This window comes from Aerococcus sp. UMB1112A, assembly GCF_030230715.1.
Classification (GTDB): Bacteria; Bacillota; Bacilli; order Lactobacillales; family Aerococcaceae; genus Aerococcus.
In genome coordinates this window covers 1-57671 of record NZ_JASPDS010000007.1, presented here as the reverse complement: position 1 = coordinate 57671, position 57671 = coordinate 1, and the positions used below count along the sequence as shown (strand labels likewise).

General features: G+C 47.5%; 48 protein-coding genes (1 of these 48 running past the window's edge). 36 read left to right on the top strand and 12 right to left on the bottom strand.

The genetic code is table 11. From position 1 onward, the window contains the following. Nucleotides 1–469, top strand: partial view of a homoserine O-acetyltransferase MetA gene (gene metA, locus QP860_RS05530; protein WP_070616751.1) — the 3' end only. 470 nt of this gene lie to the left of the window's left edge; only the last 469 of its 939 coding nucleotides appear in the window; its start codon lies beyond the left edge, outside the window; the stop codon is at nt 467–469. A gap of 156 nt (nt 470–625) precedes the next feature. Here metA and QP860_RS05525 read toward each other — a convergent pair whose 3' ends face one another. The 4 genes from QP860_RS05525 to QP860_RS05510 all read right to left on the bottom strand — a co-directional run bounded on the left by QP860_RS05525 (nt 626) and on the right by QP860_RS05510 (nt 5443). Beyond that, nucleotides 626–1435: a pyruvate, water dikinase regulatory protein gene (locus QP860_RS05525; protein WP_284912324.1), complete on the bottom strand. Its 810-nt coding sequence runs from the start codon at nt 1433–1435 to the stop codon at nt 626–628. Continuing rightward, nucleotides 1432–2064, bottom strand: a complete 633-nt coding sequence (locus tag QP860_RS05520; protein WP_284910733.1) for a CBS domain-containing protein — start codon at nt 2062–2064, stop codon at nt 1432–1434. Before QP860_RS05520 ends, QP860_RS05525 begins: the two co-directional genes overlap by 4 nt. 40 nt (nt 2065–2104) lie before the next feature. Then, nucleotides 2105–4735 (bottom strand): pyruvate, phosphate dikinase, encoded by a 2631-nt coding sequence (gene ppdK, locus QP860_RS05515; RefSeq protein ID WP_284912323.1) that lies wholly within the window; start codon nt 4733–4735, stop codon nt 2105–2107. A gap of 267 nt (nt 4736–5002) precedes the next feature. Further along, on the bottom strand, nt 5003–5443 hold the full coding sequence (locus tag QP860_RS05510; RefSeq protein WP_284912322.1) for a GNAT family N-acetyltransferase: 441 nt from the start codon (nt 5441–5443) through the stop codon (nt 5003–5005). Nucleotides 5444–5586: 143 nt separating this feature from the next. Between QP860_RS05510 and QP860_RS05505 the strand changes: the two genes are divergently transcribed. Beyond that, nucleotides 5587–7161 carry a peptide chain release factor 3 gene (locus tag QP860_RS05505; protein ID WP_070616761.1) on the top strand — a complete coding sequence of 525 codons (1575 nt, stop codon included), beginning with the start codon at nt 5587–5589 and terminating at the stop codon, nt 7159–7161. Between the two features lie 65 nt (nt 7162–7226). On the opposite strand, the gene QP860_RS05500 is transcribed toward QP860_RS05505, so the two are convergent. After that, entirely contained in the window at nt 7227–9485 is a 2259-nt protein-coding gene (locus QP860_RS05500) for an ATP-dependent Clp protease ATP-binding subunit (RefSeq protein WP_284912321.1), read from the bottom strand. 368 nt (nt 9486–9853) lie between these two features. Here QP860_RS05500 and QP860_RS05495 point away from each other — a divergent pair, with 368 nt between their 5' ends. The 5 genes from QP860_RS05495 to thrB all read left to right on the top strand — a co-directional run bounded on the left by QP860_RS05495 (nt 9854) and on the right by thrB (nt 14625). Further along, on the top strand, nt 9854–10120 hold the full coding sequence (locus tag QP860_RS05495; protein WP_067975590.1) for a phosphocarrier protein HPr: 267 nt from the start codon (nt 9854–9856) through the stop codon (nt 10118–10120). A gap of 454 nt (nt 10121–10574) precedes the next feature. Next, nucleotides 10575–10802, top strand: a complete 228-nt coding sequence (locus QP860_RS05490; protein ID WP_067975593.1) for a YkuJ family protein — start codon at nt 10575–10577, stop codon at nt 10800–10802. Nucleotides 10803–10899: 97 nt separating this feature from the next. Next, on the top strand, nt 10900–12435 hold the full coding sequence (locus QP860_RS05485) for a Mur ligase family protein (protein ID WP_070616765.1): 1536 nt from the start codon (nt 10900–10902) through the stop codon (nt 12433–12435). 21 nt (nt 12436–12456) lie between these two features. Further along, nucleotides 12457–13737: a homoserine dehydrogenase gene (locus tag QP860_RS05480; protein ID WP_070616768.1), complete on the top strand. Its 1281-nt coding sequence runs from the start codon at nt 12457–12459 to the stop codon at nt 13735–13737. A gap of 12 nt (nt 13738–13749) precedes the next feature. Then, the gene (gene thrB, locus QP860_RS05475; RefSeq protein ID WP_284912320.1) at nt 13750–14625 is read left to right on the top strand and encodes a homoserine kinase; all 876 of its coding nucleotides are present in this window, start codon (nt 13750–13752) and stop codon (nt 14623–14625) included. 59 nt (nt 14626–14684) lie between these two features. Here the strand turns inward: thrB and QP860_RS05470 are convergent, their stop codons facing one another. Next, complete coding sequence (locus QP860_RS05470; RefSeq protein WP_284912319.1) at nt 14685–15392, bottom strand: glucosamine-6-phosphate deaminase; 708 nt, start codon at nt 15390–15392, stop codon at nt 14685–14687. 202 nt (nt 15393–15594) lie between these two features. On the opposite strand from QP860_RS05470, the gene nagA reads away from it, so the two are divergent. The 16 genes from nagA (at nt 15595) to QP860_RS05390 (ending at nt 32985) form a co-directional block, all read left to right on the top strand. Further along, nucleotides 15595–16743, top strand: a complete 1149-nt coding sequence (nagA, locus tag QP860_RS05465; RefSeq protein ID WP_284878568.1) for an N-acetylglucosamine-6-phosphate deacetylase — start codon at nt 15595–15597, stop codon at nt 16741–16743. Nucleotides 16744–16771: 28 nt separating this feature from the next. Further along, entirely contained in the window at nt 16772–17842 is a 1071-nt protein-coding gene (locus QP860_RS05460; RefSeq protein WP_070616775.1) for an alpha/beta fold hydrolase, read from the top strand. Nucleotides 17843–18016: 174 nt separating this feature from the next. After that, a complete protein-coding gene (locus tag QP860_RS05455; RefSeq protein WP_256374727.1) occupies nt 18017–18778 on the top strand; it encodes a DeoR/GlpR family DNA-binding transcription regulator in 762 nt (253 codons plus the stop codon). Then, on the top strand, nt 18775–19698 hold the full coding sequence (gene pfkB / locus QP860_RS05450; RefSeq protein ID WP_070616778.1) for a 1-phosphofructokinase: 924 nt from the start codon (nt 18775–18777) through the stop codon (nt 19696–19698). The genes QP860_RS05455 and pfkB overlap by 4 nt, the downstream gene beginning before the upstream one ends. 25 nt (nt 19699–19723) lie before the next feature. Continuing rightward, on the top strand, nt 19724–20383 hold the full coding sequence (locus QP860_RS05445; protein WP_284912318.1) for a fructose PTS transporter subunit IIA: 660 nt from the start codon (nt 19724–19726) through the stop codon (nt 20381–20383). Then, nucleotides 20380–21675: a PTS fructose transporter subunit IIC gene (locus QP860_RS05440; protein WP_284912317.1), complete on the top strand. Its 1296-nt coding sequence runs from the start codon at nt 20380–20382 to the stop codon at nt 21673–21675. Before QP860_RS05445 ends, QP860_RS05440 begins: the two co-directional genes overlap by 4 nt. 79 nt (nt 21676–21754) lie before the next feature. Next, nucleotides 21755–23482, top strand: a complete 1728-nt coding sequence (gene ptsP, locus QP860_RS05435; protein WP_284912316.1) for a phosphoenolpyruvate--protein phosphotransferase — start codon at nt 21755–21757, stop codon at nt 23480–23482. Nucleotides 23483–23693: 211 nt separating this feature from the next. Further along, nucleotides 23694–24833, top strand: coding sequence for a tRNA guanosine(34) transglycosylase Tgt (gene tgt, locus QP860_RS05430; RefSeq protein ID WP_284912315.1), 1140 nt, complete (start codon nt 23694–23696; stop codon nt 24831–24833). A gap of 93 nt (nt 24834–24926) precedes the next feature. Next, on the top strand, nt 24927–25388 hold the full coding sequence (gene yajC, locus QP860_RS05425) for a preprotein translocase subunit YajC (RefSeq protein ID WP_284912314.1): 462 nt from the start codon (nt 24927–24929) through the stop codon (nt 25386–25388). A gap of 6 nt (nt 25389–25394) precedes the next feature. Beyond that, complete coding sequence (locus QP860_RS05420) at nt 25395–25691, top strand: post-transcriptional regulator (protein ID WP_067975630.1); 297 nt, start codon at nt 25395–25397, stop codon at nt 25689–25691. 187 nt (nt 25692–25878) lie between these two features. Then, nucleotides 25879–26535 carry a metal-dependent transcriptional regulator gene (locus QP860_RS05415; protein ID WP_070616788.1) on the top strand — a complete coding sequence of 219 codons (657 nt, stop codon included), beginning with the start codon at nt 25879–25881 and terminating at the stop codon, nt 26533–26535. 143 nt (nt 26536–26678) lie between these two features. Next, nucleotides 26679–27848 carry a DNA polymerase IV gene (gene dinB / locus QP860_RS05410; RefSeq protein WP_284912313.1) on the top strand — a complete coding sequence of 390 codons (1170 nt, stop codon included), beginning with the start codon at nt 26679–26681 and terminating at the stop codon, nt 27846–27848. Beyond that, nucleotides 27838–29160: a DRTGG domain-containing protein gene (locus QP860_RS05405; RefSeq protein ID WP_070616792.1), complete on the top strand. Its 1323-nt coding sequence runs from the start codon at nt 27838–27840 to the stop codon at nt 29158–29160. The genes dinB and QP860_RS05405 overlap by 11 nt, the downstream gene beginning before the upstream one ends. A gap of 7 nt (nt 29161–29167) precedes the next feature. Next, entirely contained in the window at nt 29168–30127 is a 960-nt protein-coding gene (locus QP860_RS05400; protein WP_284912312.1) for a DHH family phosphoesterase, read from the top strand. Between the two features lie 21 nt (nt 30128–30148). Then, nucleotides 30149–31501 carry a DEAD/DEAH box helicase gene (locus QP860_RS05395; protein ID WP_284912311.1) on the top strand — a complete coding sequence of 451 codons (1353 nt, stop codon included), beginning with the start codon at nt 30149–30151 and terminating at the stop codon, nt 31499–31501. A 353-nt stretch (nt 31502–31854) separates the two neighbouring features. Beyond that, nucleotides 31855–32985 carry an ArgE/DapE family deacylase gene (locus QP860_RS05390; RefSeq protein ID WP_350338475.1) on the top strand — a complete coding sequence of 377 codons (1131 nt, stop codon included), beginning with the start codon at nt 31855–31857 and terminating at the stop codon, nt 32983–32985. A gap of 355 nt (nt 32986–33340) precedes the next feature. On the opposite strand, the gene QP860_RS05385 is transcribed toward QP860_RS05390, so the two are convergent. After that, nucleotides 33341–34189: a DUF1189 domain-containing protein gene (locus tag QP860_RS05385; protein WP_284910751.1), complete on the bottom strand. Its 849-nt coding sequence runs from the start codon at nt 34187–34189 to the stop codon at nt 33341–33343. 171 nt (nt 34190–34360) lie between these two features. On the opposite strand from QP860_RS05385, the gene QP860_RS05380 reads away from it, so the two are divergent. Beyond that, nucleotides 34361–34969 carry a superoxide dismutase gene (locus tag QP860_RS05380; protein ID WP_070616802.1) on the top strand — a complete coding sequence of 203 codons (609 nt, stop codon included), beginning with the start codon at nt 34361–34363 and terminating at the stop codon, nt 34967–34969. 99 nt (nt 34970–35068) lie between these two features. Then, the gene (locus tag QP860_RS05375; RefSeq protein WP_070616805.1) at nt 35069–35674 is read left to right on the top strand and encodes an NUDIX hydrolase; all 606 of its coding nucleotides are present in this window, start codon (nt 35069–35071) and stop codon (nt 35672–35674) included. Nucleotides 35675–35823: 149 nt separating this feature from the next. On the opposite strand, the gene QP860_RS05370 is transcribed toward QP860_RS05375, so the two are convergent. After that, on the bottom strand, nt 35824–38502 hold the full coding sequence (locus tag QP860_RS05370) for a YfhO family protein (RefSeq protein ID WP_284912309.1): 2679 nt from the start codon (nt 38500–38502) through the stop codon (nt 35824–35826). A gap of 160 nt (nt 38503–38662) precedes the next feature. On the opposite strand from QP860_RS05370, the gene QP860_RS05365 reads away from it, so the two are divergent. The 8 genes from QP860_RS05365 to glmS all read left to right on the top strand — a co-directional run bounded on the left by QP860_RS05365 (nt 38663) and on the right by glmS (nt 49186). Next, on the top strand, nt 38663–40750 hold the full coding sequence (locus QP860_RS05365) for a penicillin-binding transpeptidase domain-containing protein (RefSeq protein WP_070616807.1): 2088 nt from the start codon (nt 38663–38665) through the stop codon (nt 40748–40750). Nucleotides 40751–40843: 93 nt separating this feature from the next. Next, on the top strand, nt 40844–40999 hold the full coding sequence (gene rpmG, locus QP860_RS05360; RefSeq protein ID WP_067975665.1) for a 50S ribosomal protein L33: 156 nt from the start codon (nt 40844–40846) through the stop codon (nt 40997–40999). A 140-nt stretch (nt 41000–41139) separates the two neighbouring features. Further along, nucleotides 41140–41802, top strand: coding sequence for a rhomboid family intramembrane serine protease (locus tag QP860_RS05355; protein ID WP_284912308.1), 663 nt, complete (start codon nt 41140–41142; stop codon nt 41800–41802). Between the two features lie 31 nt (nt 41803–41833). Beyond that, on the top strand, nt 41834–42808 hold the full coding sequence (locus QP860_RS05350; protein WP_284912307.1) for an ROK family glucokinase: 975 nt from the start codon (nt 41834–41836) through the stop codon (nt 42806–42808). 6 nt (nt 42809–42814) lie between these two features. Continuing rightward, nucleotides 42815–43210, top strand: a complete 396-nt coding sequence (locus QP860_RS05345) for a rhodanese-like domain-containing protein (protein WP_070616813.1) — start codon at nt 42815–42817, stop codon at nt 43208–43210. Then, entirely contained in the window at nt 43210–43854 is a 645-nt protein-coding gene (locus tag QP860_RS05340; RefSeq protein ID WP_070616815.1) for a DNA-3-methyladenine glycosylase, read from the top strand. Before QP860_RS05345 ends, QP860_RS05340 begins: the two co-directional genes overlap by 1 nt. A 286-nt stretch (nt 43855–44140) precedes the next feature. Further along, nucleotides 44141–46780: a valine--tRNA ligase gene (locus tag QP860_RS05335; RefSeq protein ID WP_284912306.1), complete on the top strand. Its 2640-nt coding sequence runs from the start codon at nt 44141–44143 to the stop codon at nt 46778–46780. Nucleotides 46781–47377: 597 nt separating this feature from the next. After that, complete coding sequence (glmS, locus tag QP860_RS05330; protein WP_284912305.1) at nt 47378–49186, top strand: glutamine--fructose-6-phosphate transaminase (isomerizing); 1809 nt, start codon at nt 47378–47380, stop codon at nt 49184–49186. A 106-nt stretch (nt 49187–49292) separates the two neighbouring features. On the opposite strand, the gene QP860_RS05325 is transcribed toward glmS, so the two are convergent. The 4 genes from QP860_RS05325 to mnmM form a co-directional block, all read right to left on the bottom strand. After that, nucleotides 49293–49493 carry a cold-shock protein gene (locus tag QP860_RS05325; RefSeq protein ID WP_067975685.1) on the bottom strand — a complete coding sequence of 67 codons (201 nt, stop codon included), beginning with the start codon at nt 49491–49493 and terminating at the stop codon, nt 49293–49295. A gap of 180 nt (nt 49494–49673) precedes the next feature. Continuing rightward, a complete protein-coding gene (gene radC, locus QP860_RS05320; RefSeq protein ID WP_070616821.1) occupies nt 49674–50372 on the bottom strand; it encodes a RadC family protein in 699 nt (232 codons plus the stop codon). A 114-nt stretch (nt 50373–50486) separates the two neighbouring features. After that, nucleotides 50487–51167 (bottom strand): hypothetical protein, encoded by a 681-nt coding sequence (locus QP860_RS05315; RefSeq protein ID WP_070616822.1) that lies wholly within the window; start codon nt 51165–51167, stop codon nt 50487–50489. Next, nucleotides 51154–51738, bottom strand: a complete 585-nt coding sequence (gene mnmM, locus QP860_RS05310; RefSeq protein ID WP_070616825.1) for a tRNA 5-(aminomethyl)-2-thiouridylate-methyltransferase MnmM — start codon at nt 51736–51738, stop codon at nt 51154–51156. The genes QP860_RS05315 and mnmM overlap by 14 nt, the downstream gene beginning before the upstream one ends. 176 nt (nt 51739–51914) lie before the next feature. On the opposite strand from mnmM, the gene QP860_RS05305 reads away from it, so the two are divergent. The 3 genes from QP860_RS05305 to QP860_RS05295 all read left to right on the top strand — a co-directional run bounded on the left by QP860_RS05305 (nt 51915) and on the right by QP860_RS05295 (nt 57532). Further along, entirely contained in the window at nt 51915–53885 is a 1971-nt protein-coding gene (locus tag QP860_RS05305; protein WP_284878566.1) for a muramidase family protein, read from the top strand. A gap of 357 nt (nt 53886–54242) precedes the next feature. Continuing rightward, the gene (gene leuS, locus QP860_RS05300) at nt 54243–56657 is read left to right on the top strand and encodes a leucine--tRNA ligase (RefSeq protein ID WP_070616829.1); all 2415 of its coding nucleotides are present in this window, start codon (nt 54243–54245) and stop codon (nt 56655–56657) included. 11 nt (nt 56658–56668) lie between these two features. Next, nucleotides 56669–57532 (top strand): pyridoxamine kinase, encoded by an 864-nt coding sequence (locus QP860_RS05295; protein WP_070616830.1) that lies wholly within the window; start codon nt 56669–56671, stop codon nt 57530–57532. Nucleotides 57533–57671: the final 139 nt, after the last annotated feature.

Genomic DNA, 57671 nt, shown 5'->3' with positions numbered 1-57671 from the left:
GTTCCCTCTCAAGGACAAGCTATTCGGTATCTACGAGCAGCGGCTCAATGACCGGGAAAATAGTCTGGGACGGGGCCTGGATGATGTCTTCCTCATGCCTCATTCCCGGCATACGGAAGTTCGTCGTGAAGATATTGAAGCACAGGATGAGCTGGAAGTTCTCGCTTATTCGGAAGATGGCAGCGTGAGTGTCGCCTACAGCAAGGACCAGCGCTTTGTCTTTATTTTTGGCCATGTGGAATATGATGCCGATACCTTGGACAAGGAGTACCGCCGCGACCTTGATGCGGGGAAGACCATCCAGATGCCCCGTAATTACTATCCAAACGATGATCCCAAGCAAGCTCCACCCTTGAAGTGGCGGACAGCTGCTAATATGCTCTTTAGCAACTGGCTGAACTATTATGTCTATCAAGATACGCCATTTGTTATTGAACAGATTCCGGAGAAATGGCGGGTTAAGAAATAGAGAGTGTTCCAAAAGTCGGTCAGACCAGACTTTTGGAATACGTTTTTGAAAAAGTTCGCTATTTAAGGAATAGGGTCTACTAAATGTCGACGGAATGAAATCAACACAAAAAGGAAGCCAACTGTTGGCTTCCTTTTTATGTATCGATTTTTATCTTTAGGACAGGTTAAGCAAGTGTTCGATCTCGGAACCACTCTCTTCAATGGACTTGTATTCAATGGAGATTTCCTGGATGCCGAGTTCTTGGTAGATGGACCGGGCATGTTGGAGTTCGTGCTTGATACGGTCTAGCTGGCTATAAGGGGCCTCCCCTGTTAAGCCCAGGTCTTTCAAGCGGTGGGTACGCACATTGAGGATGTAGCGCGGGGAAGCAATCAGACCAAAGACTTTCTTAGGGGGAACTTGACGGAGGGTTTCCGGGAGCTGAACTTCTGGCATGAGAGGGAAGTTGGCAACCTTCCAGGAATGGTTAGCTAGGTACATGGAGAGGGGCGTTTTACCCGAGCGCGAGACGCCGAGGAGGATAATATCTGCTTCCAGCAGGCTCTTCTGACTGAGCTTGCCGTCGTCATGCTTGATGGCGTATTCCATGGCGGCCATGCGGTTGAAGTAATCTTGGTTGACCCGGCGCTGGGCCCCGATTTCTTGGCTCGGCGCTAACTGGGTGGTCTGGCTGACTTGGTCAATCATCTCCTGCATAAAGTTGACATAAGCCAGACCCTGGTCTTGGGCAAAGTTGCGGGCACAGTGGTCGAGCGTTTGATTCACAAAGGTGGCGGCCAAAAGAGCCTCTTCTTTCTTAGCGTCTTCCAGAATGGGGAGAAGGTCTTCTGTCTCCTGGATGAAGGGGTAGCGTTTAACCTGGGGCTTGAGACCGTGCTGGAACTGGGCAAGAACAGCTTGGGCCATGAGGCGGGCGCTTTCGCCAACAGCATCTGATAGGATATAGATATTTTTGTGAATCATAAATCTTCCTCGCTAACTAGGGATTGAACAAATAAACGGACAAGCTGGGTTTTGGATAGTTTTCCCAAAATTTTAAAGTGTTCTAGGTCTTCGACCACGGGCAAGGAGTCCACCTCGTGTTTAACTAGGATTTTGGCCGCTTCGATGAGGGGGGTATCCGCACGGGTGACCAGAATATTGGGCATCCGGGTCATAATGACCGCTAGAGCCGTTTGACCTTGGTCGCCTCCCGAAAGGCTGGCCCTCAGGAGGTCCTTGCGCGAGACAATCCCTAAGAGCTCCTGGTCTTCGGGAAGGCTCACATAGAGCGAACCGGAATCATAGAGGAAGAGCAGGGTGATTGCCTCTTGGACGGAACTATCTGGGCTCACTTGGATAGCAGACCCCATCACATCCGCCACTGTCAAGTCAGCAAATTGGTCGGACCAGAGCGGTTCAACATTTTGCCCGGTATAGAAGTAACCAATTTTTGGTTTAGCGTCTAGTATCCCGACCATGGTGAGGACAGCTAGGTCGCTACGCAGGGTAGACTTGGTGAGCTGGAAATGGTCAGCAATGGCATCAGCTGTGATGGGCTGCTTCTTCTTGACAATGCGGATGATTTCCTCTTGGCGTTGGCTAAATTTCATGCATCTTCCTCAATTTCTAATTCTTAGCGACGACAAATGGTTAGGCCCGGTTGCGAAGACTGGCTTGGGCGGCTGCTAATTGAGCAATGGGGAGACGGAAGGGCGAGCAGGAGATATAGTCGAGTCCAATCGCATCAAAGAAGGCGATGGAAGCGGGATCTCCTGCGACTTCGCCACATACCCCAATCGGAATATCAGCTTTAGCGGACCGGGCTTTTTGACAAGCAAGCTTGATCAAGGCTCCCACGCCTTCCAGGTCGAGACTTTGGAAGGGATCCTTGGCTAGGGTGCCATCTGCCAGGTATTGGTGGATAAACTTGCCAGCATCGTCCCTGGAATAGCCAAAAGTCATTTGGGTCAGGTCATTAGTCCCAAAGCTCATAAAGTCGGCATTCATGGCAATTTGGTCAGCCGTTAGACAAGCCCTTGGAATCTCTATCATTGTACCAATTTTATAAGATAAAGTCATCTGATGTTCAGCTAGATAGCGGTCTGCTGTTTCCTCTAGTCTTTGTTTTAAAAACTGTAATTCTTTGCCTAGGCTAACCAGGGGAATCATGATTTCCACTTTTAAGTCCTGGCCACCGGCTTCTTGGCTGGCCAGAGCACCAGCTAGGATGGCGTGAACTTGCATTTCATAAAGTTCGGGATAGGTCATGGCGAGCCGGCAGCCCCGGTGACCCAGCATCGGGTTAACTTCCTTCAATTGTTGGATCCGGTCCTTGAGTGCTTCTTCAGAGAGTTCAAGCGACTGCGCCAGGCTTTGGATTTCTTGTTCATTCTGGGGCAGGAATTCATGGAGGGGTGGGTCCAGTAAGCGGATGACCGTTTTTTGCCCTTGGCTGAGGTCAAAGATAGCTTTGAAGTCTGCTTCTTGGTAGCCGGCAATTCTCTCTAGTGCCGCATGGCGGTCGTCGTTGTTAGAAGAGAGGATAAAGCGGCGAATTTCTAAGAGGCGTTCAGCCTGGAAGAACATGTGCTCAGTGCGCACGAGACCGATCCCTTGTGCCTTGAAGGCCAAGCCTGTCTGGATGTCTTGGGGATTTTCAGCATTCATGCGAACGGCTAGGCGGCTCTCTTCACGGGCCCAGGTCATTAAGGCTTCGAAGTCAGCTCCGGCCTTGCTGGGGCTGCTTGGAACTTGGCCCAGGTAGACCTTGCCTGTATTGCCGTCGACGGATATGCTATCACCTTCGTGGAGCAAACGGTCGCCGCAGTGGAGAAGGCCTTGACCTTCATCAACGTTTAAGTCGTGGCAGCCGGTCACGCAGCACTTGCCCATGCCGCGAGCGACAACCGCTGCGTGGGAGGTCATGCCACCATGGCAAGTGAGGATAGCTTGGGCAGCCGTCATGCCCTCAATATCTTCGGGCGAGGTTTCTTGACGGACGAGGATACAAGCTTTGCCAGCTTCGGCCCAGGCCTTGGCCTTGTCTGCCGTGAATACAATCGCCCCACTGGCTGCTCCTGGGCTGGCTGCTAGTCCAGCTTCTGATAGGAGTTCTGCCTGGCTTAAGTTTTCTTCTGTAAAGCTAGGGTGGAGCAATTGGTCAAGGCTCTTGGCGTCAACTTGTTGGAGGGCTTGGGCCTTGGTGATGAGTCCTTCCTTGACCATATCTACCGCAATTTTAACCGCAGCCTTGGCGGTCCGCTTTCCATCCCGGGTTTGGAGGAAGTAGAGCTTGCCTTCCTCGATCGTAAATTCGATATCTTGCATATTATGGTAATGGGCTTCGAGTTTATTCGCTAAGCTTTCAATTTCTTGGTAGATCTGAGGGGCTTCTTGGTTGATTTCATCGAGGGCTTGAGGGGTTCGGATACCGGCTACCACGTCTTCTCCCTGGGCATTGACTAGGAATTCGCCAAAAAGGGCCTTTTCCCCTGTTGCAGGATGGCGGGTGAAGAGAACGCCCGTGCCTGAATGAGGTCCTAGGTTACCAAAGACCATCTCTTGGATGTTGACGGCTGTGCCCAGGTCATCTGGAATATCGTGAAGCTGGCGGTAGACGCGGGCTCGCTTATTGTTCCAAGATTTAAAGACAGCTTCGACAGCATCATAGATTTGTTGGTGGACATCTTGGGGGAAGGGAAAGTTCAATTCTTCTTGGTAGATGGCTTTGAAGTCTTCCACTAAATCTTTTAGAGCCTGGCTACTGAGCTCGTAATCGGCAGTGACCTTTTCTTTGCGGCGGGCCTGGCTAAGTCGGTCTTCAAATAATTGACTGTCCAAGCCGTAGACCACATCGGCATACATCTGTAAGAGCCGTCGGTAGCAGTCATAGGCGAAGTGGGGGTTATCCGTCATTTGGGCTAAAGCCTCCACATTCTCGTCGTTTAAGCCCACATTCAGGATGGTATCCATCATCCCTGGCATGGAGATTTTGGCCCCACTGCGGACAGAAACCAGTAAGAGTTGGTCTTTTTGGTTAAATTGTTTGTGGGTTTGTGCTTCCAAATCTTGGATGGCTTTTTGAATATCCGTTTTAAGGTCAGTACTCAGACCCTGCTTAGGGTCTTTGAGATAGGCGAGACAAGCTTGGGTCGTGATGGTAAAACCTTGGGGAACAGGGAGTCCCAAACGACAGAGTTCGGCCAAGTTAGCTCCCTTGCCGCCCAGTAAATCGCGCAATCTAGCATGACCTTCTGTGAAAGCATAAACATTTTGTGACATAATAGCCTCCTTTGACTGCTAAGTGATACGTCACAAATATTATATAATGCGTCATATACAATTGCAAGCGTTTCTTTTGATTGTGAATAGCTACTTAGGGAGCGGAATAGCTTTTAAAATGCAAATCTATGAAGGATAAATTCTTTTTTTCACAAATGTTTTATGTGATATTAGAGCTTATATATTATATGTGATGCATTATAGATGAAAATATATCCTCGAAGAAAAAACAGGAAAGCAGTCAGTTTAACTGTTTTCCTGTTCTTTCTATTTTTCAGCTAAGGAGAGGCGCATTTGCAGGTGGGGGATGCCGGCTTCCTCAAAGTAGTCCCCTTCCCCTTGGTAACCACATAGCTGGTAGAAGTTCTCGCGGCCGGCTTGGGCATGGAGGATGAGTTCTTTAAAGCCTTGTTCTTGGCTATAAGCTTGGCATTCAGCCATCAGTTCTCGCCCAATCCCATGGTCTCTCTGGGCCTTCAAGACAGCGACGCGTTGGACCTTGGCCGTCTCTTCGGAGAGGGGGAGGAGTCGGGCGCAGGCTAAGGGCTCACCAGCTCGATAGGCCACCAGGTGTCTGGCTAGCTTTTCCTTATCATCGATTTCCAGTGCGGGGTTGATCCCTTGTTCACCGATAAAAACGGCTTTGCGGATTGCCAGGGCATCCTGGTAAGTTTGGGAGTTGAGGTCTTGGGTCCATTTAAATTTCATGCGCATCATTCCTTTTTTTGCTTAATTCTAGCACTAAAGCTTTGGGTAAAGCTAATAAAATATCTAGCGACTAATATTTTACTTGCTTGGAAGTTATGATAGAATGAGGGGATGTAAAAAACAGTTAGCGTTAAATATAAAGGATGAAGAAGATGAATCTTAAAGAAGAAGTTCAAAAACGGCGCACTTTTGCCATTATTTCCCACCCGGATGCGGGGAAAACAACGATTACTGAGCAGCTCTTACTATTCTCTGGGGCCATCCGTCAAGCTGGGACCGTCAAAGGGAAAAAGACTGGTCAATATGCCAAGTCTGACTGGATGGATATTGAGAAGAAACGGGGAATTTCCGTTACTTCTTCCGTTATGGAGGTCGATTATGATGGTCACCAGGTCAATATTGTAGATACCCCTGGGCACGAGGATTTCTCTGAAGATACTTACCGGACGTTGATGGCTGTGGATGCGGCTGTCATGGTGATCGACTCAGCTAAGGGGATCGAACCCCAGACTAAAAAACTTTTCCAAGTTTGTGCCATGCGGGGCATTCCTATCTTTACTTTTATGAATAAGTTGGACCGTGATGGCCGTGAGCCCATGGACTTGGTGGCCGAACTGGAGGATATCTTAGGGATTGATGCCTATCCAATGAACTGGCCAATCGGCATGGGCAAGAGCCTGGAAGGCATTTATGATATCTATAATCAACGGATCGAGCTCAACCATCCAGAAGCGGAGGATCCTTTCCTCGCCTTGGATGAATCCGGCGATCTCGCCCAAAGTCATCCGATCCAGTCTTCTATCTTCTACGAAGAAGCCTTGGAGAATGTCCAATTGCTCCAGGAAGCTGGCAATGACTTTGATAAGGAAGCCATCCTTAAGGGGAAGCTGACTCCTGTCTTCTTTGGCTCTGCCCTGACCGGTTTTGGCGTCCAAACCTTCCTGGATAGCTTTGTTGACTTCGCGCCAGCGCCGGCTCCAGTGGAGACTCAGGATGGCGAAATGGTCAGTCCCTTAGATCCAGAGATGTCTGGTTTTATCTTCAAAATCCAAGCTAATATGGATCCCCGGCACCGTGACCGAATTGCCTTTGTACGGATTTGTTCGGGGAGTTTCGAAGAGGGGATGACCGTCAAATTGGCCCGCAATGATAAGAAGCTGAAACTCAATAATACGACTCGCTTTATGGCCGACAGCCGGGAGAACGCGAGCGAAGCGGTTGCAGGAGACATTATCGGTCTCTATGACACGGGGAATTTCCAGATCGGAGACTCTATTTATGCAGGCGGCCAGAAGGTTCAGTTCAAGCCCCTGCCCCAGTTTACGCCAGAGCTCTTTATGAAGGTGACACCTAAGAATGTGATGAAGCAAAAATCCTTCCACAAGGGGGTAGAGCAGCTGGTCCAAGAAGGGGCCATCCAGCTCTATAAGACTTGGTTTACTGAAGAATATATCCTGGGAGCAGTGGGTCACTTGCAGTTTGAAGTCTTCGAAGATCGTTTGAAAAATGAATACAATTCTGAAGTGATTATGTCTTCTATGGGCTCTAAGACCGCACGCTGGATTGACGAAGACGATCTCGACCCGAATATGTCATCGAGCCGAAACCTGCTCTGCAAGGACCGCTACGGCCAGCCTGTCTTCCTCTTTGAAAACAATTTCGCTGAGCGCTGGTTCCAAGATAAGTATCCGGATGTCGAATTGAAGAGCTTGCTTTAAGAAAAAATTTAACAATCAAAAAGTGCAGTCCCGAATTTTCAGGACTGCACTTTTATCTTTTGAACTTATTCAGTTTCTCCGTCATCACTCGCACTATCAGTACCTGATTCCGAGTCAGACGCATTATTTTCCTCCAGGTCACTGACGGTAATCTTCTTGTCACCATCGAGGTCAAAGCTGATTTCCTTCAGGCCTGGGTGCTTGAGGTAGGCATCCGCGATTTGGTCTTCAATATGTTCTTGGAGAACACGGCGGAGGGGCCGAGCACCGAGTTTAGGATTATAACCCAGTTCCACGAGTTCATCCTTGGCCTCTGGACTCACTTGGACCTGAATGCCTTGACCTTTGAGCAGGTGATTCATTTCTTTGATCATGAGGTCAATAATGACAATGAGCTCTTCTTTAGTCAATGGTTCAAATTCGACAATGGCGTCGAAGCGGTTAAGGAATTCCGGCTTGAAGTAGTCGTCCAGCTTGTCGAGAACCGTCTTGGTCTTACCTTGCTGGCTGGCGGCGAAACCGACGCTGGATTCGACACCGGCTGATCCCGCATTAGAAGTCATAATGATGATGGTGTCTTTAAAGGAAACCACCCGACCTTGGGAATCAGTCAGTCGGCCGTCATCCATGATCTGCAAGAAAAGGTTGAGGACATCGGGGTGGGCCTTTTCAAGCTCGTCGAGAAGGATCAGGGAGTAAGGGCGGCGCCGGACTTGTTCGGTTAAGCGACCAGCTTCTTCGTAGCCCACATAGCCAGGTGGTGAACCAATCAGCTTGCTGACACTATGTTTCTCCATGTATTCACTCATATCAAAGCGTACCATGGCATCCTTGCTGCCGAAGAGTTCGCGGGCGAGTTGACGGGCAAGTTCTGTCTTACCCACACCAGTCGGTCCTACGAAGAGGAAGCTACCGATCGGACGCTCACCAGCAGTCAAGCCAACCCGGTTGCGTCGGATAGCCCGACTGACAGCTTCAATCGCTTCATCTTGGCCGATGACACGGGACTGTAAGTTTTCCTCTAAGTTGATGAGCTGGTTTTGTTCTTGCTCTTGGAGGTCAGAGACAGGGATGCCGGTTTTTTCTTCCACAATGGATTGAATGTCTTCGACTTCCACCCGGGGGCGTTTTTCAGGGACATCCACATGGTTGTCGCGCATTTCTTGGTATTTGGCTAATTGGTCCCGGTAGTAGGCCGCTTTTTCATAGTCTTCGGCTTCGGTTGCCATCTGCTTCAGGTCATTCAATTGCGTAATTTGCTTGTCGAGCGATTCCAAGTCCACAAAAGGAATGGTAAGATTCTTACGCGACCCAGATTCATCTAAGAGGTCGATGGCCTTGTCCGGGAGCTGACGGTCAGTGATGTAGCGGTCAGATAGGCGGACAGTGGCTTCAATGGCCCCTGGGCTGTAGATAACATTGTGGTACTTCTCATACTTATCCGTAATGCCCTGGATAATTTCAAGGGTTTCTTCCACGCTTGGTTCTTCCACATAAACGGGTTGGAGGCGACGGGCGAGGGCCCCATCTTTTTCGATTTGGCGGAATTCATTGAGGGTGGTAGCCCCAACTAATTGGAGCTCACCCCGAGCTAGGGCTGGCTTGAGGATATTGCCTGCGTCCATGGAGCCTTCAGCACTACCGGCACCGACAATTTCATGAATTTCATCAATGAAAAGGATAATGTCATCATTGGCACTGACTTCTTGGATTAATTGTTGCATTTTTTCCTCGAATTGCCCGCGCACGCCGGTTCCTTGGACCAAGGAGGCCACATCTAAGGAAATCACTTCCTTATTTTGAAGTTTTTCAGGAACTTCTTTCGCTACAATTTTTTGGGCGAGGCCTTCAACCACCGCCGTTTTCCCAACACCGGCTTCTCCGATTAGGACAGGATTGTTTTTGTTCCGACGGTTGAGGATTTCAATCACTCGGCGAATTTCATTGTCGCGTCCAATAATGGGATCGAAGTGGTTATTCTGAGCTAGGTCCGTCATATTCGTGCCATAAGTTGATAGCAGGCTCTGTTCATTATTTGAACTTTGCCCTTGACCAGCGGTGAAGTTAGCAAAAGGATTCTCTCCCTGTTTAGAAGAGGCTTGGAAGCCTGCCGGGTTCTGGCGGAGGCTTCTAAAAATACTATCAAGGTCATTCCAGGGGAGGTCTTGGTTTGGCTTATTTTGTTTATAGTTTTCTTGGGAGCCGCCATCATTGATGACTTCGCGATAACAATGTTGGCAGAGGTTGATGGCTTGGCGCTTGCCGTTAACATTGGCATACATATGGATCGCGGCTTGGCGCTTGCCACAGCGTTGACAAATCATAGGGTCACTCCTTTATCTTTACAAATACTTGGTCAAGTACCTAGTCAAAATATCTTGACCAATACTGACTATACCCATATTATACATTGACCTTTACTGACTTTCAAGTCTTAAGCCTTAAATTTATCCCGTTAAGTGTACAAATTATCTGAAAAAAATAAAGATGTGAATCTGCTAAAAAATTTAAGCAAAGACTTGCATAAAAAAACTGATAGCGGTATCATATGATTAAGTAATCTTTACCACAGGGCCTTGTTTCAAGTGCGCAAACGTGGTAAATTATTATTTAGGAGTATGTTCATCTCTCTTGAGTTTGAGTATTCTGCTACGAAGTGAAGTCAATAATATAGATTAAGGAGATATTTATTATGCAAAAAGAAACTTTCAATATTACTGCTGAAACTGGTATCCACGCACGTCCAGCTACTTTATTAGTTCAAACTGCTAGCAAGTTTGAATCTGAAATCAACTTGGAATATAAAGGTAAATCTGTTAACCTTAAATCCATCATGGGCGTTATGTCTTTAGGTGTTGGTAAAGGCGCAGATGTTGAAATTACTGCTGAAGGTAGCGACGAAGAAGAAGCTATCGCAGCCATTAAAGAAACGATGTCAAACGAAGGTTTGTCTGAATAATAAAAAACTTTCATTAACCGGTGCTCGCACCGGTTATTTTTTTGCTCCTTTATAAAAATTGAGAGTGTGACAAAAGTCATTTAGGCCTGGATTACTTCACGACCGATGTCAGGTCTGACTTTTGGAACAGTTTTTGAAAAAAAGCTCCTTTTTTTAAGAGGCTGGGGCTTTTGTCCCGAGCTCTTCGACTTCACAAACACTATCCATTCAATTATCAACTTTTATCGCAAGACCTTTTTTCTTAATTTCTAATAATTTAGGGATTTTTTCATGCATTGTTCGAGAAGTCTCTAGGAGACTATGCTAGAATAAAGTAAGACGCTAGAGGAATGGATAGCTCTGGCTAAGAAATTTAGAATAATTGTTCACAGAAGCAAGGATTTAGTGTACAATTTTAGCTAAGTTACTTTATATTTAATAGGGTAATTTGGGATATAGTGAAAGGAGTTTTCTTATGAAAACATCACAGTTAAAAGCGATTCTTAACCGTTTAGAAGCGATGACGGCAGATGATTCTGAGATTGAGGTAAGACGTTTCGAATTTGAAGGTCAGGAACGCTGCCAAGTTCGTTATGATCGTGAAACTGAGAGCTTTGAATTGCATGACCATACAATTAATGAAAGCTTCCAATTTGACGATATTGACTTAGTTGCCATTGAAATCTTTGAATTGTTGCAATAGAACGAAATCCGATTATCGGCAGTTAACTGCTGAAACGCTGGGTCGTGTTTGGCACGGCTCTTTTTTTGAAGCGGATAAGGAAGGGTGAAGAGCGGTAGTGAATGCATTGAACTTGGATAAGCTGGCAGATAGACTAGCTGAAGCAGATGAAATTGTGGACTTGAATTGGCCGGGAGCTCTGGAAGTTAAGCAAATTAGCTATGATTCCAGAGAGGTTGAGCCGGGCTGCTTGTTCTTTTGTAAGGGGGCACATTTTGATCCGAAATTTCTTGACCAGGCTAAGGCCAAGGGAGCGGTCGCTTATATAGCGGAAGATCATTATCCCCAAGTTGACCTTCCTTACTGCCAGGTGCACGATGTCCGGCGGGCGATGCCCTTAGTGGCTGACGCTTTCTATGGGGCTCCCTACCGGGCCTTTGACTTGATTGGGATTACGGGAACCAAGGGCAAGACGACGACCACAGCCTATCTCCATGCCATCCTCGATGCCTACCAGGAGGACCAGGGCAAGCCAGCAACAGCCTTCCTCTCCTCTAATCGTTTCGATGATGGGGTTGATCGGGGCGCTTCCCAGCTAACGACGCCGGAATCCTTGCCCTTGTTTAAGCACTTCGACCATGCCCGTCAGAGCCAGCGCGATTTCATGACCATGGAAGTATCCAGCCAGGCCTTGAAGTATCGTCGGGTGGATCAAGTTGTATTTGATGTGGCAGCCTTTTTAAATATTTCAAGGGACCATATCAGCCCTAATGAACACCCTAATTTTGAGGATTATTTTGAAAGTAAGCTTAAAATTTTTGACCGGGCCAAGTGTGCCGTTCTCGCTAAAGATAGCGACCACTATGACCGTATTCTAGACCGTGCCCAAAGGAGTCCTGAAGTCGAAGAAATTATTACAGTAAGTCTCAATGATGCGAGCGCTGATTATTATGCGACAGATATCCAGGCGCAAACGGATGGCCAGCGTTTTACCCTCCACGATCCGGAAGGCCAGGAAGAAATGACCATGAGCATGCAGGGAATCTTCAATGTAGAAAATGCCCTGGTCGCTATCGCCATTGCCCGTCATTACGGTGTTCCTTATGCCTTGATTAACCAAGCCTTGGCTCAAATTAAAGCACCAGGACGCATGGAGGTCTTTCAGTCAGCTGATGGCCAGCTGAAGGCTATCGTGGACTTTGCCCACAATCTCTTGAGTTTTGAGCAGCTCTTTCACGCCGCTAAGCAGATGTTTCCTGACCACCGCTACCGGATTGTCTTTGGGGCACCGGGTAATCGCGGGATTGGTCGGCGCGAAGACTTGCCCCAGGTTGCTGCCCAGGAGGCGGACGCCATTTACTTGACCATGGATGATCCGGATACCGAGTCTGTTGAAGCGATCTGCCAAACTCTCCACCAACATGTCTTAGAGGCTGGTGGCCAAGCAGAGATTATACTGGACCGACCTCAAGCCATCCACCAAGCTTTTGTGGATGCAGCGGCTGACCAAGCGCCAAATGTAGTTCTTTTAGCCGGCAAAGGCGATGAATGTTTTATGAAGATTAATGGTAATAAAGAAGACTATTTAGGGGATGTGCACTATGCCCAGGCTGAACTGAAAGCCTATGATAAAGCGCAGTCAGCTTCTAAGTAAGAGAAAGAGGAGGTCCGAAAGATGGATAAACTATATATTGGATTACTAGGTTTAGGGACAGTAGGGGGAGGAACGGCAGAAATTATCCTCCAACACCAGGAGAAGATGCAAGCTATCCTCGGTAAGGAAGTTGTTGTGAAGGCGGCCTTGGTGAAGTCTGTGGATGAAGTCACTGGGCCTTTAGCTGAACAAATTCCTTTAACAGAATCGCTGGATGATATCCTAAATGACCCTGAAATTGCGATTGTAGCTGAATTGATGGGGGGGATAGATTTCCCTAAACACTGTATTGAAGCGGCCCTTAATGCCGGCAAGCATGTGGTGACAGCGAATAAAGACTTGATCGCTGTCCATGGTGCAAGTCTCAGTCACTTAGCCCAAGAAAAAGGTCTCGACCTTTATTACGAAGCGGCTGTTGCTGGGGGTATTCCTATTCTCCGTGCCCTATCTAATTCGCTTGTGGCTGATGAATTGGTCCAGGTGCGGGGCATCCTCAATGGAACCACGAATTATATCCTCAGCCGGATGACCCAAGAGGGGGCAGACTATGCAAGGGTCTTAAAGGATGCCCAAGAACTTGGCTTCGCAGAAGCTGATCCAACCGCTGATGTTGAAGGTCTGGATGCAGCCCGTAAGGTAGTTATTCTGACTAAGATGGCTTTTGGAGCTGAAATTAGCTTAGATGACCTTCCCATTCAAGGGATTAGTCAAATTAAACAAGCTGATATTCAAGTGGCTAAGCAGCTCGGTTATACCATCAAATTATTAGGTTCGACTTCTTGCCAGGATGGCCAGATTTATGCTGAAGTGGCTCCTACCCTTGTTCCTAATAGCCACCCCCTTGCTACGGTTAATGCAGAAATGAATGCTGTTTATACGGTTGGCCAAGCTAGTGGGGAATTGATGTTCTATGGTGCGGGGGCTGGCGCCCTACCAACTGGCTCTGCAGTTGTGGCTGACATTATTGCGATTGGCCGCAACATGAATGAAAGCACAGTTGGCGCACCTTTCGCCCGCTTTAACCGAGCAAGCACTTGGTCAAAAGCCAAGGATGTGACGGGACGGGCCTTCTTCCGCTTTAAATTGGTCAACCAAACTGGCTCTTTTGCCCGTTTGACGGAACTTTTTGCCAAGGCGAATATCAGCCTAGCCCATGTCCTCCAACTGCCTAGCGAAAGTGAAGAAGCTGAAGTAGTTGTGGTGACAGATTTGATGACTATGGAAGAGAAGGCCTATTTGCTTGAACTCGTTGAGGAAGCTGACCAGATGGCATGCGCTGCTTCTTATAATGTCTTAGACTAGGGGAGGCAGATGATGACGCGTTTACTTGTACCTGCGACGTCAGCTAATCTGGGCCCTGGCTTTGATTCAATTGGTGTAGCGGTTAGCCTCTACTTAACCATGGATGTATTAGAGCCGGCTGATGCTTGGTGGATTGACCATGACTTGGGCGATGATATTCCTCACGGTGAGGACAACCTAATCATCCAAACCATCCAAAAATTGGCGCCAGAAGTGCCTGCCCATAAATTAGCCATGCATTCCGACATTCCTTCAGCACGAGGCTTAGGTTCAAGTTCTAGTGCCATTATTGCAGGCATTGAACTGGCCGACCGTTTGGGACAAAAAGGCTGGTCAGAAGAAGAGAAGATTAATATGGCCAATGCTATTGAGGGACACCCGGATAATGTGGCGCCCGCTCTTGCAGGGGGCTTAGTGATAGGGGTGGCCTTGGAAGCCGACCGGGTCTTATGGACCAAGCATACCTTCCCCCACATTGCCTTCGTGGTGACCATTCCTAATAAGCAGCTCCTAACTAGTCAGGCAAGGGCTGTCCTCCCCAAACAATTGGACTTCGCCCAAGCCGTGAGAGCTAATGGTATTGGCAATGTCCTAGCCAGTAAGCTAGCTATCGGTGAATTGGAAGAAGCTGGCCATCTTATGGAGATGGACCTCTTGCATGAGACTTACCGTAGCCCCTTGGTTCCTGAACTTAAGCAAGTGCGCCAAGCCTTAGACGGACAGCCTGGTCTTTATGGTACTTACTTAAGTGGTGCCGGTCCAACGATCATGACCCTGGCCCATAAGGAGAATGCCGAAGACTTAGCTGACATACTCAGCCATGACATCCAAGATGCTCAAATTCGTGTACTGGACCTCGACGAAGAGGGGGCACGATGGCTAGATTAAATGAAAAAAGGCAGCCCACAGAAAATTTGCGGGCTGCCTTTTTAATCGCCTATTAAGTTTTACTTTAGGTATTTAGCGGCAGCTTGGTCGAGGATGAAGTGGGCATTGGGGTGGTTTTGGAGGATGCTGGCTGGCACCTCTTCGGTCACCGGCCCTTCTAATGCCGCTTGGACGATTTTGGCTTTTTCTTCACCGAAGGCCATGAGGATAACCTTGTCCGCCTTCATAATGCTCGCAATCCCCATGCTCAAAGCCTGGGTGGGGACCTCGTCAATGCTATCGAAGAAGCGTTGGTTAGCTTCGATGGTCGATTGGGTGAGATCAACTAGGCGGGTTAAACTATCGAAAGGTGAACCTGGTTCATTAAAGCCAATGTGGCCATTGTGGCCAATGCCTAGGATTTGGACCTGGATGGGGTTTTGGTCAATAATAGCTTCATAGGCCTTAACTTCTGCTTGAGGGTCATCCGTACTACCGTCAGGAAGGTAGGAAGATCGGAATGGCTTGGCAGCAAAAAGTTCTTTTTGCATGAAATAATGGTAGGACTGGGGATGGTCAGCCGGCAGACCGTAGTATTCATCCAGGTTAATTGAAGTGGCCCGGCTGAAATCAAGATCAGATTCTCTGAGTAACTGGTAGAGTTTTTCTGGCGTTGAGCCGGTTGCTAAGCCAAAGACGGTCTGCGGATTAGTGCTGAGCTCTTCCTTAAAAAGCTCAAATACGGCTTGTGAGGCAGTCTCTTTGTCGGCATATACTTGGTAGGGCATGTCTAAGTCCTTCTTTCTATTTTAAGCTTTAGGACTATTTTACCATGAATGCCGGTGAAAAAACTTTCATTCTGTAATTAAAGAAAAATTAGCGGGTGAAAGAGCCTTGAATTTCTAGGGGGACAGAGTAAAATAAAGGTCAGTAATAAGCTCTGCCATGTGATAAGTGATCGGGGTAGATATGAGAAAGGAATGAACAGAGATGTCAGAAATTTACAGGGCCAAGCGGGTGATCCTCAGCCAGGAAGACCTAAGTGATGCCTATATTGAAGTAGCAGACGGCAAATTCGTTGGCATTTACACTGAACTTGAGGAGGGGCGAGACTATGTGGACCTAGGGGAAGTCACCCTGGCACCGGGCCTCTTTGACCTCCATATCCATGGCTTCTTGGGCCATGATGTAATGGATGCAGATCCCCAAGGCCTAGCAGCGATTGCGGAAGGCTTATTGTCTTGTGGGGTCACTTCTTGGTTGCCAACGACCCTGACTGCACCGACGGAAGAACTCAACCAAGTTTGCCAGATGATTGGTGATACAGCACCTCACTTAAGTGGAGCTAGGGTTCAAGGAATTTTCCTAGAAGGCCCTTTCTTCACTGAGAAATACAAGGGCGCACAGAACCCTAATTACATGTTAGATCCAGAAATTGACCAGCTGAAAAATTGGCGGCAACTTTCCCAGGGCTTAGTTAACCGGATCGGGATTGCACCGGAACGTGAAGGGGCAGTTGACTTTGTCAAAGCTGCCAAAGAACTGGGCGTCCATGTTGGCTTAGGCCACTCTAATGCGACCTATGACCAAGCCAAGGCCTGCCATGAAGCGGGGGCTGACTTCTTTGTCCATACCTACAATGGCATGTCTGGTCTCCACCACCGCGAACCGGGTATGGTGGGTGCGGCGCTAAGCTTCAAGGAGGTTTATGCCGAACTCATCTGTGATGGTTACCATGTCCATCCGCGCGCTGCTCAAATTCTAGTCGACCAACGTGGACCGAAAGAAAGCCTCCTCGTGACCGACTGCATGCGAGCAGGGGGCTTAGCAGATGGGCCTTCCAAGCTAGGTGAGTTTGAAGTCATCGTTAAAGATGGAGCGGCCCGCTTGAAAGAGGGAGGTAACTTGGCTGGTTCCATCCTAGAACTAAAGACAGCCGTTAAGCATGTGGTGGAATGGGGCTTGGCATCGCTCCCCGAAGCTGTCCGGATGGCTTCCTATTACCCAGCCAAATCGCTAGGTTTGGAAAATGTCTGCGGTCAAATTAAGCCTGGCCTGGATGCGGACTTCATTATTCTGGACGAAAACTTGGATCTTAAAGCTACCTATCTCAAGGGAGAATGCCGCTACCAAGCCTAGCCTGACCGCCCTAAAAAGGAGCTCATTTATGATCATTTGCCTGATTTGTCTCGTCCTCGCCTTTGCTTTTCTCTATATTTATCGAAAAGTCAACCAGCGTCTCTACCGAGCTGAACTGGCTGAGGACTTGGTATTTGACCTCGGACCTCGAGCTTACCGGCAGGCAGTCCAGGTGCGGGGGCAAGACCGGACCAAGCCCCTTATCTTATGGATCCACGGAGGGCCAGGTCTTCCTAATCCGGCGCTTACTTATAGCTACCAGAAAGCATTGGAAGACGATTTTATTATTTGCTACTGGACCCAGGCTGGATCTGGCCGATCTTACTACCTTAATCCGGACCGTTGTCAAGAGGGCCCCAGCTACCAGGAATTGGAAGGGAGCCTGGATGACTTAGTCGATAAACTTTGCCAGCGTTACGGTAAGGATAAGCTGATCTTGGTCGGCCATTCTTTTGGGTCCATCTTGGGTCTAGGCTATGCCAAGGCCCATCCAGGCAAGCTCTTAGCCTATGTGGGGATCAGTCAGATTACGGACATGATTGCCGGTAACTTCCTCATCTTGGATATGGCTGAGGGGGTCATCAACCGTCTTGGTGACCGCCAGGCCCTGGCTTCCTTGACCAAGGCCAAGCGAGCCACCCGCCATGCCCTTCAGTCTCGCTATATCGAAGCGAAGAACTATCTTAAGGTGGAGCGCTTGGCCCAAGATTATCTGCGGACGATTCCCTGGAAGGCCCAAGCAAAGGTCTTTTGGCAAGCTCTCAGCTCACCTGATCTAAGCTGGGCCGACCTGCGTTGGTACGGGCTTATGGCCTGCCAAGGGACGCGCTTTACCCAGATCCAAGCTGACCTGATGGAAGAGGCCCAGCGTATGGACTTAACAGCTATCGATCGCTTGGAGGTCCCCCTGCTCCTAGTCTCAGGAGCTCTGGACTGGCAGGCCCCCCTAGACCAAGTCTTTGACTTCTTTGACCAGGTCCAAGCTCCCCAGAAGGCTTTCCGTATTATCCCTGGAGCAGGCCACAGTCCCTTCCTCTCGCATGAGAAGCTCTTTAGCCATTGCCTGAAGGATTATTTATACTATCATTTGAAAGATTGAGGCTGAAATTTTCAGCCTCTTTTTACATAATTTTCTTTTTATGTCGAGCGATATATGATTGATGGTGACCATAATTGACCAGTTAAGGGCTTTACTATCAAAAAAAGTGATCGAATATGATCGAAAATGATTGAAACGATCCTTCGAACATGGTATTCTATTAATTGAGAGGGGGTGTTGAAAACGCTTGCGACAGAAAGAAGGCAACTCATTGTGGAGATGCTCGAGAAAGAGTCCCTAGTCAAGGTAACCAGTCTGGTTGACCAACTCGGTGCTTCTGAGGCGACCATCCGACGTGACTTATCCACTTTAGAAGATGAAGGGAAGCTAACCCGCGTTCATGGTGGCGCTAGACGGCATTATTCATTGGATAATGAGAAGTCACTCGACGAGAAGTTGACCCAACATATTGAAGAGAAAGAAGCGATTGCTAAGGCAGCAGCTGACTTGGTTCAAGATAAGGATATTATTTATTTAGATGCTGGGACAACCACCTTGCAGATGGTTCCCCATTTAGCGGGCCTCGATATTTTGGTGGTTACCAATGGAATTGAACAAGCCATGGCTTTGAATGCTTTAGCTATCGATACGATTATGTTGGGCGGTAATCTGAAAAAAAACACGCGGGCTGTCGTCGGTTCCCAAGCTTTTCAGCAACTTGCGAATTATCACTTTAACAAGGTCTTCATGGGGATCAATGCTATCCACCCCGATTTTGGCATGACGACTCCAGATATCGAGGAGGCTAATATTAAGCAAGAGGCGATCAGCCAAGGCGGCCAGGTGTATTTCCTCGCTGACAGCAGCAAATTGGACAAGATGTCTTTTGCCAAGGTAGCTGATGCGGACACAGGAATTGTGATAACGAGCGAGCTGAGCCCTGAGCTCAAGCAACAATGTAGCGAACAAATTAATTTAAGAGAGGTGAAGGGATGATTTATACAATTACTTTCAATCCGGCCGTCGACATGGTCTACCAGCTTGATCAATTAGTTGAAGGCGGATTGAATCGCTCAGCTGAAGAAAGCTATGTCGCTGGGGGTAAAGGGGTCAATGCGTCCATTCTTTTACGGCGCTTGGGTCATGAGAACCGGGCAACGGGCTTTCTAGGTGGCTTTACCGGTCAGTTCATTAAAGATGAGCTCCAAGCTGAAGGCATCGATCCTTATTTTATTGAGGTCGATGGCTTTACCCGGATTAATGCGAAGATCAATACCCGTCAAGCAACGGCAACAGAGGTTAACGGCGAAGGCCCTCAGATTCCACAAGCAAAACGCGAGGAACTAGCAGTCTTCTTCCAAAAAGAACTCCAGGCCGGTGATGTGGTTTTCCTAATGGGCAACAAGGCACCCGGGATGACAGCTGATGACTTCAAGAAAATTGCCGATATTTGCTTGGACAAGGGCGCGCGTTTTGTCTTAGACACTAACCGCGATCTCTTGCGTGCCTGCCTCGCTTCTAAGCCCTTCATTATTAAGCCGAATAATGAAGAGTTGAGTGAAATTTTCAATGTCAAGATTGAAAGTGTTGAAGACATCATCTACTATGCTAAGAAGCTTCAAGAGGAAGGTGCAGAGAATGTGCTGGTTTCCTTAGGGGCTAAGGGTGCCCTCCTGGTAGCAGCTAATGGGGAAGTTTACCAGTCAGACGTACCAAATGGCCAAGTGGTCAACCCAACTGGTGCTGGGGATTCCATGCTGGCTGGCTTTATGGCCAAGTACTTGGAAACAGAAGACTATGCCCAAAGCTTGCAACAAGGTGCGGCTTCTGGCTCTGCCACCACTTATTCCGCAGGGATTGCAACAGCCGACAAAGTTTATGCACTTTACCAAGAAATTAATGTCAAAGAAATTTAATAGAAGCATTTGAGGGGAGTTATTTATGGCATTAGCAGATTTATTTATCCAAGACGCAATGGACTTGGACTTACAGACAACAACGAAGACCGACACGCTCAAGCACCTGGCAGAAAAATTTGCCCAAGCTGGCGGTGTGACCAATGTCGATGAGTATGTGGCAAAATTAGAGGCCCGCGAAGAAATGTCAACCACTGGGGTAGGCGATGAGATCGCGATTCCGCATGCCCAACATCCTTCCATTAAGCAAGCAGCGGTTATCTTTGGCCGCAGCAAGGAAGGCATCGAATGGGAATCTATGGACGGGCAACCGGCTAAATTAATCTTCATGATTGCAGCACCTGAAGGCGAAGGCAATGAGCACTTACAAGCCCTCTCTAAATTATCTGGTGTCTTGATGAAACCTGAAGCCAAGGCAGCATTATTAGAAGCTGAAACAACTGCCGATGTGGTTGCTATCATGGACAAATTTGATCCGGATAAGGAAGAAGAGGCTGAAGAAGAGGAAGTGGAAGCCGCACCAGCTGTTGCTGATGACGATGTGTACATCCTAGCCGTTACTGCCTGCCCAACCGGGATTGCCCATACCTATATGGCCGAAGAAAAACTCAAACAGGCCGCTGAAAAAGCTGGCTACAAGATCAAAGTTGAAACCAATGGCCAGGGGGGGTTAACCACCGCTTGACCAAGGCGGATATCGATGCAGCCACAGCTATTATTGTAGCTGCTGACCGTAAAGTAGAAATTAATCGCTTCGATGGTAAACCTGTCATCTTCCGTAAGGTAGCGGATGGGATTAATATGGCAGATGAATTGATTCGTCAGGCAGCAGAAGGGGAAGCGAAGACCTTCCATGCTAGTGAATCTACCCATGAGGAAGATTCAAGCAATGAATCACTCGGCCGTCAAATCTACAAGCACTTGATGAATGGGGTTTCCCACATGCTGCCATTTGTTGTGGCAGGGGGGATGTTAATTGCCATTTCCTTCTTCTGGGGGATTAATTCTGCAGACCCAGCAGACCCAAGCTTTAATGAAATCGCCCACTTCTTAAATACCCTAGGTGGTTTAGCCTTTGCCATGATGCTCCCAGTCTTGGCTGGTTTTATCGGGCAATCTATTGCTGATACGCCAGGTTTAGTTGTAGGGGCTATGGGGGGCGTCTTTGCCAATCCAGGGATCTTGACTGCCTTTAACCAAGAAGGCTACTTCGCCACTGCAGCGCCATCTGGCTTCTTGGGTGCTTTAGTTGCAGGTTTCTTAGCCGGTGGGATTATCTGGCTCTTGAAGAAAGCCTTCGCTTGGTTACCTAAGTCCTTGGAAGGGATGAAACCAATCTTCATCTACCCACTCTTCGGTGTCCTGCTCATGGGCTTAGCCATGTTCTTTGTTGTCAATACGCCAATGGGCATGATCATGGATGCCTTAACCAATGGCCTGGCTTCTATTCCTAGCGAATTAGGGGTTGTCCTCGGCTTCATCGTCGGTGCCATGATGTCTATTGATATGGGTGGTCCTTTAAACAAGGCAGCTTATGTGACAGGGACAGCTTTAGTTACTCAGGCTAATGGGGCAGGTTCAGATGTTATGGCTGCCGTTATGGTCGGTGGGATGGTGCCACCAATGGCTATTGCTATCTCAGCAACCCTAAACCGTAACCTATGGCCAGAAGCCCAACGCAACTCAGCTATGGTCAACTATGTGATGGGGGCAGCCTTCATTACTGAAGGGGCTATTCCTTTTGCAGCCTCTAACCCAGTCCGCGTGATTCCTTCCTTAGCCATTGGGGCTGGGGTAGCCGGTGCCTTGAGCATGTTCTTTAACTGTGTCAGCTATGTACCACACGGTGGGATCTTTGCGGTATTGACCAATGGTGTGACTAACCCCGTTCAATATGTGATTGCTTGGTTAGTTGGTTCTGTAGTTGGGGCCTTACTCCTAAACTTCTTCCTCAAACGTGACCCAAAAGCTAAGTAATTCCTATGGGCTTTTATCGAAAGATATAGTAAAATAGATATGTAAACGCATTAAAAAGCTTTTTAACTAAGGAGGACCTATGACCTTACAATTAACAGGTATTGCAGCAAGTGATGGGATTGCAATTGCCAAGGCCTACTCACTAGCTGAACCAGACTTAAGTTTCGAAGAAAAAACCATTGAAGATATCAAAGCCGAACAGCAACGCTTTGAAGCGGCTCGCTTAGAAGCCCGTCAAGAAATTGAAAAAGTTTATGAGTCAGCATTAGAAAATGTTGGACCAGAAGCCGCGGCTGTCTTTGATGCTCACTTACAGATGATCGATGACCCTGAATTTAACGGACAGATTACAGCGAAGATCGAGAGCGACCAAGTCAATGCTGAAGCGGCCCTACGCCAAGTGGCAGACTTCTTTATTCAAACTTTTGAAGCCATGGTAGATAATGCCTATATGCAAGAACGGGCAGCGGACGTGCGTGATGTTTCTAACCGGATCCTAGCTAAGTTATTAGGGGTGAACATCCCCAATGCAGCGACGATCGATGAAGAAGCCATTGTGATCGCCCGCGACTTAACCCCAAGTGATACGGCGCAATTGAACAAGCAATACGTGCTTGGTTTTGCGACAGACATTGGGGGCCGGACTTCTCACTCCGCGATTATGGCCCGCTCTTTAGAAATTCCTGCTGTCGTAGGGACAGCTAAGATTTCCCAATCCGTAAATGATGGCGATATCGTTGTTATTGACGGTTTAGACGGGGAAGTTATTGTTAACCCGACTGAAGAAGAACTCGCCACTTACCGTGAAAAGGCGGCTGCTTTTGAAGAAAAACGCAAGCAATGGGCACTCCTAAAAGATGCTGAAACCGTAACGAAAGACGGTCAACATTTTGAACTCTGCGCTAATATTGGGACCCCTAAGGATGTGGACGGGGCCCTCAATAATGGGGCAGAAGGGATTGGCCTCTACCGGACAGAATTCCTCTACATGGATTCTGATGAAATGCCAACAGAAGAGGCCCAGTATGAATCCTACAAGAAAGTCCTAGAAGCTATGGGCGACAAGGCGGTTGTGATCCGGACCATGGATATCGGTGGTGATAAGGAATTGCCTTACATGGACCTGCCTGAAGAGATGAACCCCTTCTTGGGCTACCGGGCCATCCGGATTGCCCTCGACAAAAAGGATCTCTTCCGCACCCAACTTCGGGCCCTGCTCCGTGCTTCAGCACACGGTCACTTGAAGATCATGTTCCCAATGATTGCTAGCCTGCAAGAGTTTCGTGAAGCTAAATCCTTCCTAGAAGAAGTGCGCCAAGAACTTGAAGGAGAAGGCCATGAAGTAGCTTCAGATATTGAAGTCGGTATCATGATTGAAATCCCTGCAGCAGCTGTTCTTGCTGACCAGTTCGCTAAGGAAGTAGACTTCTTCTCTATCGGGACCAATGACTTGATCCAATACACTATGGCAGCAGACCGGATGAATGAGCATGTGTCTTACCTCTACCAACCCTACAATCCATCTGTCCTTCGTCTGATCAAGCATGTGATTGATTCATCACATAAAGAAGGTAAATGGACCGGGATGTGTGGGGAAATGGCCGGCGACCAAATTGCTGCGCCATTACTCGTTGGTATGGGCTTGGATGAATTCTCCATGTCTGCTTCAAGTATTCTGAGAACTAAGGCCCTGATGGCAGAATTAGATACTAAGGAAATGGCAGCTTTGGCTGACAAGGCCTTAAATGAAGCTACGACAGCTGATGAAGTCGTTGCCTTAGTCAAAGAAGCAGTAAAAATTGATTAATGAGCGCCTATGCGCGAAGAGGCTGGAGTTTTTTCCAGCCTCTTTTCTTATAAATAAAAATTGTCAAGTTAAGCTAAAATTTTACTCACATACATTGGCTTTTTTCATATAAAGGCCAAGCTTGCAGCTAGGTCTTAAAATGTGGTAGGATTAAATGATAATGTGAACAATAAATGCTAGGCTTTAGCACTGATAGAAAGGATGCCAGTCCATGCCAGCTTTGGAATATCGATTAATCAAAAAAGAAAAACATACAGGAGCCCGACTCGGAGAAATTAAGACGCCCCACGGTATTATTGAAACGCCAATCTTTATGCCTGTGGGGACTTTGGCAACGGTAAAAAGTTTGTCACCAGAAGAATTAAAGGCTATGAACGCCCAAATTATTCTCTCCAACACCTACCACCTCTGGTTGCGTCCAGGCGATGATATTGTTAAAGAGGCGGGAGGCCTTCACCAATTTATGAACTGGGACCGGCCAATTTTAACTGATTCTGGAGGCTTCCAGGTTTTCTCCTTGAGTGACAGCCGCAAGTTGACCGAAGAAGGGGTCCACTTTAAGAGCCACTTGGATGGGCGCAAGCTCTTCTTGAGCCCAGAAAAAGCCATTGAAATTGAAAATAATTTAGGGGCAGATATCATCATGTCCCTGGATGAGTGTCCAGACTTTAACCATGACTATGACTATGTTAAACATAGTATTGACCGGACCACGCGTTGGGCAGAGCGGGGGCTCAAAGCCCACCAAAGACCGGATGACCAGGCCCTCTTTGGGATTCTGCAAGGAGCTGGCTACAAAGACTTGCGCCTCCAGCATGCTAAGGATATGATTAGTTTGGACTTCCCAGGTTATTCTATAGGGGGCTTATCTGTAGGCGAGTCCAAGGAAGAAATGTACCAGGTCTTAGATTACCTGACGCCTGTCATGCCAGAACAGAAGCCCCGTTACTTGATGGGGGTAGGAAGCCCAGATGCTCTAATTGAGGGAGTCATTCGTGGGGTTGATATGTTCGACTGTGTCCTGGCCACACGGATTGCCCGCAATGGGACCTGTATGACGAGCCAAGGCCGTTTGGTGGTTAAGAATGCCCCTTATCAGAGAGATTTTAATCCGATTGATCCCAAGTGCTCTTGCTATACCTGCCGGAATTTCAGCCGGGCCTATGTCCGCCACCTCTTCAAGGCAGATGAAACATTTGGCCTCCGCCTCACCTCTATTCATAACCTCCACTTCCTCCTAGATCTCATGGCCCAGGTTCGCCAAGCCATCCGGGATGACAATCTCTTAGACTTTAAGGAAGAATTTTTCGAGGCATATGGCCTAAATACTAAAAATCCTAAAAACTTTTAAGAATTAAAGGGCTATTCAGCCTTTTAGGGGTCGAGCTATGTTAGAATAGACGTATCCAATGTATTCAATTACTGGAAGGAGCGACAAATTTAAATGAATTCATTCTATATTGCAGCGTCAGGCGGAGGCCTGATGAGTCTTTTATTATATTTTATTGTTTTTGGTGGGATTATGTACTTCTTAATGATCCGCCCACAAAAGAAACGTCAAGAGAAACACCGGGATATGTTGTCGTCCATGGCCGTGGGTGACCATGCCGTAACAATTGGTGGCCTCCATGGTGTTATTTATGAGATTGACGACGTAAAAAATACCATTACCCTCGATTGTGAAGGGGTTCTCCTAGTATTTGAACGTTCAGCGATTGCTCGGACCCAAAAGGCCGATCCAGCTGGGACAGAAGCGGCAAATGCAGCCATCTCGAATGCGGCTGAAGCCCAAGCAGCTGAAAAAGCAGACGAAGAAACAGTCCAAACTCAGGAAGCCGACCAAGTTGAAGAAAAGGATGGACTTGAAGTGCGCGAAGGTCAAGCGGATCCTCAAGACGAGGAATAGGGAAACATGCCACTAGCGGAAGCGATCGCACTTAGTGACTGGGAACGCTTCTGGCTGAAAGCAGCCTTTGAGCGTAAGGCCAAGCAATTTCAAGAAGAAGGCTATCCAGAGATTAGGAGTCAGGATATTGAAGCCTACTTTACGACTTATGCCTGGAAGAAGGAGAAACCCAAGCGTATTCGTCAGAAACGCCAAGCTGTGAACGCGCTCACGGCCAATGACTACTTCGATTACGCCTATCTGGAAGCGTCCACACTGTCGGTTCCTAAGCTTGATGATATGGATATCTCTAATCTTTTATAGTCGGAAACAGGATGCCAGAAGGAAGCTTTTGCCAGCTGGTCATCCTGTTTTTTTCTTGGTTAAATTTCAAGACGGAGGAAATTTCTATCGTTCTGAAAATTATTAATTTCATGTATAATAGAGGGTAGATAATTTATGGGCTTGGCCAAGTTGAACCATATCAAATGAGGGAGTGAATGAAGGTCTTATGTCTAGAAGTAAAGATGATTACATGAAAGCAATCTACCAATTGAAGGGTGATGAGCGTAATATCTCGAATAAGGAAATTAGTCAAGCGCTCCATGTTTCAGCCGCTTCCGTCACTGAGATGTTGAACAAGCTGCAGGCTGAAGGCTATCTTGTCTATGTTCCCTACCAGGGCGTTCGTTTAACGGAGGAAGGAAGCTATTTTGCCTCGCAGATTATTCGCCGCCACCGGCTCTGGGAAGTTTTCTTACACGATGAATTGCGTTACCCTTGGGATGAAGTCCACCCCGAAGCCGAAGTCTTAGAGCACTATGTTTCGGACGACTTCATCAACCGCTTAGAGGCCTATCTGGGTTACCCAAAGTACTGTCCTCATGGTGGTGCGATTCCTGACCAAGAAGGGCATTCAGAACATGAAGCCATGGAGGCCTTGGCAAATATTAACTTAGGGACTTCCTTTATCGTGCGCCGGGTGGTAGATGATGACCAGCTCCTAGCCTATTTGGATGAACATGGCCTGCGCATGAATAAAGCTTATGAACTTGTTGACCGGGAAGCCTATAGTAATGACCTGGTCCTGAAAGATTTAGACCAAGGGCAGAGCTTACGTTTAAATGCTGGAGCTAGTCAAAATATATTTGTGGAAGTAAGCCTGTGACAAAAGCCGCTTAGGCCTAGACCATTGGAGCCTACTATGGAACTGGATGTCAGGATTGATTTTTGGTACAGCTTCTTGCTAAAAAGTTCCTTAGTCAAAAAAGAGGCTAAAGTTTTTAAGTCTAGGGAGAATGGAGGGCTAGTATGCGGACGATTGGGATTCTAGAATTTGAGGAACCCAAAATTGAAGCTAAAAGAAAAATTTTACACGTCGACATGGATGCCTTTTATGCTTCCATCGAGCAGCGGGATGAACCCAGCTACCGTGGTAAGCCCTTAGTGATTGCCCGCCATCCCAAAGAGAATAGCGGTAAGGGAGTGGTCGCAACGGCCAGCTATGAAGCACGTAAATTTGGCATTCATTCGGCCATGAGTGCGGCAGAAGCCTACCGTTTATGTCCCCAGGCGATTTTTGTTCCTGCCCGTCATGCGTATTACCGGGAGGTTTCAGCCCAAGTCCGGGAAATCTTTGCCCGCTATACGGATTTAATTGAGCCTTTGTCCATTGATGAGGCCTTCCTAGATGTGACGGAGAATAAGCTCAACCAGCCCTATGCTATGTATTTGGCCCGTGATATCCAAGAAAGTATCTACCAGGAGCTCCGATTGACTGCCAGTATTGGTGTTTCTTATAACAAGTTCTTAGCTAAACTCGCTTCAGATTATCGGAAGCCGGGGGGAATGACGGTAATTACGCCCAAGCGAGCGCTAGCCTTTTTGGACGGGCTGCCAGTCGATGACTTCTATGGCATCGGCAAAAAGTCAGCTGAGCGCCTCCATGAGCGAGGGGTTCATAAGGGAAGCGATTTGCGGGCCTTGAGTCAGGAAGAATGCCTGGACATTTTTGGGAAACTTGGCTTGCGGATCTACGAACGGGTCCGAGGCGTTGACGAGCGGCCAGTCCGGGTCAAGCGCCAACGCAAGTCAATTAGTAAGGAAACCACACTCTATCCCTTCCTCTACCATGAAGATGAGGTTCGCCAGCAGCTCCAGCGACTAGCAGCTGAGGTCAGTCAATCGGCAGAAGATAAAGGGCTCCACGGCCAGGTGGTCACCCTTAAATTCCGTTACCCAGATTTTGCTACTATGACTAGGCAGCGGTCTTTGCAGACGCCTATCTATGATGCGGAGGAGATCGCCTTCCACGCCGAAGACTTATGGGAGGAATTTGGCCAAGTTGACCAGGGCATCCGCCTCTTGGGGGTCGGTTTGTCTGAACTTACTGCTCAAGATTTTGAAAATCTGAGCCTGCCCCTTAAGCCGCCAACTCCAGACTATCAAGCAGAAACAAAGGAGAAGAAAGATGACGACTAAGCATGAGCAAATATTGAATTATATCCGCGATTTACCAATTGATACGAAGATTTCCGTGCGGCGTATTGCTCGTGATTTGAAGGTATCCGATGGTACCGCCTATCGGGCCATCAAAGAGGCCGAAAATCAAAACCTCGTCCGGACTGTCGAACGAGTCGGCACTGTTCGGATTGAACCCTATGATTACGACCAAACCAAGCGCTTGACCATCCGCGAAATTGTCCGCTTGACTGATTGTACCGTCCATGGGGGCGAGCGAGGCCTGGATGGCGAAATTACCAAATTCATTATTGGTGCCATGCAAGAGGAAGCTGTGATGACCTATCTGAGACCTGAAGCCCTGATGATTGTCGGGGACCGGGAAGATATCCAACGAGTGGCCCTAGAGCATGGAATGGCTGTTCTGATTACCGGGGGCTTCCAACCCTCTCAAGCTAACATCGACCTGGCCAACCAGAAGCAGATCCCTATCATGAGCGTGGCTTTTGACACCTATTCTACAGCGACGGTGATTAATAAGGCCATGATTGAGCGGGCCATCCAGCAAGATATTGTCTTAGTTGAAGACATCTTTATTCCTTTTGAGAAGACCTTTTATCTCTTTACCGATAGCCATGTGGTTGACTATCGTAAGCTTAATGAGAAAACCCGCCACAGTCGTTTTCCAGTAGTGAATAAGAACTATGAATTGCAGGGGATTGTAACAGCTAAGGACTTGCTCGGCAAGGAAGACCGGGAAGTTATTGAATCTTGTATGACCGCTGATCCCTTGGTAGCTAAGCTCTCTATGAGTGTGGTCAGTGTGACCCACATGATGGTATGGGATGGTCTGGAGCTCCTGCCGGTAGTGGATGACAGCAACCGTCTCCTAGGGATTGTCTCCCGCCAAGATGTCTTGCGAACTCTTGAATACAAGCAACACCAGGTCAACCGCAATAGTCGCCTGGAGTCTATGCTCGAAGAGAAGTTAGAATGCCTCGATGATAGCCTAGAAAATCCACGCTACCGAATGCTGTCAGATGCCACCATGTCTAACCAATTAGGCACCCTATCAACTGGATTGCTCTTAGGAGTCATCCAATTAGTGGTTGAACAATACTTTGCCGATGTCGTCCAAAAAACAGCCATTATTGAAAGTGTTAATTTTCTTAACTTGCGGTTGGTGCAATTGAATAGTACCTTGGAAATCCACCCCCGTATCTTGACCTTGGGCCGCCGTCATGCCTATGTTGAGGTCCATGTATACCATGGTCAGCAGCTGATGGCCAAAGCCACTTTAACCATGCAAATTCCCTTGGATATGAAGGAGTAGATTCTTTATGGAAGATATTTTACAAGCTATTGAAGCCTATGACACGATAATTATTCACCGCCACCAGCGGCCAGATCCTGATGCTTTAGGCTCCCAGCTCGGCTTAAAGGCAGTGCTGGAAGCGACTTATCCTGACAAAAAAATATATGCAGTTGGGCAAACGGAGCCTTCCTTAGCCCAGTTTTCGGCCATGGACCAGGTAGATGATGAGACCTTTAATCAGGCCTTAGTGATTGTGAATGATACAGCCAATACGGCTCGCATCGATGATGACCGCTATAGCTCTGGCGAACGCTTGGTCAAAGTTGACCACCATCCCGATAATGAAGCTTATGGAGATCTTTCTTATGTGGATACCACAGCGAGCTCTTGTTCAGAAATTTGGGCGCGGACAGTCTTAGACCCGCAAAATGCCTTAAAAATGACGGATCAAGCTGCTCAGAATTTCTTCTTAGGGATCGTAGGAGATACCGGACGTTTCCTCTTCGACAATACAAGTCCAGAAACCTTAGCTATAGCAGGTAAACTTTTGGCCTTTGACTTCCCGGCTAGTCAATTGATGCAGGCCTCCATGGAGATAACGCCTGGCCAAGCCCGGCTCCAAGCCTATGTCCTCGACCATACACAAAGAAGTCAAGATGGTCTCGTTGCTAGTGTCAGCCTGAGCCAAGCAAGCCTTAGTGAACTTGGTTTATCTGAAGCGGAGAGCCACAGCATTGTGCAAATGCCTGGTCAAATCAAAGGTGTCCTGGCCTGGGTCATTTTCGTCGAACAAGCTGATGGCACTTACCGCTGTCGGATTCGCTCGAAGGGTCCGACCATTAATACAGTGGCCCAGGCTTTCGATGGTGGCGGCCATCCAAAAGCTAGTGGGGCGAGCGTCCCTTCAGCTGCAGACCAGGTCAAGGTCCTCCAAGCCCTCCATGATGCTGCCCAGACTTACCAGGACCAGCTAGGCCAAGCTTAGCCCGTGTGAAAGGAGTCCATAATGACATTTTCCGACTATAATTTTGCGACTTATATTGAAGAAGCCATCCAAGACTTAGGCTTCCATGAAGCTACCCCGATTCAAGAAGAGGTCATCCCCTTGATCCAAGCAGACAAGAGCTTGGTGGCACAGAGCCAGACGGGATCGGGAAAGTCCCATGCCTTCCTACTGCCTCTTTTTGATAAGCTTGAAGACCGGGACCGGACCCAGTTAGTGATTACGGCGCCGTCTCGAGAATTAGGCGAGCAGCTCTATAAGAATGCCAGTCAAATCAGCCAATTTGCCCCCTTTGATTTGCGGATAGAGCGGGCTTTCGGGGGGACAGATACTAAGCGCCAGGCTGAACGCCTGACCCACCGCGCCCCCCATGTGATTGTAGGGACGCCCGGAAGAATCTTAGACTTGGTCCAACAGCAATTAGTCAACCTCCATCATTGCCAGCACTTTGTTGTAGATGAAGCGGATATGACCCTGGATATGGGCCTTCTAGAAACCGTTGATCAGATTGCCAGCCGGATGCCTGAAGACTTGCATATGTATGTCTTTTCAGCCACTATTCCAGAGAAACTCCATCCTTTTCTTAGAAAGTATATGGCTGCTCCGGAATGGGTGACAATCGAGAATGAACGCTTGATCTCACCGACCATCCGTAATATCCTCTTGCCTGTGCGTGGGCGCAAGCGCGAGGACTTGCTCTATGAAGCGCTCACCGTGGGCCAACCTTATCTGGCCCTGGTCTTTGCGAATACCATTGACAAAGTTGACCAGGTCTATGAGGACTTGCGCCAACGTGGGCTGTCGGTGGCTAAGATCCACGGCGATATGTCTGCCCGCGACCGCCGCCGTGTCATGCGGCAAATCCAGCAATTAGACTTCCAATACGTGGTAGCTACTGACTTAGCTGCTCGGGGGATTGATATCGATGGCGTTTCCCATGTTATTAATTATGAAATCCCTCATGAATTGGAATTCTTCATCCACCGGGTAGGGCGGACCGGCCGGCAAGGCTTGCCTGGCACCGCAATCACCTTCTACGAACCCGACCAGCAGCCCGCAGTTGAATGGTTGGAAAAGAAGGGCATCCAATTTGAAGTGATGGACTTGAAGAACGGCGAGTGGCGAGATGTTAGTCACCATGACCAAAGACGCCAGCGCAAGGCCCAGCACCAAGAAGAAACGGACCATACAGTGAAGGGCATGATTGCCAAAAATAAAAGAAAGAAAGTTAAACCCGGTTATAAGAAGAAGTTGGACCGGCAAATTAAGAAGCATAAGTCTACTAAGGCTAGGGAGAAGCGCCGCCAACAACTTCGGGCCCAACGCAAGGCCAATAAGGACCGTAACTCTTTTTAATCGACTTCATAAAAACGCCCTTCAGCTTATACTGAAAGGCGTTTTTAATATGTAAATATACGGCTTGCTTAGCCAGCTAGGAAGACATGCATAATGACCGCAAAGATGGCCATGAATAAGCCGACAAGAAGGGAGAAGATAATGCACCACTTATAAATTAAGCCTGTTTCATCTTCGGTCTCTTTTGTTATAAGATGATGATAAAATAATGCAAATATTTCTAATCTTCTCCTTTTTATAATAGATAATAGTTGATATGCATAACATTTATTGTTATGGTCAATGTGGAAAAAATATATTTATAGCTAATATGAAGTCATATTTAAGGAGGAGCTTATGTCTAAGGAAAAAAAATTGAACACTTGCAAGAGATTATTAAAATAGAATCGGTTAATGGGAATGAATTGGAAGTTGCACAGTATTTCCAAGACTTATTTGAAGAAGCAGGAATTGAAAGCCAGCTTATCAAGCATGAAGAAGAGGGACGGGCCTCCCTGGTTGCAGAATTAGCAGGGACTAGCGAGGGTGATATATTAGCCTTAACGGGCCACTTCGATGTCGCAGCTGTTGATGACCCAGAGGAATGGGAACACGATCCCTTCCAAGGCAAAATTGAGGATGGCAAGCTCTATGGCCGGGGAACGACAGATATGAAGGCAGGCCTCTTAGGTCTGGCTCTAGCTATGATTGAACTCAAAGAAGAAGATTTTGAATTTGCTGGCAAGATTCGTTTCTTGGCGACAGCTGGTGAAGAGATTGGCATGCTTGGCTCGCGGGAACTAACCGACCAAGCTTACACTGAAGACTTGGCTGCCATGATTGTTGGTGAACCCGTGAATCCTGGTGAAATCAATACTTCCCACAAAGGGTCACTAAACTATGATCTCACTGCCAAAGGGCGGGCCAGCCATTCCTCAACACCTGATGAAGGAATCAATGCCATCATGATCCTCCTCCAAGCCATTGAAGCTGTCCAAGAAAAGATGGACCAGGTTCGTAATGACTATCACAATGACCTGTTAGGAGAAACTTACAATTCCTTTACCGTCATTTCAGGTGGGACCCAAGCCAATTCTATTCCTGAAAGTGCTCGCGCCACAGCTAATGCTCGCACCATTCCTGAATTTTCTAATGACCAAATTATTGACTTAATTCAAGAAACAATTGATGAATTCAACAAAAACTTAGAAGAAGGCCAGGTTAGTTTTGAAGTCACCCAGAACAGCCAACCTATTATAACAGCAGAAGATAGCCCATTAGTTTCCAGTGCCTTAAATGTCTTAGGGGACCTTGAAGTCACTTCCTTTGATGCAGTAACGGATGCTTCTAACTTCACAGCTGTTGACCAAGACTTCGCCATGATTATTTATGGCCCTGGTCACTTGGACCTCGCCCATGTCCTCAACGAATACGTAGAAGTCGACGCCTACCTAGAATACACTGAAGACATCAAAGCCATCATCAAAGACTATTACAAAAACTAAGGGTGTGAAGGCTAGCGGGAGAGATAGACTTCTGGAGCTAAAAGCCAGAGTAGACTGAAAGACTTCGCAGGGATTTTGTGAAGAGGAGCCACTTCTGCGCGACCGAACCCAACTACGAAGGGTGTGAGACTTGGTGCTTAGGCTTGGATGATTGGAGCAAGTCAGAATAAGAGCGAAGCATTCGCTTATTTCTGCCTTTGCAAATCCGACTAGGGTGTGACCACTAGCAGGGTAAATAGAGCTTTGGAAAAAGTCAGAGAAGCGAGTGAAACAAAGCTCGCAAAGTCTAGTGGTCTAATAGGCAAAATAAAAATCCTAAAGGCGCTCTAGAAGGAGCTAGCCTTTAGGATTTTTCTTATTTATTCTTATCGTCAAAATATTTTTCAATTTCTTTAATTTTTTCTTTGAGCTCATCTTCACTTAGTTTTACCACATGGGTTCTCAGAGTCATAATCCAGAAACGGAAGAGGGCTAGGAGAATGATGAGCTCCGATTGGAAAGGAATCATCAGGCCCAAAATATTAAGCAAGCTGAAGACTAGCAGGGGCTGGGTCATACTGAAGAGGCTGAGGTTAAATCGGTCAGCAAAGTTTAAATGGAGGGTCGTTCCTAATTTAAGGATCTGTGCGATCAGACTGATCATTAGGGCTAGGAAAGCGACATAGAAGAATGAAGAAATATATAAGCTGGCAAATAAGAGAACCATGGTGAGACCAGTAATCTGGGTCAGTTGGCGGATGATCGCTTGGCTATTGGCTTGGTTTAAGTCCTGGCCCTGTCCAGCAAGGTCCTGGTAGGAAAGCTGGTAGTTTTGGTTGAGGGCAGCAATCGTTACTTGATCTTTTTGGGCATGAATAACCAGTTTGGGTTTCTTCTCAATATTTTGCATCTCTTGGTCAGAAATCTGGTTTTTAGGGTCGAAGGCGAAGGTGATGAGGTCTGTCTTATTCACGAAACCTTCTGATTCGGACTGAGTAATCTGTCCTTCCTTCATCTCAAAAGCAGGGATAGACTGGGCCACTTGCTCGCCATTATCTTCGATCAGTTCAAGAACGGGGAAAATATTAGCAAAGAGGGCCGCTGCGCTGACCAGGGTCAGGAGGGCTAAGTAGGCGATTTTCTTGCCTAGTTTCATGGTTAGAGCTGGGATGGTACGCTCGATTTTAAAGATACTATAGATAAATAATTTCCAAGTTGCTATCATAGGATGCCTCTTTCTAGCTTCTGTACTTCTTATTTAGTATAGCAAAATCCAAGCAAGGCTGGCAAAAAACTTCCAGGCTTAAGCGAAATTTAAAAGGCTTGAGCGGATGTTTTGAATCTTGAGCTAAGACTTGTTACACTCTAAGTAGAATAAAAAAGGAGGAAGTTAAATATGCCATTTGAGTTACCAGAATTACCTTATGCTTATGATGCTTTAGAACCTTACATTGATGAAGAAACAATGAAATTGCACCATGACAAACACCACAACACTTATGTGACCAATGCCAATAAAGCTTTGGAAGGTCATGATGAATTTGCGAACAAGTCTGCTAAAGAAATTTTAGCCAATATCGACCAAGTGCCAGAAGATATTCGTCAAGCAGTCATCAATAATGTAGGTGGCCACGACAACCATAGCGAGTTTTGGAAGATGCTGGCTCCTAATGCTGGTGGCGAAGCAACAGGCGAAATTAAAGAAGCTATTGATAAGACTTTTGGTTCTTTCGACAAGTTTAAGGAAGAATTTGCCAGTGCAGCAAGCGGTCGCTTTGGTTCAGGTTGGGCTTGGCTCGTTGTTGAAAACGGTGAATTGAAGATCGTTTCAACCCCTAACCAAGATTCACCTGTTATGGATGGTCAAGCGCCTGTTTTAGGCTTGGATGTTTGGGAACATGCTTACTATCTCAAGTACCGCAATGTTCGCGCTGATTACATCGATGCTTTCTGGCATCTTGTGAACTGGGACTACGTTAACGAATTATACGCAGCTGCTAAATAGTTCATTCTTTATTGAGAAGCTAGGTTTGAGCCTGGCTTCTTTTTTGATCCTTTTGTAAGAGAATTTAGTCAGGTATAATCAATGCAAGGGAGGGATTAGATGTCAAAATGGATGAAATGGGCCAAGGAGCTCCAGGCTCTGGGCCAGGCAGGTTGTTATTATACTGCGAATGATTTTGACTTGGAACGATTCGAACGGATCCGAGCCATTTCACAGGAGATGTTTGACCAGCTGACGGATGCCTCAGCAGAAGAGATCGCCATGGTTTTTAGCGAGGAGGAGGGCTATCAGACGCCTAAGATTGACACTCGGGCGGTGATCTGGCAAGACGATAAGATTCTCTTGGTTAAGGAAAGAAACCAGCAATGGGCCCTGCCCGGGGGTTGGATGGATATTACGGAGACTTTGGCTTCGAATTGTGAAAAAGAAGCCTGGGAGGAAGCGGGAGCCAAGGTCCATGCTGACCGCCTGCTCTTTCTTGAAACCAGTCATGCCAATGATACCTTTTTTACGGTGGTGAAGGTATTCGTCGAGTGCCAGCTGGAGAGTGTGGATTTTCAGGCCAATAATGAAACCTCTGCCTGTGCCTTCTTTGCCCTGGATGACTTGCCGGACTTATCAGTCTACCGCACCTCTCCTGCCCATTTGGCTAAGTGCTATGAGGCTAAAGACGCAGGCCAAGACTGGCAGGTTGCATTTGACTAGCTTAGCAAGTTTCCTTTTTCTTTAATTGATAGACAGGGAAGGAGGCTGGGACAAAAGTTCCGGCCTCCTTTTAAATAGCAAACATTTTTCAAAAAACTGCTCCAAAAGTCAGGCCTGATCGACTTTTGTCACCCTCTCTTTTGTCGTTTTTATTTCTTCTTGTCTCTGCAGTAGAGGAGGATGAGGAGGCCTGCTGTTGTTGCTGAGACGATCAGTCCGGTAGTCAGGGCACTAGGCCAGAAAGATAAGCTAATCTGGTGCTTACCCGCCTTGCCAAGGGGGATGGCAGTGAATCCGCCGTCTAGGACGGGCTGGCTAGCGACTTTTTTACCGTCAACGGTGAAGGTCCAGTTCTGGTTGTAGGGAAGGGTGAAGACCAGCCAGTCTTGGTTTTCCTGGCTTTCGACCTGTCCCTGGATTCGGCGGTTGCTGAACTTATCAATCTTGAGGCCGGAAGCCTGGAGTCGACCTGCCATTTGGCGAACATGGTCTGGGTTGAGACGGTAGAGGTTGACATTGTTTAAGTCCAGGTCATCCGCCAGCAATTTGATAGAGAAGCGGTGGCTTTGACCAGCTTCATTGGCTGCTAGGTTATAGACTTGGACACTATTGAAGCTTTTCTCATAGGCCATGGGCTCGCCATCCAGGTAGAAGACTAGGTCATCTTCGTTCAGATGGCCAGGTACCGTCAAGTAATAGGAATCATTGGAATTAAGCTGGATATCGAAATGAATCCAGGCATCGCCCTTATCTGAGGTCTTTCGGTAGTGGGTGTTGATCTGTTTGGGATCTGCACTCTCTACCTTATCTAATTCCAGACCAGCAAAAGAGGCCACTTGGAAATACTGGTAGTAATCCTTAATTGCTTGGCGGTTGGCAACTTGCAGGAGCTGGTCCTGGAGCAAGATGGGATAGGCATTGTGGAGCTTAAGATCTAAGATCTCCCTAGGTAGACTATAAGCCAAGGGGAGGGCACTATCGTTCTCGTAAGCCATTAAATAAGGGTCGGATTGTACTAGGGGATAGCGCTTGGTATCAGGTCGGCTACTAGCGGCTTGGAGATGGATCTGGTTACTGCTTTGATCTGCCGTCTGAGATTTACTTTCGACCAAGTAACGGACACCAAAGAAGGCATCAGTAATTAGAGTTCCGTTATTATAGGACACAAAGCCTTCACTGGTTGGGAGGCCCAGATAGCGGAAGAGCTCAGTGGTTGACTTTTCGATGGTGGAGTTGAAATGGCTGAGGCCGTAATAGTTGAGCTGCATGGGATCATTCTTGGTTCGCTGGAAGAGTTTGCTGATGCGGTAGAAGTCCTTACTAGCAGGATTGAGCTCTTCAATGAAGTCTTCGGTCAGTTGATTGTAGTCCGCGACTTCAGAATGACTGAGATAAGAGATAGCTGACAGAGTCAGACAAGTATTAGCGGAAAGTTCCACAACCGTGAGCAAATAAATGAGAAAAGTTGACCAAGTAGGACGGCGGTCGATAAAGAATAGCATCAGGTTACAGAGAATGAAGAGCACAAAGCTGGCCAGGATATAGGGCCCCTGCAGGTAGTCGAAACGCTCGCCTTGGCTGAGGACATAGACCGTAGACGCCGTGAAAAGTCCCAAGAGGATAAGGGCGGTCTTGAGATGGAAGGTGCGTAAGTGTCGGTAGCCCCGGTAGGCCAGGAAGAGACAGAAGAAGCTGAAGACAAAGCTAAAGCGGTAGGGGTACCAGATAGGGGGCTGGAAGCCATGCCAAATTATATTGAGGGCTTTGACATTCATCGATAGGATGAGTAGGAAGAGGACCAGCCCAGCCCCCCATTTTTCTTGGCGGGGAATCTTCTTTTGGCTAAAGTAGAGGGCGAGAGCAATTAGGCCCAGGCTACCGATATAGACATTGGGCAGGCCCTCAGGCATCTGGTCGAAGTTAAAGGGGGCCAGGTAAAATTTGCTCAAAAGATCCTGGATTGGATAGGCCAGTTCCCATTCCCAGTTAACCTCACTCGCATAGGTGCCCTTGCTTAGACTGAGTGCCTGGTAGCTCGGCAGGAGGACTAGGGCAGCTAGGCCAGCTGCGGCTAGAGAAGTCCAAGTAAAGCGCCAGACTTGTTTCAAGCTGGCCTGCCAGTTGGGCCAGGAAAAGTCGCGGATGAGGGCATAGACCATGTATAGGGCTAGGAAGAGGCAGACCATGTAGCCCATGTAATAGTTAGCGATGAGGATATAGGCCAGGCTCAGGATATAGACGGGCCATGAACCTTTCTTTAGGAGCTTCTCCAAGCCGTAGACGACTAAGGGGAGGAAGGCATAGGCGTCTAACCACATGACATTTAGCTGGTTAGCAGAGACATAGCCAATCAGAGCGTAAGCAAAGGCAAAGCTAAGCGACCGCCAGGAGATGTCGCCGTAGTGCTTAGCCAGGAGGTATTGGAAGCTGGCACCAGCCGTTCCGATTTTAGCTGCAATGATTAGGGCTACGGCCAGGGTCATCCAAGACTTGGGAAAGAGGAGCAAGATAAGTAGATAGGGGCTCATTAAATAATAAGTCCAGGTCCCAATCATTTCTCCTCCTAGGGCTTTCTGGAAGCTGTAGAGGGCTTGGTCCCATTGTCCCAAGAGAACATTGCGGTAATAGGCATAGAAGTCGATATATTGCTGGCCCAAATCAACAGTGTAGAGACTTCCATCCCCGAAAGGAAAAAGACCTAGACCAAAGAAATAAAAGACCATAAGGATGACAAAAGGTAAGCCAAAGCTGGCCACTAAGGACCAGGCTAGGGGATGCTGGTGGATATTTTCTTTCAGGGTCTGGTAGTAGCGGCTGATCAGATTCATGGGGACCTCCTTCTTAGAATCACGTCTTCATTTAATCTTAATATAAGCAGGGCGAATAGCCAAGACCTTTTATCCTTTAAGCTTAAGATAAAAATGGGTCCTGCGGCTTTCATTCAAACGGTCCATTTGCTATAATAAATGTCTGAAAGAAGGTGAAGAATTGGACAAGCAGCAAGTTAAGCGCAAAGAAACGCACTGGGATCGTTATTTAAATCGATTGAATATTCTTTTGGTCCTAGTTTTTGCTGGATTTGCCCTCTTGATCTTCCGTTTGGGTTATTTGCAGTTAGTCAATGGTCAGACCTTCGAGGAATTGGTCCATTTAACGGAGACAAATGTAGCTAAAGAGGGTGTGCCTCGTGGTTATATTGTCGACCGAGATGGCCATAAATTAGTTGATAATGAAGGCTTACAGGCAATCGGCTACACACGGGGCAAGAATACCAGTGGGGAAGATATGGCTAAGACGGCACGTAAGTTAGCCGACTTCATTGAAATGGATACGGAAGCCTTAACCGAACGTGACCTGAAAGACTATTGGGCAGCAAGTCATGAAGATGAACTTAATGACCGTTTATCCAGTGAGGAGAAACGCTTGAAGGGCGGACAACTCTATGATGCCCAGCTCAACCGTATCCAGTCAGAAGACTTGGACAAATTATCTGACCAAGATAAGGAAGCTGCCGCGATCTATAAGCAGATGAATAGCGCCTACGCCTTCAGCACAACCCTGATTAAGCATGAGAATGTGACTAACGAAGAAGTGGCTCGGGTCAGCGAGCACAGCGCCGACCTGCCTGGGGTGACAACAACCATTGATTGGAAGCGGGTCTACCCTGAAAAAGACCTCCTGCGCAGTGTTCTAGGCTCTGTTACGACCGAGAAAGAGGGGCTGCCAAGTCATCGGGCTAACCGCTACCTGGCCAAGGGCTATGCCCGCAATGACCGGGTCGGCCAATCTTATCTCGAAGAAATGTATGAAGCAGACTTGCGAGGGGCCAAGGCCAAGTATGAGACCGAGGTCAACCAGAATGGTGAATTGGTCCAAAACAGGCAAAAATACTCTGGCGATATCGGAAACACCCTCCGCCTAACCATCGATACCAACCTGCAGAAGCAAGTCGAAGCCATCGCCGAAGACTATTTAGAAAATAAGTCTACTGGCGAAAATAATCAGATTTATGTGGTCGCAACAGACCCACGGAATGGCGAGGTGCTGGCTCTGGGCGGCAAGCGCCGGGGTGAAGATGGTAAGCTCTACGATGATGCTTTAGGAACAATCAACGCTTCCTTTGAAATGGGGTCAACCGTGAAGGGAGCTACCATTGCGGCCGGCTACTACTATGATGTTCTTGAACCAGGGGGAGACAATACTTTTGTCGACCAGGCCTTGAATTTCTCAGGGACGCCAATCAAAGCGTCTTGGTGGTATGCTTTTGATCCAAGCCGCCGGGTCGTTTTGGATGACCGCAAGGCCCTAGCTATCTCCTCTAACGTTTACATGATTCGGGTGGCTATGGCGATCGGTGGCATGCAAGAATACACAGATGGGATGTCTCTGGTAGACCTTGATCCTAATTTAGGGAACAAATTGCGTCATGTTTATGCTCAATTTGGCCTAGGAGTTGAGACCGGTATTGATCTTCAGAATGAATCCACCGGTCTGAATGGTGGAGAATCTGCTCCAGGGAACTACTTAGACATGTCATTCGGCCAGTTCGATACCTATACCCCCATGCAGCTCAACCAGTATGTGGCAACCATTGCCAACGGGGGTAAACGCTATGCCCCCCATTTAATGAAGTCGATTGAAAAGACGGATACCAGCCAAAACGCTAAAGAAAACTTTAACCAGTTGATCTACAAGAGCCAACCCCGTCTTCTCAATGAAGTCCAGGTCGAACCCGCCGCCATCCAAGCCATCCAAGAAGGCTTTCGGGCGGTTGTAGCAGATCCAGATGGCTTGAGTAATGATCTCTTTGGGGGCTTCCCGGTGCCTGTCGCCGCTAAGACCGGGACAGCAGAAACCAATGAACGCGGCATTGTCAATTCGACCTTTGTGGCCTATGCTCCCTATGACAATCCGCGCATTGCCATTTCAATTGTTATCCCTGCCAAGTCTTCATCGGCTGCGGATGTCGACGCTCAAAGTGTAGGCTATGATGTTTTATCAGCTTACTTTGGTCACAATACAAAACAAAATGAAGCAGACCAGAGTCAAGAAGCCAGCCAAGGATCAGACAACTAGAAAAATCATTTTGCAAAGTCTTAAATCATATGCTAAAATATTGTGGTATGCTAAAAAAGAGCAAATGAAATCAAATCAATGGGAGGTAGTCCAATGCGCGTTAACATTCTTTTAGAAAATACTGAATGCAAGGGTGAACGTTTATACTTAACTGAAAAAAACAAACGTAACAATCCTGATCGTTTAGAATTAAAGAAATATAGTCCAAAATTAAAACGTGTCTGCTTATTCCGCGAAGTTAAGAAATAAGTTTCAGACAAGTCATGCCGCGCTCCTCTCTGTGATGAGCCGGTGCAAAGAGGGAGAGAGCTTTTCCCTCTTTTTATTTTACCTTCACAAGAAGCTACTCTATAATAAATCTATGGACCTTAAAGGGAAGGGAGGATGTTATGAAGCAAAAGCAGCCCATTGTTACTTATAGCCTACTAGCCATCCAAATTATTGTTTGGTTATTCATGACCTGGTTGGGAGGCAGTGAGCGAGCGGACATTTTAGTTTTATTTGGAGCCAAGGTGAATGCCTTGATTGCGGGCGGCCAGTATTGGCGACTGCTGACCCCTATCTTTATCCATATTGGCTTTACTCATTTGCTCTTTAATTCGATTACCTTATACTACTTGGGCCCTATGGTCGAAAGTATCGTGGGTCATTGGCGGTTTTTGGTAATTTATTTACTTTCTGGATTGATGGGGAACTTGATGAGCTACCAGTTCTCAGCTGCTATCTCAGCCGGGGCATCAACGGCCCTCTTCGGCCTCTTTGCCTTCTTTATTGTTAAAGCCTACATGCATCCCAATAATCCTTACTATGAAGCTTTAGGACGAACTTATAAGACACTTATTGCTATGAACATTGTTTTAAATCTTTTGGCTTCTAATGTGGATATTGCAGGGCACTTAGGTGGGGCCTTGGGAGGCTTGTTGAGTTCTTTTATCTTTGCTCAGAAGCAAAATGAAGTTAAAATTTGGCAAATCGTCTTAGCACTCGCTGTGTATGTGGCCATCGTTTATTTCATTCTTGCCAAGACTGGCATTTACCAGCTATTATTTTAGTATGTGTTGATTGAAAGAGGAGGACATTCAAATGGCTGAATATATTGTAGGAATAGACTTGGGAGGCACTTCTGCTAAACTGGCTTTATTTGACCGCCAGCTTGACGAAGTGGGGCGCTGGCAAGTCGCGACAAATGCTAAAAATGGCGGGCAAGCCATTATCCCTGACTTAATTGCCTCTATCCAAAGCGAACTTCAGGAACACAAGTTAGCCTCGAGTGATTTGATTGGGATTGGCATGGGGACCCCTGGCAGCATTGACCGCCAAGCCGGTAGTGTACAAGGGGCCTTTAACCTGGGCTGGGCCAAAGCCCAAGACATCAGGGGGGCCTTCCAGGAGGTCTTTCCTGGGGTGAAAGTGGCCTTGGAAAATGATGCTAACGTGGCAGCCCTCGGGGAGCATGCCAAGGGAGCTGGTAAAGACTACCGTCACCTCTTACTAGTCACCTTGGGTACGGGCATTGGTGGAGGCCTAATTGTTAACGACCAATTACTGGTTGGCGCGGGTAACGCCGGGGAAATCGGACACATCCAGGCTAATCCGGAAGGCTTTCTCTGCACCTGTGGCAACCGGGGTTGTATTGAAACCATTGCTTCAGCAACCGGCTTCCGTCAAACAGCTTTGGCCCGTGCCAAACAAGAGGAAAGCCCTGAAAGTTCCTTCAAGAGCTTTGTCCAAGCCCATCCTGACCGAATTGATGCCGAGTTAATTTTTGAAAAAGCTAGGGCTAAGGATGCTTTTGCTCAGGCAGTTGTGGAAGAATGTCTCACTTATTTAGGGCGCTGCCTCAGTCAAATCGCTAACTCCGTCCATCCTCAATGTATTCTCTTAGGTGGCGGGGTGGCCCAAGCCGGAAATTATTTAATCCAGGGACTGAAACCGGCCTTTGAAGCTGGTCTCTACCCAGGTATTAAGGGAAGCGTTGAGATTAAGATTGCCAGCCTGGGCAATGATGCGGGAATGATCGGAGCAGCTTCCCTTATCCAAAATGATCTAAAGGAGTAAGATACTATGAGTCAAAATATTATTTTATACATTTTATTAGCCATTATCCTAGGCTACGGGATCTACCTTGCCTACCAGTGGTGGCAGCGAAAACAGGTAGCAACTACCCTATCCCAGGAAGATTTTGAAGCCGGCATGCGCCAGGCCCAAGTGGTGGATGTGCGTGAAGCTAATGAGTTTCGATCGGCCCATATTACTGGGGCACGGAATGTCCCTTATTCCAGTCTCCAACAAGGGGTTCCAGGATTCAACAAGAGCCAACCTATTTATCTTTATGATGATGGGGTAGCCTTAGCCGGCCGAGCTGCAGCTAAGTTTTATAAGGCCGGTTTTACTGATCTCTATATCCTCCAAGGGGGCTTCAGAGAATGGGACGGGCGGATTAAACGCCGTGATGCATAGTGGGAGAAGCGACCTTCTTTAAAGATCCTAATCTGACGACGATTGACATAGCACAAGACCTCCTCGGTTGCCTATTGGTTAGCGACCTAGCAGAGGGCCGGACTGCGGGTTGGATCGTGGAAACGGAGGCCTATTTGGGTCATAACGACCGAGCAGCCCATGTTTATGGAGGTAAGCGGACAGCGCGCACGGAAGCCTTCTACCACGAGGCTGGCATTTTCTATATTTATAATATCCACGGTCAATTATGTCTAAATATGATCACCCAATCTCCAAGCATTCCACAAGGAGTCTTAATCCGTGCTCTGGAGCCAGCACAAGGGCTTGACCTTATGACCGAGCGCCGTCAGAAAACAGGCCTTGAATTAGCTAATGGCCCGGGGAAGCTTTGCCAAGCGCTTGCAGTTGACAAAGAACGAGACTATGGCACATCAGTAGAAGAGCGTCCTCTCTATATAGACCTCGATCAGCGGCGCTATCCTCGGCGAATCGCCTCATCAGCTCGTATTGGGATTCCTAATAAAGGGGACTGGACAGATAAGCACTTACGCTTTTATGTCGAGGGACATCCTGCTGTCTCTAAAATGCCCAAGCGCCAGTCCAACTTGGCCCAGGCCTGGAAAGAAGAATTGCCAAATAACTAAAAAACTGTTACAATTTAGCATAGTGATATGAAAAAAGTAATGCGCAAGAGGCCTTAAAATCATCTGTCCTAAGCGAGTGGGGCTTGGTGGAAACCCATGGCAGATTTTTAGGGTGTAGCTTGCAAACTGACATATTTGTCCGGTTTAAGGCCGTTATCTTCGAGTCAAAAAAATAGGTGGCACCGTGTAAACTTACACCCTATCCCTTTCGGAGGATGGGGTGTTTTTCTTTATGAAGGGACACCTGCCTGTCGGAGAACTTGTCAAGTAAGAAAGGAAGTCTGTCATGCAAGAAATTGATATGCCAACAAAGTACCAGCCCAATGAAGTTGAGGCTGGCCGTTATGACCAATGGCTGGATACCAAGGTTTTTGAGCCCAATGCCAATCCTGATGTAGAGCCTTATTCGATTGTGATTCCACCACCCAATGTGACGGGTAAACTCCACCTGGGCCATGCTTGGGATGTGACCCTCCAAGATATGATTATCCGCCAGAAACGGATGCAAGGCTATGACACCTTGTGGCTACCTGGGATGGACCATGCCGGGATTGCTACCCAGGCTAAGGTCGAACAAAAATTGCGCGAGGAAGAAAATGTCTCTCGCTATGACCTAGGTCGGGAAGCCTTCATCGATAAGACCTGGGAGTGGAAGGAAGAATATGCTGAAACCATCCGTAAGCAATGGGCCAAAATGGGGATTTCAGTTGATTATGACCGCGAACGCTTTACCTTAGATGACGGTTTATCTGAGGCAGTTCGTAAGGTATTCGTGACCCTCTATGAGAAGGGACTGATCTACCGCGGCGAATATATTATCAACTGGGACCCGATCTTCCAGACGGCTCTGTCCGATATCGAAGTGGTCTATAAGGATGATGCGGGGGCCTTTTACCACCTGGAATATCCCCTGGCTGATGGCTCTGGCAGCCTCCGCCTAGCAACTACCCGGCCCGAAACCATGCTTGGGGATACGGCTGTAGCTGTCCACCCTGACGATGAACGTTACCAAGACTATATCGGGAAGACGGTCATTTTACCCTTAGTCGGTCGGGAAATTCCTGTGATCGCAGATAGCTATGTAGACCGCGAATTTGGGACCGGGGTGGTTAAGATTACACCAGCCCATGATCCGAATGACTTCGCAGTCGGCAACCGCCACCAGCTGGAGCGGATTAATGTGATGAATGCCGATGGTAGCATGAACGAAAAGGCCGGCAAGTACCAGGGCATGACCCGGGAAGAGTGTCGCAAGGCCATTGTTGAGGACCTTAAGGCGGATGGCAGCTTGGTTGAAATTGAAGAAATGGTCCACAGTGTGGGGCACTCCGAACGGTCAGATGCCGTTGTTGAACCACGCTTATCGACCCAATGGTTTGTGAAGATGGCGCCGCTGGCTGAGAAAGCCTTGGCCAACCAAAAAACGGAAGACCGCGTAGATTTCTATCCTCCACGTTTTGAACAAACCTTTATTTCTTGGATGGAGAATGTCCATGATTGGGTAATCTCACGTCAACTCTGGTGGGGCCACCAAATTCCAGCCTGGTACCACAATGAAACAGGGGAAATCTATGTCGGCATGGAAGCTCCTGCTGACGAAGAAAACTGGACCCAGGATGAAGATGTCCTCGATACCTGGTTCTCCAGTGCGCTCTGGCCATTCTCTACTATGGGCTGGCCGGATGAAGATGCAGCGGACTACCAACGCTACTTCCCAACCAACACCCTGGTAACAGGCTATGACATTATCTTCTTCTGGGTCAGCCGGATGATCTTCCAATCCCTGGAATTTACTGGTCGCCGTCCCTTCCAAAATGTCTTGATCCATGGCTTGATCCGCGATTCAGAAGGCCGCAAGATGTCTAAGTCTCTGGGTAATGGGGTTGACCCAATGGATGTGGTGGACCAATACGGAGCAGATGCCCTTCGCTGGTTCCTAGCAACTGGGTCGACACCTGGTCAGGACATCCGTTACTATCCAGAAAAACTAGAGGCTGCCTGGAACTTCATTAATAAGATTTGGAATGCCAGCCGCTATGCCTTGATGAACCTGGACGGGCTCAGCTATGATGAGATCGATCTGAGCCAGGTGACGAACATCGTCGACAAATGGATCCTGACCCGCTTAAATGAAACCATTGAAAAAGTCACCCGCAACTTCGATAACTTTGAGTTCGGAGAAGCTGGACGCTCACTCTACCACTTCATCTGGGATGACTTCTGTGACTGGTATATTGAAATGAGTAAGGAAGTCTTGAACGGCGATGACCAAGCCGCTAAGTTAACGACCCGGTCAGTTCTTGCCTATACCCTTGACCAAATCCTGCGCTTGCTCCATCCGATCATGCCTTTTGTTACGGAAGAAATTTGGCAAAATGTGCCCCATGAAGGTAGTAGCATCGTGACTGCGGCCTATCCCGAAGTTCAAGCGGATCAGATCGATAAAGAAGCAGCCAAGCAAATGGAGGCTCTAATCAGCCTCATCCGTGCGGTCCGTAATGCACGGAATGAGAATAATGTGGCACCTTCTAAGGCGATCGATATCCAAATTAAGGCGGATAGTCCGGGCACTAAGGACACGTTAGAGGCTAATGGCGCCTATCTGGACCGCTTCCTGAACCCTGACCACCTTACCATTGCGACAGACCTAGAAGTTCCCGATAAGGCCATGACTCTCTTCTTTGATGCAGGGGAAGTCTACCTTCCTCTAGCTGGTTTCTTAAATCTCGACGAAGAAATTGCCCGTCTTGAAAAAGAAGCCGATAAATGGCGGGATGAAGTTGCCCGAGTTGAGAAGAAATTAGCCAACCAAGGCTTTGTTAATAATGCTCCTGAAGCCGTTGTCGCTAAGGAACGGGAAAAAGGTAGCCAATACCAAGAAAAACTTCAAGCTACCCTGGAACGTATCGAAGATTTAAAAGCTTAGTATAAATAAAGAAATTAGGAGGTTAGAACGAATGGTCTAACCTCTTTTTCTATGGCTAGGCCCTCCAGTCATTCAAGACTAAGCGCCAGCCCTCACGCACTTAGTCAGGTTTGGTTGCACAGAAGTGGCTCCTCTTCACAAAGATCCGTCGAAGTCTTTCAGACTTCTCTGGCTCTTTGCTCCAGAGGTCCACTTCTAACCGCGCACCCTCATACACTTTTTAGTCGGGTTCGAGGATGCAGAAAGGGCTCCTCTTCGTAAAAGACCGTCGAAGGCTTGCTGCCTTCTTTAGTCGTTTACTCCAGAGGTCCCTTTCTCCCGCATCCTCTCACACCCTTTTTTCAATTAGTGGGCTTTATGGTAATTAATTGACAAGCTAAAAAAGCTTAGTATAAAATAGAAGGGATCTTCTAATTCATTTAAGGAAATCCTATAGGGATAGCGCCAGGCCTAGGAATAGGTGACGAGGACTGAACTTATCGAATAATCGGCGGATGGTTCAGAGGCTGCATGGTCTATAGGCAGGCCCTCAAATACACAAGGGGCAGGCCAGATGCTGGAAGATCTAGTTATTCTAAACTTTAGGAGGAAATTTATATGTGTGGAATTACTGGATTTATTGGTCAGGGGGACGTCACAGAGGCCCTCTTAAACGGACTAGAACGTCTGGAGTACAGAGGTTATGATTCAGCAGGGATTTTTACTGTCAATTCTCAAGGTCAAGGTCGGCTTTTTAAGGCAGCTGGACCGATCCAAGCCTTGCGGGATAAGGTCGAAGCTGACCCGTCAGCAAGTGCTGGGATTGGGCATACCCGCTGGGCGACCCATGGTGTGGCTAGCGAGGCCAATGCCCATCCCCATCAATCTGCGGATGGCCGTTTTAGCCTCGTGCACAATGGAGTGATTGAGAATTACCAGGAAGTCAAAGAAAAATATCTAGCAGATTATCCCTTTAAGAGCCAAACGGATACGGAAGTGGTCGTTGCACTGATCGCTTACTTCGCCGAAAAAGATCAGCTGTCCGGTCAGGAAGCCTTCCTACGTGCCTTAAAAGAAGTTGAGGGCTCTTATGCCTTTGTGCTCTTGGATAAAACGAATCCTGATCATTTGTACGCGGCTAAGAACAAGAGTCCGCTCTTATTGGGGCTCGGTCAAGGCTTTAATTGCTTGGTTTCTGATGCTATGGCGGCCATTCAATTGACCGACCAATACCTAGAAATCCATGATGGAGAGGTCATTGACCTGGAAGCCGACGCCTACCATATCCAAGATGCAGCTGGTCAGCCGGTCCAACGGCAAGCTTACACTGCCCGTCTCAATGCGGATGATTTGGAGAAGGGAACCTATCCTTATTACATGCTCAAGGAGATCGATGAACAACCCGCAGTCCTACGCCGGATTGTCCAAGCCTACAGTGATGACCAGGGGAATTTAAGTGTAGATTCTGATATTCTGGCAAAGATCCAAGCTTCCGACCGCCTCTATATCATTGCGGCGGGGACTTCGATGCATGCTGGCTTAATGGGTAAGGCCTTGATTGAATCCTTGGCTAAGATTCCGGTTGAGGTTTGTATCGCCTCGGAATTTGCCTATGACCGCCCCTTATTGAGTGAGAAGCCTTACTTTATCTATATCTCTCAATCTGGGGAAACTGCTGACTCCCGGCAAGTTTTGGTTCAGACTAATGAAGAAGGCTATCCTTCTTTAACGATTACCAATACGCCAGGGTCTACCTTGTCGCGTGAAGCGGACGATACCCTCCTCCTCCATGCGGGACCAGAAATTGCGGTTGCTTCGACTAAGGCTTACACAGCACAAATTGCGGTATTGGCCATTCTTGCCGATGCCTTGGCCCAAGCAAAAGGCGAAAAGCTCGCCTTCGACATGAAGCAGGAATTGGGACGGGTGGCCCAGGCCATGGAAGCAGCTGTGAGTGAGAAAGACCGCTGCCATGACCTAGCCCGTCAGTATTTTGCCGACCAATCGACTGCCTTTTATATTGGGCGGTCATTGGACTATTATTCTAGCTTGGAAGCAGCCCTTAAATTAAAGGAAATTTCTTATATCCAAGCTGAGGGCTTTGCGGCTGGTGAATTGAAGCATGGGACCATTGCCTTAATTGAGGAAGGAACGCCGGTCATTGCGCTGATTAGCCAAGAGAAAACGGCTGCAATGGTGCGGAGTAATGTGGAGGAAGTCCGCTCGCGCGGGGCTCAAGTTATCCATATTGCCAGCGAAAATTGCCAAAAACCGGGGGACCAATTGCTGGTGATGCAGGTAGAAGAGTGTCTTTTGCCGTTGGTGAGCATTGTCTACGCTCAACTTCTCGCTTATTACGCCACCATTGAACGAGGCTATGATGTGGATAAACCAAGAAACTTAGCCAAATCCGTAACCGTTGAATAGACGAGGTAGCAATAAATTTAGAAAAAGGCCGCAGGAAAGGGCTTAGTACCTTCTCCTGCGGCCTTTTTGGGCATAAAAAAGGGCTCCTGAGAGCCCTTTTGAAGAATTATAATTTGTTGACATTAGCCGCTTGTGGGCCACGGTCGCTTTCTTCAATTTCAAATTCAACAGATTGACCTTCTTCAAGTGTTTTGAAGCCTTCATCGTTGATAGCTGAGAAGTGTACGAAGACATCGTCAGCACCTTCACGTTCGATGAAGCCAAAACCTTTTGCTGGGTTAAACCATTTAACTGTTCCTTGTTCCATAATATATAAAATCCTCCCTGTGCCTTGGCACAATAAAATATTTAGTGAAGCTTAAGAGGAAAAATTAGCCGTTTTAATGCTAGTTAAAACTTTTAAATTAAAATCCTAAAGGTCACTGACTAGTATTATATCAGTAGTTTATAAGTTGGGCAAATCATAAGACCCCAATTTAGATTTATTTTAAAAAATACCGAACTCGCGTAGGCTGACAAAGTCTTCACTCCCTACCACAATATGGTCGAGTAGGTCAATGCCTAGTAAGCTGCCGCAGTCTAGGAGCCGCTGGGTAAAGTCGATATCAGCCTGGGAAGGAGAGGGGTTGCCTGAAGGATGGTTATGGCCAACGATAATGCGAGCTGCGCAGCAGCGAACGGCTGCGTGGTAGATTTCTCGGGGGTGGGCCACGCTCATGTTTAAGGAGCCAATAAAGATGGTCTGCTGGCGGATTACTTCATGCTTAGTGTTTAGAAAGAGGACCAAGACATGTTCTTGTTTGTAGTGGCGCATCTCATTGAGCAACCAGTTGCCTGCCTCTTGGCTAGAACCAATCTGACCAAATTTTGGACACTGGGCTTGGTTGACCCGCTTGCCAAATTCAAGGGCAGCCAGAAGTTCGGCCGCCTTGGCTTGGCCAATGCCAGGAATCTTAGTGAGCTCTTCGATGGACGCATAACGCAGGTCATAGAGATTTTCGTAATACTTCAGGACGCGCACGGCTAAGTCTAAGACCGAGGCTTGGCGGCTTCCTGTTCTTAAGAGGATAGCCAACAATTCATAATCAGCAAGGCGTTCAGCTCCACCAGCAATCAGTCGTTCACGGGGCCGGGATTCTTTATCAAGGTCTTTGAATTGAAGAATGAGGGGTAAGTTATCTGTCATTTTTCTGCCTCCTTATAGATATATAAACCATCGATCCATTAATTCATCAAGTGAGATATCAAAAAGATAAAAACAAAAATCTCCCCAGCTATGGCTGAGGAGACCCAAAACTTTTTATTGATTAGCAGTTCTCTTTTTGAGAGCCTGTTTGTGGTCGTACTGGATAAGGAGGGCGAGAAGATAGGCGATGAGGATAAACCAAGCGCCTTGAGGAAGAAGAAAGCTAGCCAGGATCAAACTCGAGATGAGGCTAAGAATGCCCAAGAATCGATAGAAGCTCTTTTCACCAACAAAGATAGGATCTTGGACTTCCGAGCGCGTGAAGAGAGCAGCCAGGCCTAGAAAGAGGGCGAGGTAGAAAGCGGTGTATTGGTGGCTAACTAGCTGGCTATTCGTATAGAGAATAAGGTAAGTATAGATGATGAGGCTAGCAACATAGGCCAGGTGGGGCATTAACTTGACCAGTTTATGGCTGAGTAGGCTGGAGTGGACTAAAAGGTAGGAGAGGATGAGGAGGCGAGGAACCGGCCAACCAAATTCAAAATAGGCCAATATGAAGAGCAGCCAGACAAGAACTTCGGCAAGGATGAGCCCCTTGATGTTCTTGACTAGACTAAGTTCTTTACCGTCTGTAAAACAATAGAAAAGTTCGGTTAAGAGCCATTGGAAGGGCAAAATCAAGGCCCAGGCTTGCCAGCGCCACTGGTCCACTTGGAAGGCCAGGATTAGGGCTGATAGACTGGCTAAAACCAAGCTATAGACCTTAAAATTAGCTAGCTTTTTAATGATTGTCATGCGCATTTCCTCCTCTCTTTTCAATAATAATCAGCCGGGGTGGGAGATTGCGTTGGTTAATGAACTGAACTTGGCTAATATTGAAAGCCTCCTGAGGATACTGGCTCAGGTGTTGGCAGACCGTCTCATACTCTTCCATACCTCCTGGATGTCCTAGGTAGGCGGCGACAAGAATCTTAGCCCCTGCTTTAAGATACTGGCAACATTGATCCAAGGCTTGACAAGTTGATTGGCCCTGCGTGATAATGGCCTTGTCCGTACCGGGCAGGTAGCCTAGGTTAAAGCAAGCCAGATCGACAGCAAGGCCTTCTGGCAAATACTGGTCCAAGCAGGCATGGTCCGCTTGGATGAGAGTCACTTGCTGGTCCAATGCTTCTTTTTCTAAGCGTTCTTGGCTGCGTTGGATCGCCTCAGCTTGGATATCGAAGGCATAGACCTTACCCTCTTGGCCAACTAGACGAGCTAAAAAGGCAGTATCTTGGCCTGTTCCAGCAGTGCCATCGAGCGCTGTCATACCGGGACTTAGGCTCTCTTCTATGATGTGGTGGTAGATTTGGATAATATTATGCATGAATTGCAACCTCGATTCTAAATTGGAGTTCAAAGCTTAGGCTTATTATAGCATTTCCTCCTAGATTACAAAAAGGTTACAAATATTAAAAGTCCATACTTTTATTAAATCCACCCCATTTTAGCTAGATTTGAATTATAATAGAAACAAGTAAATTTAAACAGGAGGCTGACACGTTGAAATTGACATTAAATAAAGCTCAACTTTTGAAAACTGGTGCCTTAATCTGTGGGTCTGCAGCTGTTGTGGCAGCAGTCAGTGCCGACCTAACAGAAACCGTGTCTGCAGACCAAGTCGCAGTCACAGCCACTTCGACCAGAAGCAATCAATTCTTAAACAAAGTGATTCCCCATGCCACCGAACTTGCAGGTCAAAATGATCTCTATGCTTCTGTGATGATTGCTCAAGCCGTCCTTGAATCAGGCTGGGGATCAAGTAGTTTATCTCAAGCACCTTATAACAATCTCTTCGGTATCAAAGGAAACTACCAAGGCAATTCAGTCGTGATGAATACCCTTGAAGATAATGGCTCAGGTTCTTATTATGGGATCCGTGACGGCTTTAGAGCTTATCCATCTTATCGTGAGTCCTTAATTGACTATGTGGGTCTCTTGAAGAACGGCCCTTCTTTTAACTCTAATTTCTACAGTGGGGCATGGAAATCGAATACCAACTCCTATCGTGATGCGACAGCTTGGCTAACCGGCCGCTATGCGACGGATACCTCTTATGGTCCCAAGCTAAACAACTTGATCGAAACGTATGGCCTGACTGCCTATGACCAAGGAGGCAGTACAGCTTCCGTTAAGACCCAAGCCCGTCAAAACCTTAGTCAAAAGAAAAGTACTGGCAAGTCTTATACGGTTAAACCAGGGGATGGCCTTTATACAGTGGCGCGCAACTTAGGGACAACTGTTTCCGCCCTCAAGGCCCAATATGGTTTAACGTCAAACTTAATCCATCCAGGGCAAGTTTTCAGCGTGGGAGCCTCCACTAGCAATCAAAAGGCTCAGCCAGCTTCAAGTAGTCAAGCTACTAAGCAGACAAATACGCCATCTACTGGGAAATCTTACACTGTTAAGCCAGGCGACGGCCTTTATACAGTCGCTCAAAACTTGGGGACGACCGTTTCTGCCCTCAAGGCCCAATATGGTTTAACTTCAAACTTAATCCATCCAGGGCAAGTTTTCAGCGTGGGAGCCTCCACTAGCACTCAAAAGAATCAGCCAGCTTCAAGTAGTCAAGCTACTAAGCAGACAAATACGCCATCTGCTGGGAAATCTTACACTGTTAAGCCAGGCGACGGTCTTTATACAGTCGCTCAAAACTTAGGGACGACCGTTTCTGCTCTCAAGGCCCAATATGGTTTAACGTCAAACTTAATCCATCCAGGTCAAGTTTTCAGTGTAGGGTCTGCCAATACCGGCCAAGCGTCTAAGCCAGCGCCAAGTCAGCAAACGCCTAAGCAAGCAAGTAGCCAGTCGACTGGCAAGTCCTATACGGTTAAGCCAGGTGATGGCCTTTACACCGTTGCTCGTAATCTAGGAACGACTGTTTCAGCTCTTAAAGCGCAGTATGGCTTATCGTCTAACTTAATCCATCCAGGCCAAGTCTTCTCCACTTCTGGTGGTCAGACGACCGCTAAGCAAACGACACAATCACCAGCGACAAGCCGTCCTGTAGCACCATCTAGCCAAACGACACCGGCTGCTATCGGGCATAAGGTTCAGGCGGGTGATACCCTCTGGCGGATTGCTTCAGCTAATGGCATGACGGTCCAAGAATTGAAGGCATTGAATGGACTCACTGGGGCTAACATCTATGTCGGCCAAGAATTGAAATTGAGCCAATCGCCTGCTAAAGCTGCTCCTGCTTCTCAAGCAGTGACTAGCCAGGCAGCTCCAGCTCAAGCAAGTAGCCAAGCACAGACTCCAGCCCAAGCGTCAGTCAATGCGGCCAGCCCAAGCCAAACAAGTAGCAGTCCAGCCGCAGCTCAAAGCCAAGCCTACACTATCCAGGCGGGAGACAATCTCTACCGGATCTCAGTTAACCATGGGGTAGGGCTAAATGAGCTTTTAGCAGCTAATAATTTGAAACAAGATTCACTGATCCTGCCTGGTCAAAGCTTAACCATTCCTGGTAAATAGGCTGAGGCGAGAGAAGTTGTGATGCCAGGTCCTTAACTTGGGCTTGGCTTTTTTATGAGAAGAAACTTGGCCTTGGCATGGGAGACGATCCTGTGATACAATGAGTCCATATGATAAAAGGGTTAGAAGTAGTAGGCAATTTTGCCATGTCAAGAGAGTATGCGTTAGCTGGGAGCATATCATGGCATTTGTTGAACTCATCTAACAGACCTCCATAGCTAAGCGACTGGCGAAGCTATGGCGTTTCGTCCGCGTTAAGGCCATGAGAAGTTGTTTTATCTTAGGTGGTACCGCGTAAAAGACGCCCTAGCAAAATTTGCTAGGGCTTTTTGTATCGATATAGAAAAGGAGAAGAAGATGACATTTAATCATTTAGAAATTGAAAAGAAATGGCAAGACTATTGGGAAGAAGATGACAGTTTTAAGACTTTAGAGGACCATTCCTTGCCTAAATATTATGCCTTGGATATGTTCCCTTACCCATCTGGGGCTGGCCTCCATGTGGGTCACCCAGAAGGTTATACAGCCACAGATATTGTTTCACGGATGAAACGGGCCCAGGGCTATAATGTGCTCCATCCTATGGGCTGGGACGCTTTCGGTTTGCCAGCTGAACAATATGCCTTGGATACGGGGAATGATCCGGCCCAATTTACCGAACAAAATATTGAAACCTTTAAGAATCAAATTAAATCACTCGGCTTTAGTTATGACTGGAACCGTGAAGTGAACACGACGGACCCCAATTACTATAAGTGGACCCAGTGGATCTTTACTAAGCTCTATGAGAAGGGGCTGGCCTATGAAGATGAAATTATGGTCAACTGGTGCGAGGCCTTAGGGACTGTGCTCGCCAATGAAGAAGTCATCGACGGACTTTCCGAACGGGGGGGCCACCCAGTCGTGCGCCGTCCTATGAAACAATGGGTGCTACGGATTACGGCTTATGCGGACCGTTTATTAGAAGACTTAGATGACCTCGACTGGCCAGAAAGCATCAAGGAAATGCAGCGCAATTGGATTGGTCGGTCAGAAGGGGCCCAAGTCAACTTCCAAATTAAGAATAGTGATGAAAGTTTTGAAGCCTTTACTACTCGGCCAGATACCCTATATGGAGCAACTTTCTGTGTGCTCTCCCCTGAACATCCCTTAGTGAAGAAGATTACGACGGCTGACCAAGCCCAAGCAGTTGAAGCTTATGTGGAAGAAGCTTCTCACAAGGCGGACCTGGAACGGACTGACCTAGCTAAGGAAAAAACCGGCGTCTTTACGGGTGCTTATGCGATAAATCCTTTGAGTGGAGAAGAGGTTCCAGTTTGGATTGCGGACTATGTACTGATGTCTTACGGGACCGGTGCTATTATGGCTGTTCCTGCTCACGATAGCCGGGACTATGAATTTGCTAAGCAGTTCGATATTCCGATTAAAGCAGTCATTGAAGGCGGCAATATCGATGAAGAAGCTTATACCGGTGACGGTAAACATATCAATTCCGCTGAATTAGATGGTCTAGATAAGGAAGAAGCCATCCAGAAAGCCATTGAAGTCTTGGAAGAAAAAGGCGCGGGCGAAGCCAAGGTTTCTTACCGTCTACGCGACTGGGTCTTCTCACGCCAACGTTATTGGGGCGAACCCATCCCTGTTATCCACTGGGAAGATGGAACGACAACAGCAGTTAAGGAAGAAGACCTGCCTGTGCTCTTACCTAAGGGCGAAAATATTCGACCAAGTGGGACAGGTGAATCTCCTCTGGCTAACTTTGAAGATTGGCTCAATGTCACAGACCCAGAAACAGGGATGAAGGGCAAACGGGAAACCAATACTATGCCACAGTGGGCAGGGTCTTCTTGGTACTTCCTACGTTACTGTGATCCTCATAATGACCAAGCCGTGATTAGCGAAGAAGCAGCTGACTACTGGCTCAATGTGGACCTCTACATCGGTGGGGCAGAACATGCGGTTCTCCACTTGCTCTATGCCCGCTTCTGGTATAAATTCCTCTACGACTTAGGCATTGTCCCAACCAAGGAACCCTTCCAAAAACTCTTCAACCAAGGGATGATCCTGGGTGAAGGCCATGAAAAGATGTCTAAATCAAAAGGCAATGTGGTGAACCCTGACGATGTGGTGGAAGCTTATGGGGCAGATACCCTCCGCCTTTATGAAATGTTTATGGGCCCTCTAGATGCTTCTATCGCTTGGAGTGAAGAAGGCTTAGCAGGTTCCCGCAAGTTCTTAGACCGGGTATGGCGTTTAATGATCGACCAAGAAGGCGAGCTGCGCGACCGGATCACAACCATTAATACGGGCGAACTAGACAAGGTTTACCATCAAACCGTTAAGAAGGTCACAGAAGACTTTGAGAAATTGCACTTTAATACAGCAATTTCCCAATTAATGGTCTTCATTAACGAAGCCTACAAGGCAGAAGCCCTACCTTTTGAATACATGAAGGGCTTTGTTCAATTACTTGCACCAATTACCCCTCACTTGGGCGAAGAGCTCTGGGAACGTTTGACTGGCCAAGCTGGTATTTCTTATGTGCCATGGCCAGAATATGATGAAAGCCTCTTGGCAGACGACCAAATTGAAGTGGTTTATCAAGTCAATGGTAAGATCAAGGCCCATGATGAAGTGCCTGCAGACTTGCCGAAAGAAGAATTGGCTGAACGCGCTCAAGCTCACGAACTGATCCAAGCTGAGATCGCAGGGAAAACCATCCGCAAAGTGATCGCCGTACCAAATAAACTGGTTAATATTGTGGCCAACTAAGGGGAGATTGTGTGAAAAAGGTTTTAATTGTTCATGATATTTCCTGCTATGGTAAGTGTTCAACCACTGTTGCCTTGCCTATCCTTTCTAGTATGGAGTTGACTGGGACTATCCTTCCCACGGCCCTCTTGTCCACCCATACTGGACCTGGTTTTGAGAATTATACCTATCTCGACCTCAGCCAGGAAATGCCTAAAATTGTTAAAAATTGGCAGACTTACGGCCTTAAGTTCGATGCAGTCTATGTCGGTTACCTGGGAAATATCCAGCAGATCGATTTCTTACTAGAGACCCTTCCGGACCTGCTGACTGAAGGGGGGAAGTTCTACTTAGACCCAGTTATGGCCGATGATGGGGCTTTCTATCCTGGTTTTGACCAGGCTTATGCCGATAAGATGCGCAGCTTATGCGATATTGCTGATTTGATTATGCCCAACCAGACGGAGGCCAGCCTGATTTATGGCTTGCCTTATCAAGAAGGCTTAGTTGAAGATGAGCTCTTCCAGCAATTCGTCCATGCCTGCAACCAGGTTAAGAAGACTTCTTTGGTCTTAACGGGGGCAGGCTATGATGGGGAGGGGCAAACCGGTGCCCATTATTATGATGCCGATAAGGATGAAGAAGGGCTCAAACAGTCTGATTTTATTGGTCGCAAACTTCATGGCACAGGGGATATCTTTGGTAGTATCTTGGTGGGAGCTTTGGTCAATGGCTTTAGCTTGGCTGATGCTTCTGCTCTAGCAGTCAGGAAGGTTAGTCAGGCCTTGGCCCGTTCCATTGATGAACCTGATGTGGACCGGGAAGGTTTGGCCTTTGAGACCTTGCTCGGTGACCTGTCTGCCATGGTCCGCCAAGAAAAAAAAGCAAATGCATAACTTAAATGAGATGATGAGGCTGGGACAAAAGTTCCAACCTCTTTTTAAATAGCGAACGTTTCTCAAAAACCTGCTCCAAAAGTCAGGCCTGACATCCACTTCACGAACTATGAGAAATCGTTAGTAAACGTTTTCTCAT

Bases quoted from the DNA above. Each gene is read 5' to 3' on its own strand.
- QP860_RS05420 (WP_067975630.1), top strand. From the start codon at position 25,395: ATGCCACTAGCGGAAGCGATCGCACTTAGTGACTGGGAACGCTTCTGG.
- QP860_RS05350 (WP_284912307.1), top strand. From the start codon at position 41,834: ATGGCTGAATATATTGTAGGAATAGACTTGGGAGGCACTTCTGCTAAA.
- QP860_RS05380 (WP_070616802.1), top strand. From the start codon at position 34,361: ATGCCATTTGAGTTACCAGAATTACCTTATGCTTATGATGCTTTAGAA.
- QP860_RS05335 (WP_284912306.1), top strand. From the start codon at position 44,141: ATGCAAGAAATTGATATGCCAACAAAGTACCAGCCCAATGAAGTTGAG.
- ppdK (WP_284912323.1), bottom strand. From the start codon at position 4,735: ATGTCACAAAATGTTTATGCTTTCACAGAAGGTCATGCTAGATTGCGC.
- QP860_RS05375 (WP_070616805.1), top strand. From the start codon at position 35,069: ATGTCAAAATGGATGAAATGGGCCAAGGAGCTCCAGGCTCTGGGCCAG.
- QP860_RS05495 (WP_067975590.1), top strand. From the start codon at position 9,854: ATGCAAAAAGAAACTTTCAATATTACTGCTGAAACTGGTATCCACGCA.
- thrB (WP_284912320.1), top strand. From the start codon at position 13,750: ATGACGCGTTTACTTGTACCTGCGACGTCAGCTAATCTGGGCCCTGGC.
- nagA (WP_284878568.1), top strand. From the start codon at position 15,595: ATGTCAGAAATTTACAGGGCCAAGCGGGTGATCCTCAGCCAGGAAGAC.
- radC (WP_070616821.1), bottom strand. From the start codon at position 50,372: ATGACAGATAACTTACCCCTCATTCTTCAATTCAAAGACCTTGATAAA.
- QP860_RS05395 (WP_284912311.1), top strand. From the start codon at position 30,149: ATGACATTTTCCGACTATAATTTTGCGACTTATATTGAAGAAGCCATC.
- QP860_RS05315 (WP_070616822.1), bottom strand. From the start codon at position 51,167: ATGACAATCATTAAAAAGCTAGCTAATTTTAAGGTCTATAGCTTGGTT.
- leuS (WP_070616829.1), top strand. From the start codon at position 54,243: ATGACATTTAATCATTTAGAAATTGAAAAGAAATGGCAAGACTATTGG.
- glmS (WP_284912305.1), top strand. From the start codon at position 47,378: ATGTGTGGAATTACTGGATTTATTGGTCAGGGGGACGTCACAGAGGCC.
- QP860_RS05370 (WP_284912309.1), bottom strand. From the start codon at position 38,502: ATGAATCTGATCAGCCGCTACTACCAGACCCTGAAAGAAAATATCCAC.
- QP860_RS05510 (WP_284912322.1), bottom strand. From the start codon at position 5,443: ATGAAATTTAAATGGACCCAAGACCTCAACTCCCAAACTTACCAGGAT.
- ptsP (WP_284912316.1), top strand. From the start codon at position 21,755: ATGACCTTACAATTAACAGGTATTGCAGCAAGTGATGGGATTGCAATT.
- rpmG (WP_067975665.1), top strand. From the start codon at position 40,844: ATGCGCGTTAACATTCTTTTAGAAAATACTGAATGCAAGGGTGAACGT.
- QP860_RS05500 (WP_284912321.1), bottom strand. From the start codon at position 9,485: ATGATTTGTCAACGCTGTGGCAAGCGCCAAGCCGCGATCCATATGTAT.
- QP860_RS05355 (WP_284912308.1), top strand. From the start codon at position 41,140: ATGAAGCAAAAGCAGCCCATTGTTACTTATAGCCTACTAGCCATCCAA.
- QP860_RS05385 (WP_284910751.1), bottom strand. From the start codon at position 34,189: ATGATAGCAACTTGGAAATTATTTATCTATAGTATCTTTAAAATCGAG.
- QP860_RS05505 (WP_070616761.1), top strand. From the start codon at position 5,587: ATGAAGAAGATGAATCTTAAAGAAGAAGTTCAAAAACGGCGCACTTTT.
- mnmM (WP_070616825.1), bottom strand. From the start codon at position 51,738: ATGCATAATATTATCCAAATCTACCACCACATCATAGAAGAGAGCCTA.
- QP860_RS05445 (WP_284912318.1), top strand. From the start codon at position 19,724: ATGGCATTAGCAGATTTATTTATCCAAGACGCAATGGACTTGGACTTA.
- dinB (WP_284912313.1), top strand. From the start codon at position 26,679: ATGCGGACGATTGGGATTCTAGAATTTGAGGAACCCAAAATTGAAGCT.
- QP860_RS05525 (WP_284912324.1), bottom strand. From the start codon at position 1,435: ATGATTCACAAAAATATCTATATCCTATCAGATGCTGTTGGCGAAAGC.
- tgt (WP_284912315.1), top strand. From the start codon at position 23,694: ATGCCAGCTTTGGAATATCGATTAATCAAAAAAGAAAAACATACAGGA.
- QP860_RS05460 (WP_070616775.1), top strand. From the start codon at position 16,772: ATGATCATTTGCCTGATTTGTCTCGTCCTCGCCTTTGCTTTTCTCTAT.
- QP860_RS05520 (WP_284910733.1), bottom strand. From the start codon at position 2,064: ATGAAATTTAGCCAACGCCAAGAGGAAATCATCCGCATTGTCAAGAAG.
- QP860_RS05325 (WP_067975685.1), bottom strand. From the start codon at position 49,493: ATGGAACAAGGAACAGTTAAATGGTTTAACCCAGCAAAAGGTTTTGGC.
- QP860_RS05480 (WP_070616768.1), top strand. From the start codon at position 12,457: ATGGATAAACTATATATTGGATTACTAGGTTTAGGGACAGTAGGGGGA.
- QP860_RS05400 (WP_284912312.1), top strand. From the start codon at position 29,168: ATGGAAGATATTTTACAAGCTATTGAAGCCTATGACACGATAATTATT.
- yajC (WP_284912314.1), top strand. From the start codon at position 24,927: ATGAATTCATTCTATATTGCAGCGTCAGGCGGAGGCCTGATGAGTCTT.
- pfkB (WP_070616778.1), top strand. From the start codon at position 18,775: ATGATTTATACAATTACTTTCAATCCGGCCGTCGACATGGTCTACCAG.
- QP860_RS05345 (WP_070616813.1), top strand. From the start codon at position 42,815: ATGAGTCAAAATATTATTTTATACATTTTATTAGCCATTATCCTAGGC.
- QP860_RS05405 (WP_070616792.1), top strand. From the start codon at position 27,838: ATGACGACTAAGCATGAGCAAATATTGAATTATATCCGCGATTTACCA.
- QP860_RS05470 (WP_284912319.1), bottom strand. From the start codon at position 15,392: ATGCCCTACCAAGTATATGCCGACAAAGAGACTGCCTCACAAGCCGTA.
- QP860_RS05490 (WP_067975593.1), top strand. From the start codon at position 10,575: ATGAAAACATCACAGTTAAAAGCGATTCTTAACCGTTTAGAAGCGATG.
- QP860_RS05415 (WP_070616788.1), top strand. From the start codon at position 25,879: ATGTCTAGAAGTAAAGATGATTACATGAAAGCAATCTACCAATTGAAG.